The following is a 57,671-nucleotide window of genomic DNA, read 5'->3' as shown; positions in this document are numbered from 1 at the left end:
TTATCAGTAGTTGAACTACCTGAAGTTGATTTATTTGTAGTTGAGTTACCCTTATTAGTACTTTATGTGCTACTTGAATTACTTTGGTTAGAACTACTATTAGAACCATTATTCGTAGTTGAGTTACTACTATTAGAATTAATTTGCTTGGTAGTACTTGAGGTATTGCTTGAAGCATTGTGGTGCGTATGGTTCAAAGAATCTGAACCCGTTGGGCCATTATAAGATAAAAGTACATTGCTTGAGCGTACGAATTGACCATTACCAATTTGAACATACTTTTTGCCATGAATTCGAATTGGATTACCATAACAAGTTACGCTATGGCCCTTGCGTAATTTTGTACCTTTAATACGTTGGCCTTTTGCATTATAAACGTAAGAATTGTGTAAAAGTTGTGTCTCATAGCCATCGCCCAATACATTGCGTGATCTGCGTTTAGCAAAGTTAGAAGCATTAATATAAACATTGCCACTAATAATGTTGTATTTCTTGCCTTTCAATTTAATTGAGCCAATGACTTTAACCTTACTGCCCTTTTTGTAGAGCTTAGCATTGGCACTTTTACCATTATATGTATAAGCGTAAGCATTATGAGTCAATCTTTGATATCCGGTAGCAGCATTAACGAATTGTCCGCCAAAGCCAAATAAACTTGCAGCTAATAATGCAGCTGCAGAACATTTCACTAATTTATTCATTGTTATCCTTCCTTACTAATTCATATCATTCTGTATACGCAAAAAAGGACGATTTCCACTAAGGAATCGCCTTTTTTATTGTAAATATATTTATTTGTAATTCTCTTGAGTTAGATAAAAAATTGACGTCGTGAAGACTTTAAGCCATTGTTTGTTGTATTTACATTTCTCACGAGTTAAATGAAGATTTTAAACAAAACATTTGTTTTCTACTCATAAAATTATATCAAAAGATATCAACTAAGAATAGTAGTTTCAAGTAGAAATTTATCAATCTTATTTTTGATGTTTTTTATTAAAGTCTCTAATAAATTGTTTCAACTCATCATCAGGTTTAAACTCACAACGCTTTATCTCACTACTAAACAAAAATTCATTAAATGGTGGAAGGCCCCAACGTGGATTGCTGTATAAGATTGCTTCAATCTTAGCAACAATGCCTATCGGTATAAATATGGTAACCATATTACTGCTTCTTAGATGTCCTGTTTTATAATCCGTGTCATACCACATTAAAGTTAGGCTGTTTCCTTCTCCAGTATGATAAGGCTCATCTGCAAAGCCTTCGTAGACTTTACCATCATTCGTAGTAATTCTAGCTTTTTGACCTAGAATACTATATTTGTGTTGTGTAATTTCATCTGAATCTATAAATCGAGATTCGACTACTTTGCCACTTAATCTATATCTAGTGAATATCGGCATGGTACTATTCCTGTTTCTATATTTAAATTAATAATTACCATAGCGTTTTGCAGTAGCTCTTGAACGATAGAAATAAATGTATCCTCCGCCTTGTTGGAAATATAGTGCTTTATAATGATGACGACTTACTACACGGAAAGTTGTATCACTACCACCCTTTGCAAAAAGAATGATCATTGACTTTCCTTTATAACGAACAAGATTATGTTTGCTTACTCCTTCAGTGACATCTTTATAGCCACCATGATAAAAATTAGTGTAAGTCTTACCCACTACATTCCCACCTACAGAATTAGCAGTAATCTTCATTTTGTCATGCTTATTGGCATACCATGTTTCTCGAAATCTATTAGGAATATATGTTCTTTTTAGTGAACTAGCTTGTACAGTTTGACTTTCTAGTGAAGTTTTACCGTTAGAAAATGATAATCTAACTGAGAATAATAATAAAAAAATCAAACTGACAAAATACAATTAAATTTATTTTTCTTCATTGTTTACCTCACCAAATACTTGATAAATTTAGTTAACATTGAATCGTACTGCTTTACTTAGATATTTTATTTATCGAAGTCATAAGTTCTTCAATTTTTGTAACAATACGTTTTTGTTCCTCTAATGGTGGTACAGGTAAAAGCATATTCCTTACATGATTTAACTTTAAATTAGACTGACCGGATCCACTACCTTTATGTGAAACCGTATAATGGAACCACGGAGAATTGATAAAATAGAATACTAGCTTAGTCATTGATTGATCTATCAACTTTAATTTCAATACTCGTTGGTTTAGTAAAGCTGGTTCATCTAAATTGTAAATTGCTGTCTTCCCTAATGGTTCAGGATTTTGGGATTGAGAAGAAAGGCACATCAATAAATCACCTTTATTAATTTGACTCCTCAACATCCTATCATTCGGTTGCTCAACATAATCATTATTGTCTTTTATTACCACATTTAGAGTCATAATATTCTGACTTTTAATTACCGGCAGTCCCCTTTTTATTTTGGTTAATTGAGATGATTTATAAGCATAGCCATTTTGATAAATGGTTATATTTCCTAATCTCACCCATTCCCAACTATCAGGAATATCAAATGGCTTTTCATCATCAGTAATTGCAGGTAATTTCTTGCTTTTCTTAATCTTGCCTTCTTTGATTAATTCAGCTTTTTCATTTTCAATCTTCTTGATTAATTCACTAGCTGGTTCATCACTAGGATTTTGTTTAACCAGCTTACCTTCCATGGCATACTGCAAGACAGATTGCTTTAATTTATCTTCAAATTCATTATCGATCTTCTGAAGACGATTATATGATTCAGCATATTCATCCACCAAAGGCATTAATTTTTCAATTTTGGCTACAATACGTTTTTGTTCTTCTAATGGTGGGAGTGGTATTACCATTTTTGCTAAAAAAGTTGTACCTACACGCGGCATTTTCATACCGTACATAGAATCATTAACAAGATCAACGAAATATGGTGAAAGCATAACATATCTTAAATACTGTGGAATCAAAGTATTAATATCAACTACATTAATTGGAAACATTTCAGTAGTTGTAAATCCATCCGCTTTAGCAACTTCAACTTTTCGAAGATAAGGTCGCAATTTTCCATACAAGACTGCATTTTTAGAAAAAGAGTATTTATTGCTTTTATAAATATCAGTAGACTTTTTTCTAACAATTGCTAAAAATCCTCCACCATCTTTACGAACATCCTTCATATCTACAACCCACGAATTATCAGGAATAGATGTCCCTTTTACAGAATCAAAATTTCCAAATGTGGTAATTTGCTTTAGTCTTCCGTACGTCCAATTTTTTGGAATATCAAATGGCTTTTCCTCATCAGTAATTGCAGACAATTTTCTACTTCTCTTAATTTTACCTTCTTCAATTAATTGATCTTTCTCATTTTCGATCTTCTTAAGCAATTCACTGGCAGGTTCATCATTAGGATCTTGCTTAACTAGCTTACCTTCCACTGCATATTGTAGAATTGAGGCTTTTAATTGTTCAGGAGTCATTAGTCATCCTCCTCAAGTAATTGCTTAATAATGGATAATTGTTTATCAATCTTCGCATTTAATTCTTTACGCTCTTTTTGATATTTATCCATCAATTCAAATGGTGGTAGAACTTCTTCAGTTTCTGTTGGAAAGCCACACAAATCAAAGTTGTAATTATTCTTAGCTAATTCTTCAGGAGTATAAGCCTTAGACTTGTAATTACCATCATCATCTTGAATTTCATGACGATCATTCCACCATTCACGTACAGGATCAAAATGTTCCAGTTTCATTGGACGAGTCTTAGAGAAGTGCTTATATCCTTTAGGCATGTCTAATCTATAGAACCAAGTTTCTTTAGTAGGACCTGTCTTATCAAAGAAAAGAATATTAGTTGCAATCGAGGTATATGGACTAAAAATACTACCTGGCAAACGAATAATTGTATGAAGGTTAAAGTCTTTAAGCATACGTTTCTTGATGTTAAGTTTTGCACCGTCGTTACCGAATAAGAAACCATCTGGCAAAATGACACCAACTTTACCATTATCTTTGATACGATACATGATCAATGCTAAAAACAAGTCAGCAGTTTCACTACTTTGCAAATCAGTAGGGAAATTTTGCTTAATAATAGGTAACTCTGATCCACCAAATGGAGGATTCATCATAATCAAGTCAAACTTATCCTTATCGGTGTATTCAGTAACTCGCTTTTCAAGTGAATTTCCATGAACAATATCTGGATTATCAACATCATGAAGAAGCAAGTTAGTTACAGCTAAAATATAAGGTTGGCCTTTTTTTTCAATACCGAAAACTGCCTTATTGTACAGTTCTCTATCTTCAACACTATGAACTTGTTTACTCAAAATATTTAAAGCACTAACAAGAAAGCCACCAGTACCACATGCTAAGTCGGCAATTCTTTGACCCAATTTTGGCTTTAAAGTTTCTGCGATAAAGTCGGTCAATGCACGAGGAGTATAGAATTCACCAGAACTACCAGCACTTTGAAGTTCTTTTAAGATGCTTTCATAGATATCACCAAACAAGTGACGATCTTTAGGATCAGTAAAGTCAACTTCATCAACCACATTAACTACTTGACGCAATAAAACACCATTCTTCATATAGTTGTTAGCATCAATAAAGGCATCTTTAACAATAGCCTTGCTAATAGGCGTTTCATCAGTTACAGTGATATTTTTTAATGCAGGCAATAATTTGTTGTTAACAAAATCTAGTAATTCATCACTAGTTAATGCCTTACCATCTTTATTATCGTGAGCCCATTCACGCCAGTGCATCCCTTCAGGAATAATTGACTCATAATTATCTTGGTCAATATCCCAAACAAGTTCACGGTCATCATAAACTTTCAAAAACAAGATCCAAGATAATTGTTCAATTCTCTGTGCATCACCATTGATACCTGGATCATTACGCATGATATCTCTTATTCTCTTAACAAACTGAGTAGTTGTACCTGCCATCTAATAAAACTCCCTAACTGTAGATTTTTTCTTTTACTTTCTTAATAGTATCTTCGTAGTTCTTTTTGCCGCCAAAGGACAAAATGATCTTAACAGCACCGCCATACTTTTCAAATTCAGGCAAACTTAATACCTTATTACTCTCCAAATCAGCAATTCCATCATCTTTATATTTTTCTAGCAGAGCATCAAGAATGTCTCTAGCAGCACCTTGGTATTTATCTAAAATACCTGATTTCTTAACATTCTTAATTCTTTCTGACTTAGTCAGTGGCTTTTGATTGTATGCGAGATGAATCATAAGGTCAAATGGATCCATATCTTTAATATTCTTTTGTTTGATAATTTCCTTGTACAAAATGCCATGCTTTTCCATCTCATCAAGCAACACTTGCTTCTTATCAGCCTTATTCCAAGCTTGAAGAAAATTATCCAATGTAGCATATTCACCAAGAATATTCTTCTTAGTGTAGTCAACCAGAGAAGTGGTGATTAGGTTACCATGTTCATCTAAGAATTGAGTTTCAGCATTTGAAACCTTTACATTACGACTTACTTCATATTTTTGCTTAGCAGAATCTGATACACCAGAATGATGAGATTTGTGAGAGCTTGTGCCTTTATTACCATCGATTATCTCAATTGGTTCACCATCAAATGCTGGATCAGCAAATAACCTTGATACTCCACGGAAGTCAATGATCGTAAAGTAGCTCTTGCCATGATCAGTATCTAATCGAGTACCACGACCAATAATTTGCTTAAATTCCGTCATGGAATTAATGTTTGAATCTAGCACAATTGTCTTACAAGTCTTTACGTTAACACCCGTAGTTAATAGCTTAGAAGTCGTAACTATTGTAGGAAACTTACTTGTAACATCTTCGAAATTATCCAATTGTGCTTTACCAGTATTATCATCACCGGTAATTCTCATAACATAGCGTGAATCTTGAGCAACTAAATCAGTGTTTTCATTCACGAAAGCCTGACGCATTCTTTCAGCATGCTCAATGTCTTCGCAAAAGACAATGGTCTTATCCCAGCGTCGATCATTTTCTTTCATATATTTACTTACATATTTAGCCACCATTTCGGTACGTTCATCGATGACTAGACTTTTATCAAAGTCACGTGTTGTATATAACTTCTTATCAAACTCGCGACCATGCTTATCTCTCTCACCTTTAAACGGGCGAAATCCGTTAATATCTACATTGAAGTTAACTCTGATAACTTTGTATGGTGCTAAGAAACCATCTTCAATCCCTTGTTTAAGTGAGTATGTATAAACTGGATCGCCAAAGTATTGAATATTCGAAGCTTCTTTATCATTCTTAGGTGTAGCAGTCATACCTAAATGAGTTACATTAGGGCCATCAAAGTAATCCAAGATCTTGCGCCATTGACTATCAGCCTTAGCAGAACCACGGTGAGCTTCGTCGATTACAACTAAATCAAAAAAGTCTGGTTTAAGTTGTCTAAATGGTTCATGACCCATATCTTCATCTCTCCCTGCTAATTGTTGGTAAAGAGCGAATTGAATTGGATATGAACTATCCATATGTCCATCTTGAACTTTAGTTATCTTGTCACTTAAAGGATTAAAGTCACCTATTCTTGCCTGATCAACCAAGATATTACGGTCAGCTAAATAAAGGACTCTATGCTTAATCCCAGCTTTTAACAAACGATAGACAATTTGAAAAGCAGTGTAAGTTTTACCCGTACCAGTAGCCATAACCAATAAGGCGCGACGATCACCATTAGCTATTTTTTCTACTACACGGTTAATAGCATTTTGTTGGTAATAACGTGGTGAATATGTATCTCTGGATGAATAATATGGCTCATTAATTGCTTTTATTTCTTTGTCAGATAGTTTCTTTTCTTTGACATATCTCTTCCAAAGCTCTTCTTTAGTTGGAAATTCATCAAGAGCTAAAGTTCTTTCTTTGCCTGTTAACATGTCATGCTCAACAAATGCATCCCCATTGGAAGAATAAGCAAATGGAACTTGTAAATCTCTGGCATATCCCATACCTTGCTGCAACCCTGCACTTGGTAATGCATGCTTCTTTCTATCCTTGGCTTCAATCACTGCGATTGGATAATTAGGCTTGTATAAGAGTAAGTAGTCTACTTTCTTACCATTTCCACGGTTGGCTACATCATCTACAACATTGATTTGACCATCCGTGTAGTAATATTCCATCAAAGAATCTTTTTTCTTCCAACCTGCTGTTTCAAAAATAGCAGGTGAAATATATCTGTTCTTGATATCCTCCTCCGTTAAATTCATTTTTTCAGGATCCATATCATTCACCTCATTTAGTTAGGATTTGATTCATCAAAAATCACTTTTAGTTCTATTATCGTAGAAAAAGCGCTACAACTCAATATTCCTGCTACTGAAAAAGCCCTTAGTTTTCACAACTAAGAGCTTTTTAATTATCTTCAAAGCCTCCACTTACGTGGAGAACACTAATTACTCGTTCTTCTATTAAAAGTCGCTTCAGGATCACCTCCACTTACGTGGAGAAAATTTTATCATCAATCCTATCAGTGCAACCAAATGTTCGTATTAATTATACCAATTTAAGCCAAACTAAAAAAGCCCCAACTGGGACTTTCTTTAAACATCTAATCTCTCAAAGCACGATTGCCAATATCATGGCGGTAGAAGCAATCTGGCAGATCAAGCTTACTCAAATAAGAATACACATTATCCTGCGCCTGGACTAAATTGTCGGCTTCAGAAATCACCATGAGCAGGCGGCCGCCATCACCTATCAGATTATCCAAATCGCCTTTCACGTTGGCATAATCAATATAAGTATTAGTGCCGTGAGGCAACTTGCCGATCTTCACGTTAGGTGCCGGATGCGTTGGATAGCCTTTGCTGCAGACAACCACGCCTAAGATAGAGCTATCGTTTTCTTCAATTTCAGGCAGCTTTTCATGATTTACCGCTGCGTCGATCACTTGCGCAAAATCATTTTTAACTCGTGGCAAGACCACTTGAATTTCAGGGTCACCCAAGCAAACGTTATATTCAATGACCTTTGGACCATTCTCCGTCATCATTAAACCGATGTACAAAATACCGCAATAATGGTAGTTTCCTTGAACCAATCCATTCATCGTTGGCTTCACGATCTCGTCGATCATTCTTTGACGATCTTCTTTTTTCAGTTGTGGCAAAGGAGAATATGATCCCATACCGCCGGTATTTGGGCCCTTGTCGCCATCGCCAACTCGCTTATGGTCTTGCGCCATTGGCAAAATGGTGAACTGATCTTCAGAAACAACCACGAACATTGAATATTCAGGACCAACTAAGCATTCTTCAAGGACGACAGCAGTTTGGCCACCAGCAAACATTTCTCTGATCGTTTCTTCAGCGACGTCTTGGTTCTGAGCAATGGTTACACCTTTACCACCAGCTAAACCATCTTCTTTGATCACCAATGGATAATCGAAGTTCTTCAAACCTTCAATACAAGTTTCAGCACTGGCATAAGTTTCATGGCGAGCAGTTGGAACATCATATTTGTTCATAAAGCGCAGAGCGTAATCCTTTGAGCCTTCTAGTTGGGCTGCTCTTTGGTTAGGACCAAAAATCTTTTGCCCAGCTTCATTAAACTTGTCAGTAATGCCAACACAAAGGGCATTTTCTGGACCAACAAATGTCCAATCAACCTTTTTATTTTTACCACCATCACGTGCAATAAACTCACGGATCAATTCAGTACTATCACCCGAACCATAGCCACCTTCAGAAAGGAATGGCGCAATCTCCTTGTTAGAAAACTCGCCACCATATTCAAGTAGGAATGCCTTCATTGGCTGACTCAAAGTCATTGCCCGAGTTTGATAGCCTAAGTAAATTGTGTCATATTGACTCAAATCAGGTAACTGCATCTCAAGCTCTGGTGGATCATTCTGAATTCTTTCACGGTTAGTATGACTGAGCGTTTTACGGTAATTTGCTGGATAAGGATTTCTTAAAGTAATTTCTAAAATATCAGCACCGGTTTCACGCGCAATTTTACTTGCGAGCAACTTAGTTGAACCGGAACGTGACCAAAAGATAATAATGCTTTTGGCATCTTTAGTTAATTTTCTAACTGGTTGACCATCACGATTAGTATCTTGACCATCGGATGGAGTGCCATAACCATTCTCCCAATCATAGCCATGTCTTTCTAATTGATTTGCGCGAATATCTTCACCATTAATTTGTCCAACAACTGAACCTAAATCTGAATAAGTACGACCAAACATAATTTTCTTTCCCCTCTTGTTCTCAATTGTTACTACAAGTATAAGGCGAGCAAGAGAGTGTGAAAATTACTTAATGTTGATGCTGGTATACGTTAAAAGTATAAAAAAGCTCAATCCTCATTTGAGAATTGAGCTAATTTTTATTCATCTTTCTTATCGTCGCTTGCATCCCACACCTTTTTCAAAGCGGGAACCTTACCCAAGTCAGTCATTTCATCCTTGCCAACCACGATTAAGTTGTTAGGACCTTGAGCTAATTGGTTAAAGCTGTCTAAACTCTGGTTTCTGAAGTATCCTTCGCCGGCCTTTGACAAAGCTTCTTGCATCTTTTGTACACGATAAGCATCGGCATCAGCCTGCGTCTTAACAGCTTCAGCGTTGGCCTTAGCAGTAGCAACCAAAGCATCGTTCTTAGCCTTAGTGGTCATTTCAATGGTACGAGCTTCACCTTCGGCCTTAGCAATTGCGGCAGTCTTTTCACGGTCGGCAGTAAGTTGTTTGTCCATGGCACGTTGAATTTCAGCACTTGGTAAAAGTTCATCAACGTTGACACGAACGACCTTGATACCGTAGATATCAGTCAAGTCACCAGTTGCAGTGAAAAGTTGATCGTTAATTTCCTTAGTTGAGCCAAGGGCTGCGTTCAAATCCATACGACCAATAATGTCACGCAAGTGACCACGGATTAATTGCACCATTGATTCAACTGAGTCGGTGTTGTTGTAGAAGTAACGGTATGAATCAGTGACCAAGTAGTTCAAAGTTAAACTAGTAGAAATTTCAGCGTTATCTTTGGTAATGATTGAGTACTTAGAAATTTCAAGTGGTTGAAGTGCTAATGGAACTTTGCGAATTCTTTGGAAAAGTGGCCAGACAAAGATAAATCCAGCTTTTACTGTCTTAGAATACTTACCCAAGGTTTCAACCAGACCTTCATTATTTTGTGGAACGATTCTAAAACCACAACAAACATACACAATAACTAAAACAACAATAATGCCAATAATAATTCTTGCTATCATAATTTTTACCTCAAAACTTAGTTATCTTTCTTTTCATTCTTTTCCGCATCAAGCCTCTTGGCGACATCTCCAAGCAAATCTTCCCTTCCGGTCAATGTGTTCAGGCGCTCGTCAAGCAGTTTGGCGTATTCATATTTATTCATTTGATCCAAATTATCCCATGCATTTGGAATCTCTACTCTGAAAGGAATACCATTATGAAGAATAATCTGATCATAGAACATGTTAATTGCCGTAGCTGAATTTAACCCCAGCTTTTTCAGAATAACTTCTGCCTTTTCCTTCTTTTCTGGATTCATTCTGACATAAAGTCCTGTTGTTTTTTCTGCCATAATTTTTACTCCTTTCTGAATTTGATACTATTATATATCGTTCGCATATAAATTGCATATATTTTTGCAAAATATTTCATTTTGAATTAATCGATCTTAATAGCTAAAAATAGGTTTGGTTTTCAGAGTATACTTATATTTGTAGAAAGTGAAAATGAAGGAAACAACAATGAAAACTAACAGAAATTCAAAGATTAAGAAAAATAAGTCTAACTTTTGGGATATTCTTCCTCAAATCAATAACAAAGAAAAAAGACAAGAATTGAAGAGTTAGGTTATAATCCTTCCGAACAACGTGCTGTTGGTAAAGAAAGAATTACTGATTAATATGAATAAAAAGTGCTGATAGTCTTCATAAGCAAAGACACATCAGCACTTTTTTACTTGGTTAAATTTTTATTATTCTACAAATCAGTAATATGGAAAATTTGGTTTTCCAAAGTTCTTAACTTATATTCTCCACCCTTAATGTACTTTTGGTGGTAAGCCACAGTTAAGTAAATATCATTTGCGGCATTAACATGGATACTTTCCATTTCACTGTAACGATCTGGTAAATCAATACCATCAACCATAGCTACTTGCCAGTTATCACTGTTTGTTTCACCCCATGGGAACTTAACAATCTTACGTGACCAAGTAGTTACTTCACCAGTTTCATGGTTAATCTTTGGTGACAATTGGTTAGAAATATAGATATTCTTGTCATCATCAATAGCATAGCCTTGAACTGAATCAATCATTTGTGGCATTTCTTCATCTGGAGCAACACTTGGATTATCGAAGTTGTAGATGTGGAAAGCACTCAAGCAATGTAAATCAGTGATTGGCGTGTTCTTAGTGCCATTTTCATTCAACTTTTGGTTTACTTCATTTAAGTCAAACAAACCAAAGTGACCTGAACCATCATCCCAAATTGAAGCAATCATGAAGTACTTGCCATTTGGTGAAACTGAAGCTTCTACTCTGTGCAAGTGATCATGACCATCATAAGGAACGTCGGTTACGTGATTCAAGTGTGACAAACGTGGAAGTTGTGTATTTGAAGTATATCTTTCTGGTAAAAGTCTTGGGTACTTTACTCGTGCAATTTGAGTAGTCCAGTTGCCTGAATTTGGTTTAGCACCTACGAAATATTCATCCTTATCATTAGCTGGTACCCAGGTTTGCGTGTGGCCAAAGCCCATCATTACTAAGTGTGGATCAGTATAATCGATGTTCTTGGTTAAACCTTCATGTTTTCTATAAACCAACACATCATGTGCACTGTGAAGAAGTTGCAAGGCAAAAACATGATCACCATTTACTACACCAACTTGCGCTACAACATGGTGCATCCCATTCAAGCGATAAACCAAATGAGGTGTAATACTTTTAACCATTCTTATTTATCTTCTTTCTTTATATCTATTCATTTTCACTTATACACAAATTATATCCTACCATCAAAAAATAGATTGACTTTATGCCGATAACTTCCAATAATTAGAGTAAATTTTTCTTGGAGGGAAAATTATGAAAAGAAGAACAACACTTTTATTGTCGAGTGCAGTAACCATTGCGGCATTATTTAGCTTCAACTCAAAAGTTCAAGCTACGGCTGATCCTACGATCAAGGCAACAAATTACAACATGATCGTGAAGTTGGACACTCGCAAGAATCAATTAACAGAAAAAGTTACTATGCACGTTGTTAATAACGGCAATGAACCTGTTAGAAATTTATTGGTTAGAAATATTGCTAGCGGCGTGTTGAAATACGACCACAAGCATTTTGAGGCTACAAGAAATGCGACAACTTCAGTTAAAAGCATTTCATCAGATGGTCAAAAGCTTTCTTACACTACCGGTAAAGACAAGAGCAATTTATTTGTTAACAAAAGTCTAAATATAGGTGAATCTACTGATTTAACTGTCAACGTAGTTACCGGCGTGCCTAAGAGACAAGATCGTTTTGGCTACCAAAATATCAACGGCGGTAAGGTTTATAACCTGTCATTCTGTTTCCCATACTTAAGCGATTATCGCAACGGTAAGTGGAATTATCACCCATACTACGATGCTGGTGAAAACCGCAACAGTGCTGTAAGCAACTTCCACGTTAGTTTTTTTGCACCTAAGAGCTACAAGGTTGCAGCTTCTGGTCAAAATGCCACTAAGAATGGTAAAACCACAATTGTTGCCAACAACATGCGTGAAGTCGCAATCGCAGCTTCCAACAAGTTCAAGGTTGATCACGCTTATGCAAACGACGTAAGAATCAACGACTACTACCTTGTAAGCAAAAACAGCAAGCAATACAACAAGCTAGCTTTAATGACTGCTCAAGACAGTTTCCACATTTTTACCAAAAAGATCGGCAAATATCCTTACAAAGAAATCGATATTACTGAAGGCTTGCTTGGCAAAGATACCGGTGGGATGGAATATCCTGGCTTGATCATGATCGATGCCAGCGGTTTTTTACAAAAGAAGCACCCACTTGATAGATATAATGAATTAACTGAAGATGTTTCTCACGAAGTTGGTCACCAATGGTTCTACGGCACTGTCGGCAGCGACGAATACATGGAACCTTGGCTTGACGAAGGTCTTACCAATCTCCTTGAAAATGGCGTTTACGATTTGAACTACACTAAGAGTAAGTCCTACTGTGCTAAACTGATGCACAGCAAGTTCTACACTCGTAAGAACGTCAAGCGTGCTAACAAGATCTTAAAAGAAAATGCCAACGCATTTATTAACAAAAATCAAAAGGCCAACTACATCAACTACCCTGTTAATAATCCACCAAAGGGCGTTGACACTGAAGACATGGCTTACGAACTTGGGATGGACTTCCCTGCTGTTTTAAAAGTAGCCATGGGTGAAAATAAGTTTTTTGATGCTTTACACGATTACTACCAAACTTACTACTTGAAGCAAGCAACCACGCAAGACTTCTTGAACATTATCCGCAAGTATGATAATTCAAAGAAAGTTAACAACGTGATCAATAAATTTATTGATCCTAAGTACTTAAGTGAATAAAATCAAATAACCCCGAAAACGTTTGAGTTTCGAGGTTATTTTTATAGTCTCATAAGTGCTAAAATCAACTTAATGGATTATTACAAAGGAGCTGATCAACTGTTAACAAAAATATGGAAATATGTAGAATATTATAGAAATATTTGCCATAATATTCATTAGAAAGTTAAACATGGAAGTGAATATTATGACAATTTTAAAACCTAAAGATGTCGCTGATCGTTTAGGAATAACCACTAGAACCCTCCAAACATGGGATCGAAAGGGTATTTTTAAAGCTAAGCGCTCTCCTACTAATCGCAGATTCTATACAGAAGATCAAATAAATCAATATTTGAGCAAAAATAGTCTAAGCTCAAATAAAAAACAAGTTGCTTATGCCAGAGTATCAACTTCTGGTCAAAAAGATGACTTAAAAGATCAATTAAGCTATATTCGACAATACGCTAACGCACAAGGTATCGTATTAGACGAAGAAATAAGCGATATTGGCAGCGGCTTAAACTATAAACGGCAAAAATGGAATAATCTTCTAGACGAAGTAATGAACAACAAAATAGATAAAATTTATATTACTTATAAAGATAGATTTATCCGTTTTGGCTATGATTGGTTTGAAAACCTATGTAAAAAGCATGGGACTGAAATAATTGTTTTGAATAATATTGACACTAGTCCTGATAAAGAACTGGTTGATGATCTGATAAGTATAATTCATGTGTTTTCATGCAGACTATATGGCTTAAGAAAGTACAAGAAAAAGATTAGAGGCGAATACTTAAATGACGATCAAGACACAAGTAGTTAAGCTAAAAGTTAATAAGACCATGCAAAAGCATCTTGATGCTCTATGCAACTATCGTCGATACTGCTGGAATAAAGGCTTAGAAACTTGGCAATTAATGTATGAAGCTCATACATTAAACAAAAAAGATAATCCCAGTCCTAACGAACGCAGAGTCCGTGATGAACTAGTCGCAAATAAAGCCGACTGGCAATATGATTTGTCTGCCAGATGTTTACAATTAGCGATTAAAGACTTAGCTAATGCTTGGAAGAACTTCTTTGATAAGTCACAACCTGATTGGGGAATACCTAGTTTTAAATCTAAGAAAGCTCCCAGACAAGGCTTTAAAACTGATAGAGCTAAGATCGTTAATGGCAGGCTTCGCCTTGATCGCCCAAGAAGCATTTCAAAAGAGTCTTGGTTTGATTTAAAAAGCTATGAAGCTCTAAAGATGGATGAAGTCAAAGTAGTAAGTGTCTTCAAAGAAAAAGATAATTATTATGCGGCTCTTCCTTATGAAGAAGAAATTAAACTAAAAGCTAAAACCCAGCAAAAGACAGCAGTTGATGTCAATGTTGGCCACTTTAACTATACCGAGGGGCAAATCAATATTCTGCCTGCTAAATTGCAAAAGCTCTATAAGCGTATTAAGCATTATCAAAGAATGCTGGCACGTAAAAGAGAAGTTAACGGTAAGTTAGCTACAAAATCAAATAATTACTTTGCAGTGAGAACCAAACTGCAAAGAGATTATCGCAAAGCAGCTAATATTCAAAACGATCTATTACAAAAATTTACTACTAAGCTTGTTAATAATTACGATCAAATTGTAATTGAAGATTTGGCAGTCAAAGAAATGATGATGACGCATGTAGCTTCAAAAGGAATGCAGAGATCACTTTTTAGCAAGTTTAGACGAATACTAACTTATAAGTGTGATTGGTATGGCAAAGAATTAATCTTGGCTGATAAAACATACCCATCAACTCAAAGATGTGCTGCGTGCGGTTATGTCAAAAAAGGCGAGGAAAAGATCACTTTGCAGGGCAATAAAAAGCATGGTACCAAACATAATGAGTATGTCTGTTATGAGTGTGGCTACAAGAATGATCGAGATGAAAATGCAGTTTTAAATCTTTTAGCTTTGGCAAAATAAAGAAAATAAACAGGGCTGGCTAGGTCCTTAAGCTGTAAGAGCTAGTCAATGTGATTACTCCTATTTGGAATATCAGAATACTAGTGAAGACGACAGTAAATGAAACAAAGAAAGGAAAAATATATCTTTCTGATATGTAGGAAATTCGTATTCTTCTACATATTTCCATGTTTTATATAGCAGACAAAATATGACTACTAAAAAATTAGCAACTATCGCAGCAGCTTTATTAATCAGTGTTACACCAGCAGCTGCTATTATCAATCAACCTGTTCACACAGTTCAAGCAGCTACGCAATCACAAAAAGGTAAAGTTACTCTCAAGAAATCCTTTAACGGCACAGTTCAAGTCTTCAACAGCAAAGGCAATGCCACTACCACTACCCAAAAAGTCAATGGCAAGAAGATGACTGTTGCTTCAACGGTTAAATCAGGCTCAAGTTTTAAATATTATGGCAAGCCTATCCTGATCCAAGGTAAAAAAGTAGATGCAAAAACTTCTAAGAACTACCACTACACTACCGCTTCTTACGTTAACATCGGTAAAAAACGCTACATCAAATCTTTGAATGTTAGCTCAATGGATGGACAAAATGTTTTAATCTTGAGTTCCAACTCTCGCATTTATGATAAAAACGGTCACCGCACTACTTTCAATGGTTTGTCACTCATCCCTAAATATATGTTAGTTAAAACACCAGCTAAAACCCACGCCACAACTAAGAATGACGTATTTTACTACTTCTCAAATCTTAGCGGATCTAAAAAGAGAAGTTTGAACACAACCACTATCAAGGGCAAGCCTTTTTATGCTTTAGGCAACGGTGCTTATATTTATGCTTCAAATGCTGGTTTTGTTAACGGCAACACTCTTTACCAAGCTTCTGGCACCACTACAGCCACTATTTTAAACAAGATCCACGTTTTAAATAATAAGCTCAAGTCAACTAGCAAGTTGCTCAAGATTGGTCAAAAAGTTAAGGTAGATGCCACCAAGACCACTGGTAAAGGCGACAGCGCTGCACTTTACTTCAGAATTGCTGGCACCAAAGGTAAAAACGCACAATACATTTACTGGGGCGACGACGCTGAATATGGTATGGATCAAGAAAGCACCACAGATGAATTCCAAGGCAACTTCAATTTAGATAATCACCTTGCTAATTAAGATAATATGCTAAAATTAAATTAACGATAATATATGGCGACCTAGAATCGTGAGGTTTTCCTCAAAGTATCTTTCTAGGTCGCTTTTTTCAATGTAGGAGAAAATTTATGGATGAATTATTTGCTAAAGCCCCGATCAAAAAGGTCTACTTTAAGCTAGCATTGCCAGTTGTTCTAGGGATGATCACTACCATGATCTACAACCTGGCAGACACAATGTTTGTTGCCAAAACTGGTGATACAAACTTGGTAGCAGGAATCACGATCGGTGCCCCGCTCTTTACCTTTTTAATTGCCGTTTCCGACATTTTTGGTCTCGGTGGTTCTTCATTGATTTCGCGTTTATTCGGCGAAAATAATTATGCCTTGAGTAAACGCGTAAGTAGTTTTTGTATGATTGGTGGAATTGTCACCGGTTTAATCTTAACAGCTATTTTATTAATCTTTGAAACCTCTATTCTTCATCTTCTTGGTGCTAAAGCTGCCACTTATCAGGATGCTGCCGATTTTTATCGTGTAATATCAATTGGTGCTGCTCCAATTATCTTTTCAATTATTCCGCAAAATCTAATCAGAACAGAAGGCCTAGCTACTCAAGCAATGGTTGCCACAATGACGGGCACAATTTTGGCAATTATTCTTGATCCGATTTTCCTATTTGGTTTAAAAATGGGCGCAATTGGTGTTGGGATTGCCAACGTTACAGGTTATCTAGTCACTGATGCTATTCTCATTTACTACGTTTTATACAAAACTGACTACATCAAATTAAAGCTAAAATATAGCAAAATTAGCGGCAAAACAATCAAAGATATCGTAGCAATCGGCATCCCCGGTTCAATCACCAACTTCGCTCAAAGCTTTGGCATGGCACTTCTTAACTCATCTTTAGCTCTATACGGCGCAAACAAAATCGCCGCAATGGGGATTACCCAAAAAATTTATAGTATCGTTATCTTGGTAATCGTTGGTTTTGCCTTTGGTTCACAACCTTTAATTGGTTACAACTATGGTGCTAAAAACTGGAAACGATTAAAGAAAATTCTAAACTTTGATATTCTTGTGCAAGTTGTCTACGCTGTAGTTTCAGGTGGACTGTTGTTCCTCCTTGCTCGTCCAGTTACTGCTTTATTTATGAATCAACCGGACATCGTTAATGCCGGCAGTTACATGTTAATTGCGACCATCATTACTACACCAATCGTTGGTATCATTTTAGTTTACACTACCGTCTTCCAATCAGTAGGTAATGCTTGGGCTGCCTTTATCATGGCAATTACTCGTCAAGGCGTTGTCTACTTTATCGCATTAGAAATTCTAAAAGTCACATTTGGCTACCACGGTATCGTTTGGGCTCAAGCAGCCAGTGATATCATCACCTGCATCATCGGTTACTTTATTTATGAAAAGAGCCTGGATCTCAAGGATAAAATCAAAGATTAGCCAAAATAAAAACTGCTCTCTTATTGAGAACAGTTTTTTTCATGCTTATCTTTCAATTAAAGCAATTTTTCAAAAGCATCTTCATACTTAGGAATATCGCCGGCACCCATAAATACGATGACAGAATTCTTATTCTTAGTTAAATCAGCAATGTTATCTAAGTCAATAACTTCTGAACCTGGGATATTCTTAACCAAGTCTTCACTTGAAATATCACCATTAGCTTCACGAGCTGAAGCATAAATTGGAGTTACATAAGCCTTGTCTACGCCACGTAAAATTTCTTCGAAGTCTTTTTGATACTTCTTAGTTCTTGAGAAAGTGTGTGGTTGGAAGACGACAACCAACTTCTTGTCTGGGAACTTTTGACGGGCAGCTTGGATAGTTGCACGCATTTCAGTTGGGTGGTGAGCATAGTCATCAATAACTGCAATGTCGCCAAAGTCTTTTTCACTAAATCTACGCTTAGCACCCTTAAAGGTAAGAAGACCATCACGAATGTCATCCATTGGTACCTTTTCAGTGTAGGCAACCGCAATAACAGCAGTTGAGTTCAAAATGCTGTGGTCACCAAACAAGTGAATTTCAAATTCGCCAAGATCCTTGCCATGTGCTAAAACATGGAACTTAGAACCAGTAGTTGACTTCTTAATGTCAGTAGCTTGGAAGTCATCAGTGTCGTTAAAGCCGTAAGTGTATTTAGGAATATCAGTCTTAAGGTTTGGAAGACGCTTGTCATCGCCCCATACAAACAATGCCTTCTTAGTTTGATCAGCTGCTGATTGGAATGCGCTGGTGTAATCGTCTTGATCCTTGAAGTAGTCTGGGTGGTCAAAGTCGATGTTAGTCATAATTTGGTAATCTGGGTGATATGCCAAGAAGTGACGACGGTATTCATCAGCTTCGTAAACGAAGAAGCGTGAGTCTGGAACACCCTTACCACGACCGTCACCAATTAAGTAAGTAGTTGGTGCAACTTCACCCAAAACGTGTGACAAAAGACTAGTGGTTGAAGTCTTGCCGTGAGTACCTGAAATACCGATTGAAGTATGCATTTGAACGATTTCTTCAACAGTATCTGGATAAGATTGCCACTTAACGCCCTTATCAAGACATGCCTTAACTTCTGGGTTATCTTCCTTGAAGGCGTTACCCTTAACGATTACTTGTTCATCGTTACTCTTGATGTTGCTTGGATCAAAGTTCTTAACATCAATTCCTACTTTTTCAAGTGGCACTTGAGTGAAAGTATATTTTTCGATATCACTACCTGCTACGTTGTAGCCTAAGTCATGTAAAAGCAAGGCAAGGGATGCCATACCTGTACCCTTAATACCAATGAACCAAATTTGCTTATTCTTGTCTAACATTTATTTACCCTCGAATTTTTAACGTTTTTATTCGTTAACTATTTTACCATTTTTGTATGATATAATTTTGAAAAATTACAGAAAGGTACCCAATATGAAATTTGATAAATTTTCTCCCGTAACTGGCAATGACTTAACAATCGTCCAAGGTCAATCACGCTACGGCGTTGACTGCCAAGATAGCACAATCGATATTTATGATTTAACTACTGACAAATACTGGCAAGATAATCCTTTTCCAGGTAATCAATTGGTCTTCTTCAATTTTCAAACTGGACAAAAATTTGAACCGATGTCACGTAAAGAAAACCAATTCTTCTTTAGCGTTATCTACCAAAATGGTTATTTCTATTTTTTACATGCCCAACTTGATCAAGATCAACTAACCTTATTCAAATATCTTCCTAGTCAAAAACCTGAAATTATTCATCAAATGCCACTTACTGGTTTACATACTCTTAATTTATCGCTAGTTAATGATCGAGCACATGTCTGGATTGCTTCTTTTAATGATGCCATTGACTTCTACTATCCGCAAAAATTTTCCGTAGTTAATGAACCCGATCAAAGCCTGCTTTTCATCGATGATAACAAGCTTTACTTTGAACAAAATAGTGACTTTTATTCAGATAACGAATACGAACACATTCCTGATCGGATAATCATCAAAGATTTTAATGATCATGTTCTCAACAACATGCAAGGAAATATCATCTTGCTATCTAATGGTCTATGGCAAAAAGTTAATGATAGTTTCATCTTGCCTTATTGGGGAGAACAGCACCCGTTAAATGGTCAAGATCGGTATTGGGTAACAATTTCTGATTATACTAATTTTGAAGATCTACGTAAGAGTTATTGGAAAAATAGAATCTATCCTGGTAATCGTCTGATCTTTTTTGATCAAAAGACTGGCAAAACTTTTTCACCATTTTCAGCTAAGCCTAATATTTGTTACGGTGAAGCAATTTTCAATGATGGATTTTTCTATTTTACTCAAGTAAACATTGAGGCAAACGAATTACATATTTTTAAATACTATCCTGAACAAGAAGCAGAAATTATTTTTACCTGCTCATTAAATGCAGTAAATTTAAATGATCTATATCTAATACGTTCTGATAATCAAGTACAATTAATCAGCAATACTGATCAGAACTCAGAAACAGAAAATTCCGTAGTCAAAGGTGTTTTCCCTGAAAAATTCACCCTAACTTGTACTGAAAGTCAACTGCCTCTATTTATGAAGAATCATCAAATGTATTTCAGTGATTATGAAGAACAGTACAATGACAATGGTGATTTTGTTAAATACGTTTACTACACCTGTAGCAAAAATTTAAACAATAAATTGATTTCAAAAGAACTTGGCTTGTACACTCTAGCTCCAGACGGCAAATGGTGGTTAAGCTAACAAAAAAGTTGATAAATTAGTTTCAAAACTAGTTTATCAACTTTTTACTTTATATTTTTATTAATTATCATGTGCTATTATTTTTCTTGACCAATTAGGTAGTTCAGAAGTCATAAAATGCTTATTATCAATCCGCTGATAAATTCTAATTAATGAGTCACCTGAATTGTCATAGATACTTACAGAATCAAACTTTCTTATCAATTCGTATAATGTATTTAAGGATCTATCATATCTTTTCTTTATCATTTCTTTTCTAACACCGTGACCACCGTTTGCTACTCAAATTTTAACACGCTCAATTGCCAGTTCAGCTGATGATAAACCTACATAAAGTAAACATATATCTTGCCAATCCCAACCATTTCGACGACTTATTTCATCTGCATTTATTTCATATGGTATGACTTTATTAAACTGACTTTGAGTTAATGTGGATTTCCCCGCTCCATTCACACCAGCAAAAATATACAAAATAGGCATTAATACGGTCCACCTTGACTAATAAGTTTTTGCTGTTTTTGTGCCAGAATATAATTATAAATACTATTCCATAATGTCCATTCATTTTGATCTTTTGCATCATTACAATGTTGCTCAACATCAATTAGACTAACGGCATTAATTGAGCGAATAATTTGCTCAGTATCTGACATAAAATCACATCCTTTGAGTATATATTATACAAAATTAAATCAAAAAAAGATTGCAAAACCATTCAGGTGTTGCAATCTTTTTTATATACTAAATTCAAATTATAAAGTAATTTCACCACTAGCGATCAATTCGTCGCACTTAGTTGGTTCAAATTCTGCACCAACTTCAAAGTTGTCAGGAACAACCATAATACCACGCTTTTGTGGTGCGTGTGGAAGTCCTAATTCACGAGCTGAACAAATCATACCGTATGAATCAACACCGCGAAGAGCGCCTGGCCAAATTTGTTCACCATTTGGCATTAAAGTACCTGGAAGAGCAACAACAACCTTTTGGCCTTGTGCAATGTTAGGAGCACCACAAACGATTTGGTGTTCTTCACCGTCACCTACTTCAACAGTAGTTACGTGAAGGTGATCTGAATCTGGGTGCTTTTCACAGGTCTTAACGTAGCCGTAAACAAGAGTTGGCTTGCCATAAGCTAACTTATCATCAAAACCAACTTCAGCAAGCTTCTTATTTAATGCTGCAAGTTCATCATCTGAAAGCTTAACTGGACCATTTGGCAACTTGTCAAAGTCGATTAACTTATCAACATTGAAAAAGTTAAAACCAATAGTCTTGCCTTCATCGTTAGTTACGCGAGTAACATCTTCTTTTTCTTCAAATGAACTACGGCCTTCATCATGACCCATAATCACGATCAAAGTATTAGGATAAGCTTCTTTATTAGTACTAGTAATCATGCTTCTCTATTTTCTCCTTTTAATCAAGTGATCGTAAAAAGTTTTCTACTTCATCTTTAGTTTTACGGTCCTTATTTACTAGTCTACCAATTTCTTTGCCATCTTGGTAGACAACAAATGAAGGAATTCCCATAATCATTAATTTTTTTGCAACATCCATTGAGCCATCACGGTCAATTTGGTAAAACTTAGCATCTGAGAAATCTTTTTCAATTTCTGGCAAGAATGGATCTAAGAAACGGCAATCAGGGCACCAGTTTGCAGAAAATTCCAATACAACGCGGCCTGACTTCGTGATTTCTGTTAATTGATCTTCTGTTAATTCTTTAATCTTTTCCATAATTTTATCCCTCATTATCAGCTTACTATTTATAAGTATTTTAATGATTAAAAATTCATTTTACAAGTGCTATGCTTCAAAACTTGCATGCAATGCATAAATTGGATTGCCTTTAGCAGCAAATTTATGCTCGTATTCAGTTTCAATATTCTTCTCCACGATTTCAGGCTTTTCGTGATGTAAGTCTACTGAAACGAAATCAAAGTGCATCCCAAAATTATTCATACTTTGCACAGAATAAGCAAACAAACCAGAATTATCTGTCTTAAATTCGATATGACCGTCATTAGTTAAGACTTGTTGATATTTAGCTAAAAAGCTCTTATAAGTCAATCTACGCTTCTCGTGGCGGGTCTTTGGCCATGGATCACTAAAGTTTAAGTAAATGACATTTGTGCTGTTTTCAGGGAAGAAACAGTTAATATCAGCCGCATCCCCACGCAAAATTTGTAAGTTATCTAGACCCTTTTCAAGCTTAGTTCTCAAAATAATCCCAGCTGCAGTAGTTTGAAGTTCAAGTGCTACATAATTTTTATCGGGATTATTTTCAGCTAATGTAGTAATAAAATGTCCTTTACCAGAACCTACTTCAATTTCAATCGGATTGTCATTACCAAAACGTGCTGCCCAATCAATCTTCTTGTCAGGGTCAGGATTTTGCAAAACACTTTCAGGATGTTCATTAACGAGCTTTACAGCCCAAGGTTTATTTCTTAATCTCATTCTTTCAATTCCTATCTCTTTATTTTTTGTTGTTTAACTCTAACTGGCAAATAACCATAATTGATAATCATCGTGAAGACAAACAATACCACAATACTAATCCAAAGATGAGAATCAATTGGCAATAATATCAACCAGAATACGCTGACTAATAACCATTGAATCAAAAGTCCTAAGTTTAAGACTTTGACTAAGTCTTTCCCGCGATTATCACGCACAATGGGATAAACACGATACATGATGTTTGAATCAAATTCGGTTGCCATTGGCAATAATTGGTAAACGGTCAAGAAAATAACTAAGCAGGACAAACCAAGTGCCCAGCGCCAATCTTGTACTAGCCAGGAAATCAAAATGGCAAAAACTGTCATTCTAACTAATAAATTCAAGTATTCTGGATTTCTAAGCAGTGATCTCCGGTACAAGAATAAGTTAGGATTTTCTTTAGCAATTGCCTTAGGTAAAAGAAAATCAAGATATTTTCTACGTTTAATCGTCACTTGTTTTTCTTCAACATCGGTGAACATGCTGAAGATGCTGTAGACACGGTCTTTTCTTGCCTTTTCACTTTCAACAGCATAACGCCAGTTAAAAACTCCCTTATCTTTTTTTGTACCTAAGTGACCCATCATCATTAAAACAATGACTTCAATCGGATATACATAAGAACCAAGGCTACCAATTAATAAAACCACCAAGGTAATTAATAAGCTAACCCAATTAGGAAAATTGTAGTAAAAATACAAATTCTCTTTTTCAATTAATATCATGACTGCCTTTAAGAGAATCGTCCCAATTAAAATTAAAGCATATGACCAGACTGGAATTCCTGCCTTAATCGTAGCAAATGGAAATAAAATTCCCCCTAAGAGTACAATCAAGATTGTTGGCAAAACCAAGCTATACTTGATCATTGGTTTGAGATATTCATCCATCTGCTCATCTTGAGTGAACAAAAACTGCATATCAGCATCTTTTAACAAAGTAACCAAATGCCCCGTTAATAGCGGTAGCCACAATAAAAAGCCCACTAATGGCTTGTAAAACCATAAGTTATTGGGGATCACTTTCATGGCTTGTGCATACCAGAACATCAAAGCCCCGAATAAAAAGATCAAAGCCAAAATAAAGAAGTCATTGAAAACCAGTGTTAAATACTTAACTGATTGCTTAAGGTTTTCGTTTAACCTTTTTTTCGCTAAATCACGCATTGCCATTATCCTCTCTATTCAAAGCTAAATAGAGTTTATCAAATGGATCATCAGGCCTTAAACCATAGTGCTGACGAATTTCTTGCAAATTGCCAATCACTTCAATTGTTCCGCGATTTAAAACAGCATAATTAGAAATTGCTTGTTGCGCATCAGCTAATACGTGAGTAGTCATCAGCACCATCTTGCCGTTAGCAATTGACTGCTTAATTAAATCTATCAAATTGGCTACCGCAAGTGGATCAAGCCCAGTAAATGGTTCATCAATAACGAGCAAGCTTGTATCTGCTAAAAAGGCTGACACGATCATTACCTTTTGTCGCATCCCTTTAGAGAAGTGAATTGGTAACCAATCAAGCTTATCATCTAATCTAAACATTTTAAGCAATTCATGTGCTCGATCCCATGACTTACTTGCATCAAGGCCATAACTAAGCATGGTTAATTCCAAATGTTCCTTTAACGTTAATTCTGGATACAAAACCGGTGTTTCAGGAATATAAGCAACTTGCCGCTTAAATTTGGTTGGCTGCATCGTCAAATTCACGTCATTGAGTAAAATCTTACCCTTCTGTGGTCTAAGCAAACCTAAAATGTGCTTAATCGTAGTCGACTTACCCGCACCGTTTAAACCAATTAAGCCCAGTGCTTCTCCTGGCTTAATCTCCAAATTAATATCTTTAATAACTGGGACACCAGTATAGCCCCCAGTTAAGTGTTCAATTTTTAATGTCATTTTTTCGTTTCTTTCCTTAGTAAACTATCATGTTTTATAATATCATGGATATTAGTAGAAACTAAAGTCTAACAAATAAGAGGTAATTATATGGAAAATAAAAATTTAGTTGACGATTGTTTATTCTGCAAAATTATCCGCGGTGAAGTTCCAAGTTACACTGTCTTTGAAAACGACGACGTTAAAGCTTTCTTAGACATTTCTCAAGTTAACCCAGGCCACACTTTGATGATCCCTAAGAAGCACATCACTAACTTATTTGACTACACTAAGGAAGATGCCCAAAGATATTTGCAATACATTCCTGAAATTGCTAATGCAATCAAAAAGGCATTTCCTAACGTTACTGGTATGAACATTACCACTAACAACGGTAAGTCAGCTAACCAAGTAGTAATGCACTCACATATTCACTTCATTCCTCGTTTTGAAGGCGATGGCTTGAAGCTCATGACTCGTAACAACGCCGATCAATACGATGAAGCAAAATACAATGAAGTAGCTGATAAGATTAAAGCTCAATTTTAAGGAGAAATAATGAAACATTTTCTTTTAGGTACTATTTTTGGTGCAGCAGCTGGAACCGTTTTTTCTTGCATGAAAGATAGCGAAGGCAATCGTCCCGGCAAACCACTCAAAGATGAATTTGATGCATTTAAGCATGAAACTAGCCGCTTTAATCAAGCTTTACAAAAAGCCAAAAAAGCTAGTCAAGATTTAAATGATCAAATGCCTCAAGCTGAACGAACTATTAGTGATATCAGTGATAATATTGAAAAATATTCAAGACATATTGAACCAACTGTTGATAAAATCAAACAAAAAAGTGATCAATTAAATCAAGATTTTGGTGAAAATAATATCGTTAAATAAGAAATATTAAAGAAAATTTGATTTTTTTATGAATATTGCTTATTTGAAAACGAAACAACTAATTTTATGGTATATTAGTTGACAGTTACTTAATTAAGGATGTGGAGATTTATTTATATGAAGAGTTATATGAAAAAAGTTGCTGCAGTTGTTGCTGTAGCTGGTGTTGCTTTATCTACTGCTGCCTGCTCAAATAGCGGCAACAATGCTACTGTTGCTTCATACAAGGGTGGTAAGATCACTCAACAACAATACTACGATGAAATGAAGAAGTCTCAAGCTGGTAAGTCAGCTTTGGCTAACATGATTATTAACCGTGCTTTGGAACAACAATACGGCAAATACGTTTCATCAAAGAAAGTTGACAAGCAATACAACAACTACAAGAAGCAATACGGTTCACAATTTAGTGCTGTTTTACAACAAAATGGTATGACCGCTTCAACATTTAAGCAAAACTTGAAGACTAACTTGCTTTCTGAAGCAGCTTTGAAGCACATTAAGAAGATTTCTAAAAAGCAAGAACAAGAAGCTTGGAAGAATTACCAACCTAAGGTAACTGTTCAACACATTTTAGTTGCTAAGAAGTCAACTGCTGAAGACATTATCAAGCAATTGAAGGATGGTAAGAGCTTCAAGAGTTTAGCTAAGAAGTACTCACTTGATACTGCTACTAAGAATAAAGCCGGTAAGCTTCCTGCATTTGATTCAACTGATAACACTTTAGACAGTGCATTCAAGACTGCCGCATTCAAGCTTAAGACTGGTGAAGTTACTGAAAGTCCAGTTAAGTCACAATCTGGTTACCACGTAATCAAGATGATTAGTCACCCAGCTAAGGGTAAGTTTGCTGATCACAAGAAGGCTATCGATGATGAAATTTACGCATCAATGGCTCAAGATCAAGCTGTTATGAAGGACGTTATTGCTACTGTATTGAAGAAGGCAGACGTTTCTATCAAGGATAACGACTTAAAAGATGTATTATCAGCTTACGTTTCAACTGGTGCTACTAAGTAATAAATTTTACTAAATTAAAAAATCCAATTCTCGCTTGAGAGTTGGATTTTTTCTTTACTCTTAATTATCTATCCTTTTAATAACAGCGTAAGTAACCGCTTTAATGCTACAATTAAAGTATAGAAAGAAGCTTTAATCATGAATGAAATCAAGTTAAAAGGTGGTCACTTATCACTTCCCGAATTAAACGCAATTTTTACTACCATTCCACAAGAATTTGATGTTCTTGATGAAAATGATATCGTCGTATGGTCATCAATGAATGAGCATCGCATCTTCCCTAGAACCGAGAAAGATATTGGTAAAACTGTCTTCGAAGTGCATCCCGGTCACTCACAAGGACGAGTTAAAGCAGTTTTAAAACAAATGCACGAAGGTGAGCGTAATTCAATTTCAATCAATATTCACAAAAACGGACAGCCATTAAATATTTCTTTTTATAGCCTTCACGATGATAATGGTAAATATTTAGGCTGCGTAGAAGTTACTCAACCCGTCCAAAGTTATCAGGTTAAAGGTAGTAAATGGCGTAATTTTATAAATATAATTCACAAAAAATAATTACTAAAAAAGCAGTACAAACGATAATTTGTACTGCTTTTCTCTATTCTAAATGTCGTGCCTTTTCCAGTGCTGGATCATGCTTAGGGTGATAATACCTCTTACCATCTTGGCTAAGCAATGGTTCTGTAAACTGCCCCTTAGGCGTATGCTGCAAAGCATTCGTTACAGCATACACAGTCGCATCTAAATCATCAATGCGGTGAAGCAATTCAGCTTCAAGCAAGGCTGGCAACTTAGGTGAACCATATTCAAATTTACCATGATGCGATAAGACCATATGTCTAAGCAAAAGCAAATCTTCTGATTCAAGATCAAAGTTTAATTCATTAGCTGCAAGCATAATTTGTTCATCTATTAATACTAAATGACCAACTAGATTTCCTTCAGCCGTGTACTGTGTTGCAGCAGGTCCTGTAAGCTCTAAAACTTTGCCCATATCATGTAAAATACATCCTGCGTAAAGCAAAGACCGATTAACTTGCTCATAATTATCAGACAAACCTTTAGCATCCTTTAACATCGATAATGTGTGAAATGCTAATCCGCCTCGAACCGCATGGTGATTACTTTTGCCCGCTGGATAATCATAGAATCTTTTACCCCATTTTTTAAGCAAATATTCTACGATTGTCTTCCAAGTCTTATTTTGAATCTGAGCCACAAAATTGTTAATCTCCTGCTCCATTTCATTAATTGGTTCAGGAGCAGATTTAATAAACTGATCAAGCTCATATCCTTCTTGTGGACCTACAACACGCAAACTATAAATTCGAATCTGTGGTCGCCCTTGATACTCTTCTCTTTTACCATTTAACTCAACGATCGTACCAGTACTAAAGGTCGCTGCATCCTGATTATTAGCATCCCAATAATTGCCACGGATTTCACCTGAGCCATCGCCAAATTGCATAGCTAAATAAAGATTATTTTTCTTATTATGACGCAATTGTGAATTCTTAATTAAGACCACAATATCCATTTCTTCACCATCGTTATAATCTAACAATCGTTTAAGCATCTTGAGTTCCTTTCGTAAAAGTTAAAGGCGTAATTTCTAATTGATCAACCAATTTTTCTTGAGCAGTAAAAATCAATACTTGATTATTTTCACTAATCTTTTCAAGTAATTTCTTAATATAGCTGATTCGACGATCATCAAAATTAACAAATGAATCATCAATTAAAATTGGTAAATTAATCTTATCTTTGATTTGTTCAATAAATGCTAATTTCAATGCAAAGTAAAGCTGTTCGGCTGTCCCACGAGACAAGTATTTCACTTCACGCTTCTTACCATCTTTACGCATAACCGTTAGCTTTTTATCTAAAACGATATTTACGTAGCGACCACCAGTAAGCAAAGCAAAATATTCCTTAGCGGCATTCAGCATCTTAGGGAAACGCTCATTGGAAGCTAAATCGAGTGAACGGCTAATCCACTTAGAAGCTAGCAAATTAGCCAGATACTCTTGACTGCTGTTAACGAAATTAGTTTCGGTATTGGCTAGCTCCTGCTTTGCCTCAAAAACTGCAGTAGAATCAGCCAAATTGTCCAATTGAACCTGCAATTTAGCCACCTGCTGCTGTAATTCATCAATTTCTTCAGTTACATCAGAAGATTGGGCAGCCAGACTTTGAAGTTGTGCTAAAACCTTGCCTGGTTCTTTGGCTTCTTGTTTTAATTCATCTAAATCATCATGCAAACTTTTTTCAAGAGCATCATATTGAGCTTTAATTTTAGCTTGATCTAAAGACTCTTGATAAGCTGCATCATAATCCGCCATATTTTCTACATTAGCTTGCGCAAACACAGCCTTTAATTTTAAACCAAGCTCTTTTAACTCTTGCTTATCCTGATTCAGTGAACTAGTTAAATTAGACTTCTTCTGCGTTAATTCTTGTTGTTTATTAATTTGTTCTTCGATCTCATCTAATCCATTCAAAACCTGATCAAAATCATCGTCGATCGGCTCTCTTAAGACATTCTGGACATTGGCAGCTAATTGAGCAACTTGCCGATTAATTTTATTTAATTCTTCCGCATTAGTCTTTTCGGCACTCTCTTTAAGCTTGTATTGATTTAAATTAGTCAACACACTATTCAGATCCAACATATCAGGATCCAAATTATATTTTGAATAAAAAGCTTGCCTTTGATTTTTAACTGCCTTTTGTTTTGCTAAAATATCTGCTGCTTGTTTACTTGCCTGTGTATTTTTGACATAGCCAAAGCCTGCAAGTCCAATACCAGCTATTAATACAATAATCCCTACCACTCCAGCAGTTCCTAATAAAATTAAACCTAGAACTACTAGTACAGCACCAACAATATACCAAAGTTTATCACTAGAGCTAATTTCATTAACTTCTTCATTTTGTTTTGCTGGCAACGCTAAGAAATCTTCTTTTAGCTGCTTAATATCTTCTGTATTTAAATCGCGTAGCTCATTAATTTCAGGTGATAAAGCAAGTAGTTGCTGCTCTTCTTGCTTCAACTGATCAGCTTTTTGTAAACAATTACGATATTCAACCTGCCATTGCAATAACTGCGGCTTTTGTTGAACAACTTTCTTAGATTCGTTTAGATCAATTAAGTCTTCTTCTGTTAACTCAGATAATTGCTTTTGTAAAGATTGCATCATCTTTTGTAAATTTCGCCCTTGAGCCATTAAATCTTGAGCTTTTTGGTAGTTTTCACTATCAAATTTGATATCTTTTATCTGCTTTTGTAAATCTAATAAAGTTGTATAGTTGCTTAATTCTTTTTGTAAATCACGCAAACTTGCCTGTTTAGTTTGAATATTTGCTAAAGCCTGCTGTGCCTTTTTCAACCGATCTTGATGATCTTTCAGATCCTGAGCAAGCTCTTCATAATCACTAAATTCCGCTTTAGTTTGAACTAACTTGTCACGATCCGTTTCTATTTGCTTTAATAGGCGGTTAACTTCTGGCTTTTTCCCAGTCTTTTTAAATAGTTTGCCAGCTTCCTTGGCAAAATCATCACGTAATTTCAGTAATTGACCACTATTAGCCGCACCTAAATAATAAATACGCTCCAGCAAATCTTCCTGACTCAGACTAGTAACTTGGCCCAACATTTCCTGATTAAAAATAAAGCTATCAGCATAAAAAGAGCCATCAATATTTTGAATCTGGTCAAAAAACAAGCTTTCAGGGACAACTTGACCGTCTTTTTTAACGGTTAAAATTCCTTTTTTAGTTTTATCACCCTTGGCATAAAGACGTTCCAGCTCATATTCTGAATCACCGTTTTCAAAAATCAAGCTACCGCCCATTGGACTAACATGTGCTAGCGGCGTATAGTCTTCAAAAAATGGCGAAGCATTGCTACGCAAATGAAAACCAAACATTATTTGCTTAATAAAAGCTACAGTTGTACTCTTGCCGGCTTCGTTAGCACCAAAAAAGACATTAATTTGGTCACCAGGTAAATCAAATTTTTTATTAGAGAATTGGCCAAAGTTGACTATCTTAATTTGTTTCAGTCTCATCAGTAATTCCTTTCAATTTACCCATTAACTTAACCTCAGTTAGTTGCTTCACAGCCTTAATAAAAGCGGGATCTTCCGTTAATTGAGCTGCTATAGGATCCTTTTTCTTCCAATCGCTAACAATCTTATCAAACTCATCATTTTCAAATATTTCTGCCTTAGCTTGCTCAAAGGCTTGCTGATCATTTTCATTAAGTTCCAAATTAGAACTTATTTTCAACCGTACATCTACTAATTGCGAATCAAACGGCAAATTCTGTGAAATGTTTTGCCAAAAATCCGTGTCTTGCACTAGCTCTTGTTCTTCATCAGTCATAAATTGGGCGCCAGCAGTAGTTAAACTGAAATAAGTTTTTTGTTTTGCATTATTTAGACTTGCAATAATTTCATTTTGTAAATCAGCTTTACTAATTTGAGTATCTAATTCAACTTGTACTCCTTGCCATAAAATTGGGCCTGTCGTCTTAAATTCAATACTTGTTTTTTTAGTATTCTCATCAATCACGCCAAGGTAGCATCCCTTAGCACCCATTTCATTGATGTGACGTCCTTGAATATTGCCTGAATAAACAATCCATGGCTTTTCACTCAAATTACGCCGAGCATGAATATGTCCTAAAGCAAAATAATCATAATTCAATGCTTGAACCTCAGATACCGTAAACGGTGCATAAACATTTTTACGGCTATCAGCTTCTTTTTCTTGGGCGTGCATTAAACCAAAAGTATAATTATGTTCCTTTCCAGGAAAATCTGGAATTTTATCTTCTGTAATATGATTATTTAAATATGAAAAGCCCACAACATCGTAGTTAAAATTATCTTTAGTCTTAAATGTTGCTTTTTCTACTGCTTCATTTGCACCAATCAATTTAAAATATGGGCTCTGATTAACCAATAAATCTTCACGTCGCATATGATCATGATTACCAAAAATCATTACTACTTGGATCTGCGCATCTGTTAAACGTTTAATCTGCTGTGCAAAAAACAACTGCGAACGTGGAGATGGCTTAGCACTATCAAAGGTATCACCTGCAATTAAAACCAGGTCGACCTTTTCAGCCAACGCCAAATCTACAATCCGTGTTAATGATTGGTCTGCTGCTTGATATATCTGATTAAATTCCTTAGATGGCAAAAAAGATAGCCCGCGAAATGGACTATCTAAATGCGCATCTGCAAAATGAATGAATTTCATCGCAAATTCTAGTTTCTAAGACCTTCATAAAGATCATTAATTGGCTTAGTGTAAGCCTTTTGGATTTCACCTAACAAATCATACAAACCTTGTTCACTCTTAAGAAGAGCAACGATCTTATCGTTCTTTTGAACTTGAGCATTCAATTCTTGGTAAGCCTTTTGATCTTCATCAGATAAAGGTTGACCACTTTGTTGAGCTTGCATGATCTTAGCTTGAAGTTCATCCATCTTCTTAAACATTGCTGCACTTTCACTGTCTGCTTGAACAGCCTTAACAGCGTCACCTACAGCCTTGTATTGGTCAGTCTTGGTTAAATCTTGTGCTAATTGATTAGCTGAATCATAAATATTAATCATATGGGTCCTCCTAAATTTTATCGGCCAAATAAACCTTTGACATCATTATACCATTCATTAATTTTCTGTCCTGCAGATCCGATACCATCTTGAATTTTTTGTCCCCAACCGTTGGTCCAATCAAAATTGGATCCATTGTTTTTGACAAGCTGACCTGGTGATTTTTCGGTAAATTGCGTTTGAGCAGTATATGGTAGGATCCCTTCCATTTCTGCTTTGTACAATCGTGTAATTCCTGTTTCAGATACTCCTTGCATATAACGCTGCTTACTTGTTTGATCAAAACCAACCCAAGTAGCTAACACGATATCAGGAGTATAACCGACGATCCATTGATCCTTTGTTCCAAAACCATATGAGTTAGGAACTTCAGTTGAACCAGTCTTACCAGCAACACGGAATCCATTAGGTTGAGCAGTCTGAGCAGTACCATTAGTGAAAACGCCAAGCATCATCGTCGTCATTTCTTTAGCAGTATTCTCAGAAATAATTCTATGATTACCTGGATTATTATTTTCGACTAACACATTGCCACTTGCATCAGTAATTTTAGTAATAAAGTAAGAATTATTAGGTAAATTACCTTTATTAGCAAAAGCAGAATATGCACGAGCCATCTGTAAAGGCGAAACCCCTGTAGAAAGTCCACCTAATGCCAAAGCTAGGTTGCGATCTGACTTAGGTACCTTTATACCAAAATTCTGAACAGATTGTACACCCTTATTTACACCAATTTTATCAAGCAGCCATACTGCAGGAACGTTTTTACTTTCCGCTAAAGCTTGGTACATCGGAATCTTATCAGAATAGCCATTATCAACATTATGCGGCTCATAACCATTTTTACCAAACTTTTGCAACTTGTTAGAAAGCTCAGAATCATAATGATAACCATCTTGAAGAGCCGGTGCATAAACAGCGATTGGTTTAATTGATGAACCAGGCTGACGCTTCATTTGAATTGCACGGTTATAACCACGGAAAACGTGTTTACCGCGACCACCGATTACAGCTCGTACAGCACCTGTTTCTGGATCCATTGCCACACTTGCACCCTGACATTCTGTGCCATCAGTACCATTTTGTGGGAAAAGCCAGCTTTCATTAAAGGTATCTTGCAATCTTCCCTGATAATTTTGATTAAGAGTAGTGTAAATCTTAAGTCCCTTATTCATTACTTGCTCTTCAGTCAAGCCGTATTTGCTAATAGCTTCATCTACTACAGCATCAAAGAAATATGGATAACGATAGCCATCTTTATTTCTAAAGGTATTCCGCAAAGTTAACCCTTGCTTAGAGTAAGCTTTAGCTTGAGCAGCAGTTAACTTACCATTATCAGCCATTAATCCTAAAATCAAATTACGCCGCGCCAAAGCATTGGCCATATGATCAACAGGATTATAAAAACTTGGATTACGTAAAATTCCTGCTAATGTAGCAGCTTCTCCTACTGTCACATCACTGGCATTTTTACCAAAATACCTGCGACTGGCATCCTGCACGCCCCAGACACCATTGCCAAAATATGCATTATTCAAATACATCGTTAGAATATCTTTTTTGGAATAAACATGGTTAATTTCAATCGCAAAGAATAATTCTTCTAATTTTCGTGAAAAAGTCTGCTGCTGGGTCAAAAGCGAGTTTTTAGCCAGTTGCTGGGTTAGAGTCGAACCACCACCAGTTACTTGTCCGTGGTTAATAACCAAACTTACTGCTGCACGCGCCATTCCCTTAATACTAAAACCAGGATTTTTCCAGAAAGTACGATCTTCTGTCGAAATTACTGCATTTTGAATATTGGGAGAAATTTTATCATATTCAACGAATGTACCTTTTTGTGAATATAAAGAACCAGCTTTTTTGCCTTTATAATCATAAATAGTTGTCGTTGTTGAAAGTGAAGCCTTCAAATTTGAGATATTCGAAGTCTTAACTTTAATTGTATAATATGTACAAGTTATCAATATAAGAGTGAGCAGGATTAAAATAATCCAGCGTCCGATAAAGAAGCGGCGATCAATTCGATGCCAAACATCTTTAAAACCACTTCTTTTTGGTTGGTCGTTATTCATTAATACAATGCTCCTTTTTAGAAACAAGAAAATTGTATCACATTGCTAGTACACTTGTTTAGACTTGCAACAGTCTTAGGAAATATTTATGGTTTATCATTTTACACTTTTTTATCCTAAAAATCTCGAACCCTTACCCGTCAATGACGTATTGCGTAAATTGCTTATTCCGAGAAAATGGCGTCACTACTTGCGCATTGAACAAAACATTACAATTAACGGCAAATACCGCTATTTTAATCAGGAAATTTCGCCAGGCGATAAAATTGACATCACATTAGATCAAGTTGAATCTACCCAGCAAAAATATCCAGCTAGTGGAAAGTTACCTGATATCATTTACGAAGACGATAATTTATTGATTATTAATAAAAAGAAGGGGCAAAAAACTCACCCCAACTTAAATGAAACTGACACAGCTTTAAATGATTGCGCCACTTATTTAGGACAAAATCCCTACATTGTTCATCGATTAGATATGCTTACAGGCGGCTTACTGCTTGTTGCAAAAAATCCTGCAGTAGTGCCGATTTTAAATCGTGAATTAACCACCAAAACTTTTCATCGTGATTATTTAGCTAAAGTTGATCATGCAGAAAAATTAAACGATCAAGGTACAATTAATCAGCCAATTGATCATGATCCTGATGATCAGCGAAAAAGAATGATCTCACCTGCTGGACTTCATGCCGTAACACATTATCAAGTGTTAAAAAGAAATGATGATAATACAGCGGTAGTCAAACTAACTTTGGAAACTGGTCGTACTCATCAAATCCGTGTGCATTTAGCATCCCTTGGTACACCAATCGTTGGCGACCCGCTATATAACCCCAGCTTTGCTGGAGAAGATTTAGCGCTTGACGCTTATGAAATTTCGTTGATTAAACCTTTTTCTTTTGAGAAATTAACAATTAAATTACCAAAAGAAAAAATCAAATTGTAAACAAAAACCGTAGCCTTATCAAAGACTACGTTTTTTAGTTATAAACTATTTATTCTTCACTCATAACAACATTATTTTTAATGCTCACTTGCACCAGTAGATGCATCTGCATGATCTGCTTCTTCACTAGCACCGCTAACAACATCAGCCTTCTTCACATCGCATCCTTCGGTATCCATGCCTGGCATCCAAACATCTTCTAGCTTCACTCCTCTTTCTTCGGCAAAGGCCTTAGTCAAAGTCTTCATATCCATTAACTTATAATTCTTAGGATGATCTGGATCAAAGATTTCGATTTGTGCCATCATACCGGCATCTTCATGTTCAATGATATGGCAGTGATACATAAAGACTCCCTCAAGTGGGAATTTAACCAATAAGCGCACAGTTTCTCCTGGTGCAACAGGAACTGTATCTTTGTAAACACCAACTTCATTTGGATATGGCTTTTTTCCATTACGAGATACTACTAAAAAGTGCGTGCCGTGAATATGGAATGGATGAATCATACCTTCTTTTTTTGAATTAGTATTAGTAACGTCCCAATATTCAGCTTGACCGACTTTTTGTTCCATATCGATTCTTTGCATAGCAAAACGTTTACCATTCATCTTATCACAGCCATCCATGGTGACCTTACGAACGGGTAAACTTGGGTCAACTTCTGGAATTTCTGGTGTAAACAAAGTGGCAGGAATTTCTGAATTATCATCCTCAAATTTATGAATCCGGAATTCGATCAATTTGAAGTCATCAGTGTAAAGACTTACTACGTCGCCCTCATGGTATTGACCAAAATCGACTACAACTTGTAATCTCTCACCTGGTGTTACTAACAACTGCGTCATCTTAATTGGATGTGGTAAGAAAGAATCATCTCCTGCAATTTGAGTCATAACTAAATCGTCATCAAAGTGTAAACGCCATTCACGTCGGTTAGAGCCACCTAAGAAAAGCAATCTGACCTTTTGCGTAGTAACATCAACGTAAGGACGAACGACTCCATTAATCATCGGAGTATCGCCAAAAATCCCCATTTGATTGTAATCAGCCCGATAATCCAATTGGTTATGTTCATGGAAAGTACGATCTTGTAAAATAACCGGAAATTCATCAATACCATACTTTTTTGGAATTGGCAGCTTAGCTTCGTTTTCATCAGTTACTACTACACCCATCGCAAGACCCATCCAAACTTGGGCAGCCGTTGATGGACATGGATGAGCATGCAGCCAAGTTAAAGCAGCTGGTTGATTAACTGTAAATTCGATCTGCTTTTCTTCACCGGGATAAACTGGGGCATGACAACCACCATCCGTAATAGGCCCTGGAACTTCTATACCATGCCAATGATAAGTAGTTAATTCTGGCAAACTATTTTTTAAAGTTACATGAACACGTTTGCCTTTCTCAACTACCATCGTCTTTCCTAATAAAGGTGCATTATAGCCCCAAGTCTTAGTCTTCTCACCAGGTAAAATTTGACTTTCACCTACAATTGATTCTAGTGTGAACCAAACATCAGTAGCAGTTTCCTTATCAGACTTTAATACTGGTGGAACAGTTAACGGCTGAGCTTCTACTCCTTCAGGAATTTTCAAATTCTTATAGTCAAAGTGATTTTTGTCAAAGTCTTCCTTATCTTCAAAATAATCTCTATAAATTTTTTCAGACATTTCTTTCACTCTTTATGTTTTTACTCACTTTTGTCTTAGCACCCTCTTTCTAAGCAAGCAAAGCATTTGAATTCTGTTATTTTTTAATTCAACTACTTCTTAGCTATATTAATTTTTATCACCTAAATTTATTACAAATACTTAATAATTCTTAAAATAGTTATTTAATCGTTAAAACAGCTTTATTAATTTATGAAAAATAAAAAGATTGATTATTCGCATCACATAATGTGATTTATAATAATCAATCTTTTCATCTACCTGCTATTATTCATAATGCAACACACTAGCATCAAATGAATTTGTATCCTTCACTCCTGTATACATCATCATTTCAGCCAATTCTTCATTCATCTTTTTCAGCTTATCTTCTGTCGCCCTAGTACCACTCTTCAATAATTCTGATAAAATTCCGCGACCAATCAAAACTGCATCTGCACCCAAAGCTAAAGCCTTATATGCATCATATCCACTCATTAAAGACCCATCAGCATAAATCTCCATACCGCTACCAGCTAAAGCTTTCTTAATTTCGGGCAAGATTGATAAAGGCGGAATACCAAATGGTACGCGTCCATGGTGATGAGATACTACAATCGCCTTGCAGCCAGCTTGACGCGCCTTAAGTGCATCCGAAACTGACAGCCCTCCTTTAGCAATAAATGGTAAATTGGTACTTTCAGCATAATGCTTTAAATCTTCCATCGTAATTGGACCTAATGGAATACCATCAACTACATCATATTTACCATTCTTACCTGCAATATGGTCTATGTCGATCCCAACAGCAACGGCACCTTTTTCTTCGGCGAATTTAATTTCATCTAAGATCTTATTGTGATCCGCAAATGGCTTAATGATTCGAATAGTATCGCCGCCTTGAGCAACAATCTCACCATATTCTTCATTTGTTTCCATACCGATCCAATTCAGTAAATCCATGTTGCGTGCAGCTATTGCCTTTTCCTGCATTGGTTTTCTAGTTTTATCACTTAATACTTTGTTCAAGTGAGATACAGCGGCTGGCATTAATGGGGATGAATATTTTCTACCTAAGATTGTAGTAGTTAAATCTGGTTCTACCGCATCAATCACACGCATCTCCACTAAAATGTTATCTAAGAAGACACGATTATGAACATTGGCATCATCAGCCTTGCCACTAGTTACTGGAATCATCCCTTTAGGACCAGGCCATTCGCTTTTGACTTGCACTGTCTCTTTACTCTTATTTTTATCAGGCTCCATCAAAGATGAACCAGAATTAACATCAATAGTTTGGGATGCGCCCGTCACTACATCATTTTGATTGTCTTTATTCATAAAAATCCCCTTTCAAATCACAACGTAACAAGACTGATTTCAAAAATATTATTATTCATCGCCAGATCCTGCGCCATCTTAAAATAAGTCATATTTTTAGGAAACTTAAGGTTGCAAACGCAGATATACACATTTTGCGCATCAATTTGCTTATTAGCATCAACTTTAAAATTAAAATGTTTTACCTGTATTTTATTCTACTTAAAGTACGGCTGTAAAACTTGATCAAGTGTATGACGATCAGTATATTTTAATTCAACCTGCTTATATGTATTTACTTTAACAATTTTACGTAAAATGACTACCACCAGCAAAACAAACGCTCCACCGACAATTGCAATGCAGTAATATCCCATGCCAATTGCTAAACCGATACTTGCAGTAGCCCACAAAGATGTCGCTGTAGTAAGTCCCATTACAAAATGGTGAGTAATAACGATGGTGCCTGCGCCGATAAAGCCAATGCCGCCAATCACTTGAACGATTAGACGGGCTGGATCGACTCCGAGAACGGTTGACAACTCGTGGTAATTTTTAGCGTAATACAGAACCTGATTACAAATTGCTTCTTGTATCAATGCTAAGATACACGCTCCTAGACAAACCAAGATATGCGTTCTAAGGCCAGCTGGATGATTATGCTCTTCTCTATCCAAGCCAACAATTGCCGCAAAAATTGTAGCCATTGATAAACGTAAAATTATTTCTAAAAAATTAAGTTTGAAACTCATCATAATCTGGGGAACTTGGTTCCATACCCAATGGGCAAAAATTATTCTTTCTTACACCTTTATTCAAAAAAATAATTAAGAATAGTCAACGAAAGCTATTTTCGAGCAAAATTCTTGCATTTTTTCAAAATAACTATATCTATTTTCTCAGTTAAGAGTATAATCTTTGGTTGTACTATTTTTCACATATTTTTTCTACTGGAGGAGTAAAAAGTATCTACTATGGAACATACTTGGTTAATGAAATATTTCGCTGAATTTTTCGGTACGATTATTTTGGTAGTTTTAGGCAACGGTTCAGTTGCCAATTCAGTATTGCGTGACACTGGAGGTAACAGTCGCGATGGACAAGCCAATGGTGGGTGGCTGCTTATCGCATTTGGCTTCGGTTTTGGTGTCATGCTTCCTGCAATGTTGTTCGGTTCAATTTCAGGTAACCACTTGAATCCGGCCGTAACTCTTGCACAAGCATGTGCAGGTGCATTTCCTTGGGATCAAGTTCTGCCATATATCTTGGTGCAAATGCTTGGTGCAATCGTAGGTCAGCTTTTGTTAGTCGCTGTCTACTGGCCATACATTAAGAGAACTGCCAGCGATGACGCTGTTTTTGCCAGCTTTGCGACTGGTGACTCTGCCAACAGTAAGCTGAACGGTTTTATCACTGAATTTGTTGGTACAGCTATTCTTTTATTCGTAGCTGTTGGTTTATACCGTGGCATGTTCTTCAAGCAATCAGAAGATATTGCCAACATCGGTGTTGGTTTCTTAATCACCGCATTGGTTATGGCTGTTGGTGGTCCTACAGGTCCTGCATTAAACCCTGCAAGAGACTTAGGTCCACGTATCGTTTATGCACTTTGCCCATTACCACATAAGGGTTCCGCTCACTGGGATTACGGTTGGGTGCCAGTTGTTGCCCCAATCGCAGGTGGTATCTGCGGTGCATTGTTATACAAAATTGCATTTGGATTATAAAAAAGATCGATAATCTTCGTCAAAAACGTTGATCATCGATCTTTTTAATTATCTACAAATTTTAATTAATCTTTTTCTTCAGTTACTTTAGCTTGTTCCTTTTCATACAACATCTTATCGTAACTACGTACGAATGGAAGATATACAAAGAAAGAAACTACCAAGATTATAGCTTGCCAAATAGCAACTTTCCAGCCACCAATTAAAAATCCAGAAACTACTGGTGGTGTAGTCCATGGTACTTGTACACCATTCAAGTAAGGCAAGATACCTGTTTTAATTAATAAATAAGTTGAACCTGCTGAAAGTGATGGCATGATGAAGAACGGAATAGCTAACATTGGGTTCATTACGATTGGCAAACCAAACAAAACTGGTTCATTAATATTAAAGATTCCTGGAACCAATGCTAATTTACCGATACTCTTTAATTGTGTTGACTTAGCCATAAAGGTCATAAAGACTACCAAACCAATAGTCATACCAGCACCGGTAACAGTTGAGAATTGATCAAATAAACCTTGAACAACAATGTGGCCACCGTGAGCAGCATCAACATAACCTAATTTTTTAAAGATTGCAGCATTTTCAAGAGCATTTGCACCCAAAATTGGTCCTGCAATACCACCAACTAAGGTAGATCCATGCACACCAAAGAACCAGAAGAATGGTACTAATAATGTTAATAGCAAAATACCACCAAATGAATCAGTTACACCTTGCAATGGAGTTTGAATAGTAGTGTAAATCCATTGAGTTAAAGTGGTGTGTGCTACTTTGTCAAAGAAAATGTAAACTAACAACCACCAAACAGTTAAAACAGCTGATGGAATCAAAGCAACAAATGAGTTAGCAACTGCTGGTGGAACTTGATCTGGCAATTTAATTGTAATCTTCTTTTTAACAAACCAAGTATAAATCCAACCAGTGATTAAACCTACAATGATAGCGGCAATCATTCCTTGACCGCCAAGCCAAGTACGATCGATGAATCCGATCAATAAGTTTGGAGCTTTAGCAGCAGAAATAATCGTCTTAGCGCCATCCTTAACTGGAGTAGTTGAATTCATAATAATCAAGAATCCGACAAAAGCGGTCATCCCTGCTGGTAATCCTTCAACATGCTCATTTTTAGCCCATGTATAAGCGATACCAACAACTGCAAAAACAGCTACAATACCAAATGAAGCGTTATATGCTTGATTCCAATATGGAGTTAAGCCCATTTGATTCATCCAATTAGCTACTGCTGGAATTGGAAATGAAGCTAAAAGCAAAAATACTGAACCTACCATGATGAATGGTAAGGAAAGGACCATCCCATCCTTAAGGGCTTTAATCGCTCTAGTGTTAACGAATTTCATGATAGGAGGTAGAATTTTTTGATTAATAAAGTTCTGCATAAAAGTACTCTCCTCAATACTCTTAATATTTCACATGACACTTACATTTTATGAAAGCGATTTTATATAAGCAATATATTTTAAGCACTTAGGCATCAACAACTAATTAAGTTTTATATTCCATCTATGGAACGTCTCGTTTCATAAATGAAAATTCTATGTTATCCTTTAATCAATAGTTAGTTATGGGGAGATGTATTATGGCTTTTTTCGGATTTAAAGATTTATCATCATTGTCAAACATCGATATGACTATTTATCGCTATGTTACCCAAAATTCTGATAAAGTCGTTTATATGCGTGTCCGAGATATTGCACAAAATGCACATGTTTCAAGCTCGTCAGTCATGCGCTTTATTCATAAAATTGGCTTCAATAGTTTCCCGGAATTTAAAGCTTATCTTAAAAACGATGCTTTACAACATAAGCCTCAAAACACTAAATTTACTTATATTAATGAGAATAATTTTCCTAAAGATATTGAAACTCGTTTAATGATAGTAGCTAATGCCGTTTTTCAAAGCGATAATATTACCACTGTCGGTATGGGCGACTCTGCATTCCTAGCAGAATATGCAGCTAGAAGAATTGCATCCCTAGGCTTTAATACAACTGCTGTAACAGACCCTTTCTATCCTCTACATGCCAAGCTAGAAAATACTACCAATAATATTATCTTTTGTTTTTCTGTTTCTGGAGAAACGACTGAACTAATTGAATTGATTAATGAATTTGTTAACGATGAAGATGTAAAAATTGTCTGCATCACTAGCAATGAAGATAGCAGTATTGCAAAAATGAGTCGCTATGTTCTTAACTATTATGAAAAAACGCGACGCCTTAGTAATTATTATGATATGTCTTCTCAGGTACCCGTAATGTATATCATCGAAGGGCTTGATCGGATATTAGAAAATATGATCAATGAATAGTACACCCTGTGCCATTCTTGAAACATAAAACTAATTTTATATTCTATTTCAAAACTTCTTTATTCTCTTACTTGATCGCAAGCGATTTCATATAATACAAGTAAGCAATAAATCAAAGGAGTTTTTTTATGACTAGAACTTTAGATAAGAATTTTTTATGGGGTGGCGCCGTTGCTGCCCACCAACTTGAAGGCGCATATCAAGAAGGCGGAAAAGGAATCTCCATCTCTGACATTATGACTCTTGGCGATCGTGATCATCCTCGTGAAATCACTAAGACTATCGAAAAGGACAAATATTATCCCAACCATGTAGGAATCGATTTTTACCATCATTATAAAGAAGACATTAAGATGATGGCAAAGATGGGTTTTAAAGCATTTAGAACTTCAATTGCGTGGACACGCATCTTCCCTAATGGCGATGAAGATGCGCCTAATGAAGCAGGACTTAAATTCTATGATGATTTATTTGATGAATTGTTAAAATATGGTATCCAACCCGTTGTCACCCTTTCCCACTTCGAGATGCCTTATCATTTAGTAACTGAATATGGTGGCTGGTCCAACCGCAAATTAATTGATTTCTTTGCTCGCTTTGCTCATGTATGTTTTGAAAGATATCACAACAAAGTTAAGTATTGGATGACCTTTAATGAAATTAACAATCAAGCCAATTATGAAGATATTGGCAATGTGTTAAAAAATTCTGGTCTACTTTTCAAAAAAGGTGACGATAAAGAAAAAATGATGTATCAAGCAGCACACTATGAATTAGTAGCTAGTGCTGAAGCTGTTCAAATTGGACACGCTATTGATCCATCATTACAAATTGGCTGTATGTTGGCCTTTTGCCCTATTTACCCTGCTTCATCTAAACCCGAAGATATTCTTTTTTCCCAGCGTGCAATGGATTCACGTCTTTACTTTGGCGATGTGCATGTTAACGGTGAATATCCAAATTGGTTAAAAGCCTACTTCGATCGTAAGAATTATCACTTAGATATTACTAAAAAAGATTTGCAGATATTGAAAAATGGTACAGTAGATTATATTGCATTCTCCTACTACATGTCCTTCACTGCCAAATACACTGATCATATGGACTATCGTGAATACCAGGATTTAGTTTCTAATCCATATATCAAGACCAACGATTGGGGTTGGGCAATTGATCCAGTTGGTTTGCGCTATGCAATGAACTGGATGACTACCCGCTGGCATAAACCATTGTTTATCGTAGAAAACGGACTTGGTGCTTACGATAAAATGACCGCTGATCATCAAATTCACGATGATTACCGTGTTCAGTACTTCCGTGACCATATCAAGCAGATGGAAAAAGCAGTAATTGATGACGGGGTTGATTTAATTGGTTATTTACCTTGGGGATGCATCGATTTAGTTAGTGCAAGTACTGGAGAAATGAAGAAGCGCTATGGCTTTATTTATGTTGACGAAGATGACCATGGAAAAGGCAGCTTCAAGCGCTACCCTAAGGATTCTTTTTACTGGTATAAAAAAGTAATTGCCTCAAATGGTGCGGATTTAGATTAATGAAAAATAAAAGATCGATGATCTTCGTTAAAAAAACGTTGATCATCGATCTTTTTTGATATTATTTTAAAATTCAAACAAGCGGTGGTTAATGATAATTCTAAATTCACGATCTTCTTCATCGCTAAACAACTAGCGACTAATGGTTCATAGCCTCTCTTTTCCTCATCAAACTGATTTCTTTCGGCATCTAGATCTTTAAAGACTTCATCGGGTAACTTATCAACTGGAATTTTGGCTGCTTTTGCTAATTCATCAAAGCTAACTACAACTCCATCTTGTAAAACATCATCATCTTTGCTTTCATTGTATTTCTTTACCAAGAGCTTCATGATGGCCAAAGTTTCTGGTCTTAAGTAATTCAAGGAATCAAAATCAATTACATAATCATCCATTGTTTTTCCATCCTTTCGTGAAAAAACAATTTTTCCCTTTTAGTAGGGTGCCTTTTTCGAAAATAACCAAGCAAATATGACTTGTCATTATAATATTCCACGTTGTAATGCCATAAAAATGGTAATAATTAACAAATCAGCACTACCACCCAGACTATAATTTTTCTCTTTAAAAATTGAGTTAAGCTCTAACATAAAATGTTTTCCAGCTTGAGTACCATAGCCACCTAATGCCAAATATTTTTTTGCTTGATTATGTGCCCAAGAAATGACTTCAATATTGCCCGCTCTTTTAATTAAATTTGAGTCCTCAATTTCACTAACTATTTTCATCAACGTATCGAGTAAACGGGCATTCAACTCACCTTTGGTTTGAGCTAAAAATGGCAGTGCAACATCCCTTACCAAAGGATAACCAGCTTCTGCTTCTGCTCTAACGCCACCTTTGCCATATTGCAAAAATTGTTTTTCCCCAGCAGTGTCTTTCTTCTTGCCCAAATCACGCTCAACTAAGCCCTTAGTCATCTGCTGGATCACTTCAAATTCATCTTGATGGCTATTTTGACAATAGCTACTAGCACAGACAAACAAGCCTAACGAAAAAATCGCGCCTTTATGAGTATTTACACTATTTGTAGCAGTAAACATTGCTTCTTCTGCCTTAATGCCAGCTTGACGCAATTGTTCAAACATTTGCCGCAAATCCTGTCCACTAAAATCTGCGCCAATCTTAGCTGCTTGCCGAAAATAAGATTTCAAGCTCAAACTGCTATCAATAAACAGATACACGTTCATATCAGGATGAGATCCCACGTCAACTGGATCTACTAAGCCCGGCTTAGGATTGGTAACAACTTCATAAAGCAATGCTTTTATTGCATTTCGCGTGATTTCTTCTACTGCCATTTTTATCCCACTTCCAAAATAGCTAAACTAATTTTAACATGATTATCCTTTCACCTAATTTAAAAAAATGACACAATAATATTAGGAGAAGAGAAAAAGATTTATGAAATCAGATCAATTTAAAAGTTATCAAATAGCCGACATTGGCGATTATCTAAAAGTATTTGCCTGTACAGCTGTAATGTCACAGCCAATCATATCGATGATCATGGGACCGAAACAGCCGACGAAGGTGCAAGACATTTTTGGTGTTTTCTATAATTTAGTTAAATACACTGCTCCTGCCTTCATCTTTGGGATACTATATACCACTATTAGAGCTAATGATGAACAAGGCAGTTTTTCTTATCAAAAGCATATGCGAAGTAATTGGTCTAACTTGTTTGTTCCGACTATTTGGTGGACCTTAATTTATCTGTTGGGGATGCCATGGCTGCAACAAGTTAACCATTTTAACAATCTTGGTTCATTCTGCTGGCAATTCATTAATGGGAACGCCGCCCCGCACTTGTGGTATAACACGATGATGTTGCAATTCATCATTTTAATGCCGCTTTTCTGGGGATTAAGTCGTCATGTAGGACACAATTTAACTCGGGGCCTTTGGGCTGCAGTAATCACTTTTGTGCTCTATTTTGCTTGGCTTTGGTTCTATGATTACAATGTCTTCCACGGCATGCATGAACATGACTGGTATTTACTCGACCGGATTTTTATTTCATTCTTCATCTACGGTGTGTACGGAATGTTAGCTTGGCAATTGCGAGGACAGTATAATCAATTGGTCACAAAGTTTTGGTGGTTAATTACTATCGCATTTATTGCTTGTTTCATCTGGACAAACATTGAATTACAAAAGTTTGGTCATCCGATTAACTTTAATAATGCACCATATTACAAGCCATCAATGACTCTTTACTGTCTAGCAGTAATTGCGTTGATTTCCGCTTTTTGCCTGCACCAAGTGAGAAAGAATTCCCAAACTAGTTTAAAAGTATTCCACTTCTTGGCTACTTATGCTTATCGGGCATACTTATCCAACGTTTTCTGGAATCAATTAGTTTGGCGCGGTCTTAACATGCAATATCACGCAATCTATCATCCAGTCTTGACTTTGTTTGGCACATGGATTTTAACGTGGATCTTATCTTTTACTTCCGCATATTGCTTGCATGTTTGGTGGATGAAAGCTAAAAGTTTAATTTTAAGATAAAAAAGAAGTTACTCACACCGAGTAACTTTCTTTATTTAAATCTTGGATTTTGTATGATTTTATTTGAAGTTTACGATAATTAAGCTTTTTTAGCACTCTTTTGCTCTTCAGCAACAGCCTTATTATCAGCAATTTTGAAGAATGGGAACCAAATCAAAGTACTTAAGACTACTACAACCATAGCGATGATAAAGAATGGAATACCACCTGAGAAGAATGCTTGAACAACACCAGGCATAGTCCATGGTAATTGAATAAATGGGTTAACAGTAGCATGGAACAAATCAATCAATCCCCAACTTACCAAACCATTAATGATAGGTTCAAACAGCATTGGTAAGAAGAAAACAGGGTTTAACATAATTGGCATCCCGAATACCAATGGTTCATTAATATTGAACAATGCTGGTACTCCGGCCAATTTTAACATTTGTTTGTAGCGATCAGATTTTGCTCTAAACATAGAAATAATTAAACCGATTGTAGCACCCTGACCACCAAAAGCACTGTTTAAAATGACAGAAAGCATTGCCATGGTGACGTATGGCATTGGTTGACCTGCCTTAAATGCATTCTGGTTAACAATACCGTTAGCAATGATAATTGGCATTACAATACCATAAACCATGTTAGGGTGAATACCAAAGAACCATAAAACATTAGCCAAGGTGTAAATAGCAATAATACTAATTGGAGAAGCAGTAAATGTCTGAAGTGGTGTTTGAACCAATTTAGTAACACAATCAAAGATGTTACCAAATGCAGTATAACTAAATGCTCCTCTAATTAAAGTCATTAATACCAAAATAATTCCGGCAATTAATGATGGCTGAAGTGAAGCTGCAACATTAGGTGGAACACTGTCAGGTAATTTAATTACAATATTCTTTTTGTTAAGGAATACGTAAAGCATCCCAACAACCCAGCCAACAAGGATAGCAACAACCATACCAGATGAACCAAGGTAATTGGTACCAAATGCTGTCACTTGAGTCAACTTAGCGTGCGTCCCAAATGCTCTAGCCATATAATCTTGTGGAGCTAAAATCATAAAACTTGATGCGGCAAGCAATCCTGCTGGCAATGGATTATATTTACATTTTTCTGCGTAAACATAAGCAAAGTTAAATACAACAAAGAGTGACAATACATTCATAGTTGCATTTTGTGCAGCGTTAAATTGTGTTGCCCAACCTATTTTTTGTAAAAAGTTAGTCCAAGCTGGAATTGGGAAATTACCAATTAACAGAACGAAGGCACCACCCAAAGTAATTGGAGTTACTTTCATGAAAGCATCTGCTAAAGATGAGAAGAACAAATTGTTTCCCATCCATTTAGCTATTGGTGCTAAAAACTTATCTAGAAATTTTTGTAGATTATTCACAATCTTTCCTCCTTTTTCATCTCGCTTTCTATTCTATGTAAGCGCTTATAATAGTACAATAGTTTTAGCCTTATCTGGTAAAAATCTATACTTTTAGGTTTCTGTTCTTTTATTCGAACACTGTGTTCTTTATAATTGAATTATAAATTTATTCGTTGGGAGGAAAAAATGGCTATTTTTGATTTTAATAATCTTTCATCCTTATCAGATGTAGAACTCTCCGTTTACCGTTTTGTTGTTAATAATCCCGAAAAAGTAGCGTATATGCGTGTACGTGATATTGCCAAAAAGACGCATGTGGCTAATTCCTCAGTAATGCGTTTTGTTCATAAAATAGGCTTTGCAAGCTTTCCTGAATTCAAAGCCTATTTAAAAAATATCAATCAAACCGTTGCACCTCAAAAAGCATTAACATTTATTGATCAACAAAATTTTCCTAATGATATTGAAAACAAATTGCGAGTCGTTGCTGATCAACTTTATCAATCTGATAATATTCCTATCATGGGAACTGGCAATTCTGCCTCCACCGCCGTCTATGCTGCAAGAATGCTAGCATTATTAGGATTCAACGCATTTCCTATTACCGATCCTTTTTATCCATTAAATAGACAACTAGAAAATACCAGTAACAATACCATTATTTGCTTTTCGGTCTCAGGTGAAACTACCGAATTAATCGAACAACTTAATTACTGTACTAAACGTTCTGATAATCAAGTAGTAGCTATCACCAGTAATCCAACTAGTACTATTGCAAACATCAGTAAATATGTGCTTAATTATCAAGAACATAAGCAACGATTATTTAAATATTGTGATCTTTCTTCACAAATTCCGGCAATGTATATAGTTGAAGGACTAGTTGAAATATTAATTGGAAAGAATCGAGATCTAATTAAGCAAAAACAAGATCAGGAAAAAGAACGTGAATAAAAGGCCCAGCTTTTGCTGAGCCTTTTACTTTATGCTTTCTATATTAATCAAAATTACCATGATTTAGCTTAATGTATTGATCAATTTTTCGAAGATTTTAATTATTAAACAAAGCAAAATAAAAAAGTTCAGCTTTCACTGAACTTACAAATCATAAACTATCCATCCATTGATCTAAATCTTTTAAACTACCAATTTTAGCAATGGTATGATTTTCTACCTCTTTTTTGCCTTGCAATGCTTCCACAGTATCTAAAAATTTTAAACTTTTATCATTTTTTAAAAGTCATAATTTTAACCTTTTACTATTTACTTTTCTTCTTCGGCACAAATACTAGTGCAAGGACTAAATTAACAATTATCAGCACAAGCAGCACCATAAACGTCCACTTAGAACCTATTGCCGTGCCATTACCTACATGATTATTTTGTGCAATCGCAATCAAAGTCCCAGCTAATGCAGTTCCGAGTGCTCCAGAAAATTGCTACAAAGTATTGAAGATCGCATTACCTTGGGCATGGTTGGCTTTGCTCAAAGTAATCAATCCACTGGTCATCAGACTGCCAAAACACATCCCATAACCGCCATAATAAAGAACATACAATAATACAATGGCAATACTGCTGAGTGGTGCTAATATATTCATCAAAATCAAACTAGTTAGACTGGCAATTACGCCAATAATGATCGGCAAACGCGCACCTTTTTTATCGAGCAGCTTTCCTGCTAAGGCTGCCATCAAGGCATTTATCACCGCACCTGGAAATGTAATCCAACCAGCCAGAGAAACGGATCCATGATTAACGGCTTGCACATAGATTGGAAAGATGAAGCCTAAGGCCAAAGTCGCAATTTTGGCAAAACAATAGGCAATTAGCTGCATGCTGAAGTGCACATTTTTAAATAATTGCGGACTAATCAAGGCTTCCTTATCGGACCAAGATATTTTTAGCCAAATTAATAAGCTGATGATTCCTAAAACTAAAAAGCCTAAAACTGGAACTGACAGGAACGAATACTTAGCAATTCGGGTAAAACCGAGCATCAAGCAAACCAAAGCGACGGCAAGAGATAACCACTGACCATACTTGATCTTCACTTTTTGCAAAGGATTGATTTGCCCGATTGAATACATCCCTGTTAGCAGGCTAATAATAATCAGAAAAAGTGAAATGATGAAAATCCAACGCCAATTAAGTGCATCAGTTACGATACCACCGAACACCGGCCCAAAGGCCACGGCACAAGCGGTAATCATCGTCCCGATCCCCATCATGAAGCCGAGTTTTTCTTTAGGTACTTCAGCTAAGATAATGTTGTACATCAGCGGCAAGCCTATACCGGTACCGATTCCTTGCAAGGCTCGACCCACTACCAAAAGATCAAACCATGGAGTAACGATATCAATCAGCAAACCCACTATAAATAACGAAACTCCTAGAATAAAAATACTTTTAGTAGGAATTCGCAATCTAATCTGAGAACTAATCGGTACAATCGTCGCAATCACTAGCAACACCAAGGTGTTAACCCATTGAACTTGATCGGTAGTAATCGCAAAATCTCTGGTCAAGATTGGAAAAGTAACTGTCGTTGCCGTTTCGTCAAGGATTCCCAAAAACGAGAGCATCCCTGCGGATAAAATCGCCATCACCAAACGTGGCGTAACTTTTTTAGTCATTGTTCATCTTCTTTTCTTTAACAGGCAAGCGAATAATCGTTTTTAAATTTTCCACCTTCGTGCGCTGAGGATTTGATAAGTAAATTTCATGACGACGCCGCTTATCCGAAAAATCTAATTTCAAATTATTTTCAGTAATAAATTGATGCATCTTGTCGATTGTAGCTGGCTCATCATCATAACTGCCATGATGCATGATTTGCACGCATTTTCCTTCAGTCAAAGTAAGTAATTTAACTGGTAAAAAATCCAACCCCTTCTTAACTGCAGCTTCTTTTTTAGTCCAAGTCAAAACATCATCTGTCACAAAATCAGGCATCCGAATGCAGGAAATAAAATTGAATCTTTCTTTATGAGCATAATCAATGCCTTTAACGCCATCTTGCCACCAAAATCCTTCAAGCGGTGGAACCACGAAGTCGAAATAATCTTTAATCTGATGTGAGCCTTTTTTACTCATTTTAATTGTATAGGCTAGACTATACAACAATTGTAGATCCTGCTTGTATTCTCCGCCCTCTTGATTGGGATCACCTTGACCTTGAACAGCTAGATATTGCATCTGCGGAACATCAACCAATTCAGGCTTCTTGCCCGAACGATAGAATTTTTTTCTTCTTTTTTAAAATCGTAAGCCATATTCTGCCTCTATAGTTGATGAAATTTAACTGTCTTATTCTTAAGTGAAATTTTCTTCACTTCAAAGCCATAATCAGGCAGTTCTTTCTTATAACGTAAAAATGAATGGTCGATTGGTAGACCTGCTGCTTTTTCAACCTCATCAAATGAGAGCTAAAAGTCGCCAGTTTTGTTGTTTTTAATGTATTGCCATAATTGATCGTATTTACTCATATCTATATCTTCACTTTCTTTAAGCTAAATGTTCTAAATTAGATTTTTCCACAAACTCTGCAAAAAATGGCAGTGCCAGTTGAACTACTCCTCTTTCAGGTGAAGTAATCAACTGATCATCTAGCAAGCGTGCGCGATATACTGAAATATAGTTAATCGGTTTATGCAAAATATCTTGCAATTGCTTTGTTGTCACCCGATTGGTTCCAGCTTTAATCATCGCATTAATAAAGTCACGATCGGTTTTAGAAATGTCCATATACATTCTTTCATAAGCATTTCTGAATAAATCTTTTTTAGTGGCCTCTATTGTCTGCTTTAAAACCTCCTCATCTAGCTGCAAAGACTCTTGACTAAAACGCCAGGCATAGTAACCAATAGTTTGAAAAGCATAAGCGTAGCCTTTTACCGCACGACTCATTTCATCTAATACCATGAAGTCAATTTCACGTTTACCTTTAGTAAATGCCTTCTCATAGCTAGCGGTTATTGTTTCCTCATCTAACGGAGATAAGTAAATCCGATTGCTACGCAATAAAAAAGTAAGAGTATTATCATTCTGTACTTCAGAAATTCTGCTTGGTAATCCTGTCATTAATAATGAAATATCATATTCATCACCAATTAAAGTTTGATATTCTGATCCAAAGGCTCGCACATCATCACTAATTTCAATTTCATCAATGCCAATCAAAATAGATTTGCCTTGCTTTTTTAAGCGACTCAATAAAATAGAAATATATTCATCATAATCAATTTGCTGAGATTCTTGTAATGCTTGCCAGGTAATACCATTGCCCATAATATTTAAGCTTTTAACATTCTTTAATAAATCAACTAATGAAATCCCTGCTGCTCGTTGAAGACCATGCATTAATTGGAATAATAGATTACCTTGCCCATTGTTTAAACGAATGAATATCCAATTGTCTAATTTCTCTAAAGACCTTTGAACATTTAAAAGAAAAACAGTTTTTCCCGATCCTCTCGTTCCATACACCAAAGACGTTTGATATTTAGCATCATGTGTTTGCAGTCCTGTCAAATAATCGGTTAATGCTTCTTGTTGATCAATGATAATTTTAGGAAAACGTCCAAAACTAGGCATAAACGGATTTAACATTTTTTCTTCCATAAGATTCCTTTTTATAGATTTTTTATAATCAAAATTTACGTTTTATAGAGTTTTTATAATTATTATCTTTTATTTTATACTTCTTTTATAATTAACTCAATTTCTCACTCTGGCCAAAACAGATCATCTAAAGTCTTATCTAGTGCCTGACAAATTTCAATACACAAATTAACCGATGGATTGTAATTACCTTTTTCAATCGCCGAGATTGTCTGTCTTGAAACATCAACTTTCTTAGCTAATTGTTCCTGTGACCCATCCTTATCAGCTACCAATCAAAAAAGCCCGAAATTGTACCGCACTACAAATTTCGGGCTTTTTTTATTAAGCTTTTTTCTTATTAATCAAACAATAAACGAAAGAAACAATCGCTTCAGCTAGCATTGTTCCTGCCATCCAGTCCATTGCCGGCATCATTTTTCCGCTAAAGGTAAAATACGCGGTAATTAAGTAACAAATTAACCACAAAATCTTCAAAAAAATACTTTGCATTAAATTCACCTTAAGCTTTTTCAATCTTACCTGCAGCAATTGGCAAAGTTGTATGCGCATCATAGCTCATTACGCAACCACCAACGGTGTCAGGCAATTCAAGATCCTTTGGTACACCATGTACATAAACTACACGTTTATCTAATTGAAGATCTTCAGTGCCAAAGGCATCCTTGAACTTAGCTTGTAATTTTTCCAATGGAATATCAATTTCGTATTCGTAATGACCGTTTTCGTCTGCAACAGGATAACCATCGTGAGGGATGTTCATGTCTTGTGGCGCATCATCTAATGGCACCATGGTTGTACCTGATACTTCTTCAGTTTCTGGTAAATCAATGAAACCATCATGATTTTTATCCTGAGCCATAGTTGGAACATGAGCTTCCTTACCATCAGGAAAGCCGTGGAAGTGTTCCCAGTGTTCAATATTCTTAGGAGTATCGAACATTTCTACTTTGACATGAAGCTTGTCGCCATCTTCAGTAAATTCAGCGGTGCCATGAGCTTCGCAACCGATCTTATCTGCATTTAATGGGGTAATGTGTGCAATATATTTTTTCATCTTAATAATTCCTCTCTATACTATGATGTTTTCAAATTCATCATACAATCTTTGAGTAATAATTTGTTGTCTCAACACTTATCGTAATTAATTATAATTAAGAAGCTATTATGATAAAATTGATTTAAATCAAGAATTTTAGAAAAGATGATTTTTATGACAAAATATTCACCAATTGCTTGCTTAAGCAAAGCAGCCCTTTTTACTGATTTACCAATTGAATTAAAAGAAAAACTAGTAACCGTCTCCGAACACCAACAAAAATTTCCTAAAGGAAGTATCATTAGGCAACCTGACGACGGCAAAGATGGCATGATTGTCATCGATCAGGGAAAAGCAAAAGTCTACAATCTATCAAAAGATGGTAAAGAAGTTGTGCTAGGTATACTCCAAAAAGGTGATATCGAAGGCCAGCAACATTTATTCAAACAAAGCGAAAGTGAAAATTTTGTTGAAGCTGTGGAGGACACCTGGGTATGCTCAATTAATCGTGCTGATTTTCAAAACCTTTTGCAAAAAACACCGGATTTATCATTGAAGCTTTTAAATAATTTTGGTGAAAAATTAGTGGCAATTGAACACAATTCAGTGCTTAGAAATACTTTAGATGCCAAAGAACGGATATTGGCTTACCTAAATGACTTGGCCAATGAACAAGGTAAAAATGAAGTCAAATTAGAACTGAAGAAAAAGGACTTAGCCAGCTATTTGGGAATTACGCCGGAGACATTTAGCCGTAAGTTAAAAGAACTAGAAAAAGATGGCAAAATTGAAGTACATGGACGCTGGATTAAGATGGAAAGATGAATTATGTAAAAAATAAAGCCCAGCAGATGCTGAGCTTATTTATTTTATTGCAAACCAAAAATTAATAGGTTAGTTCCACCCACGTTCATTGAACCATCTTTTTTAATTGTTTCAATGAACGTAAAACAAACTTTCTTTGATTACCATGCAACTTCTTAGCAGCCTTCATAGCAGCATTAAAGTCACGCTTGTTGCTTGCTTTCTTAAGACTAGTATTCAATCTATTAGCAATTCTCATAAGTGGCTTTTTCACATTCTTCATTGCTTTACTATTTAAGTAATAGTATTGCAAACCAGATTGAGTAGTCCAACTAGAATATTTCTTATCCTTAGAAGCAACCAAATATACTGGTGCACCAGCACCGCGGCCCTTAACGTTAAGAACTTTTTCTATTCTAAACTTAACTTTTTGAACCTTTTTAGGGCTAATGGTTTTTGCTTTCTTCGAAGGCGTGATATTTTTAACTAATTTCTTATAGTTGGACTTACCAACATAAATCTTTGACGCATCTTTATCATTAAGAATGCGCATGATATAGCCTTCCTTAGTAAAGCTAGCCTTGTTTTTGACAGCTGCAACAGGAGCGGAACTAGTAGATGCGGCATTTACTAACTTAGGGAAACTGTCAAATTTTTTGTGTAAATAGATTTTTCTCATAGATCGATTTTTTAATCTTTTATTTAATCAAAGTAGGATTCTAAGGTATCCTGAACCTGACCAAAGCCTTTGTGGATTCGATTGAAATAGCGTTCGTTGTAGCTCATTGCCTGAATGCCAATAAAAGTATTAAGCGACTGTTCAGTTGGAAACTCTGCTTTAGGCTTAGCTTTACGCTTGATAACGTTGTTAAAGGATTCGATCATATTGGTGGAGTAAATTGAAGCCCTGATCTGCTTAGGATAGCTGTAAAAGACCAGCAGATCAGGTTCAATCTCTTTGAGATTTCTGATGACATGGTTGTACGCTCTGTTCCATTGTCATAGAAGGCGTGCAAGACTTTGATCGCAGCTTCTTTATTTGGCTGTTGATTGAATTTGCTTGAATTCATTCATGATCGTTTCGCGATCATCTACGCGTACTTTAGCGCAGATATTGCGCATGACATGAACTAGACAGCGTTGAAAATGAGCTTTCGGATAAATCTGCTCCAGCACTGTCTTCATGCCCACAACGCCATCTGAAAGAAAAAGCTCCACTTGCTCTAAGCCGCGAGACTTCATGCTTTGGAGCGGCTCCGTCCAGACTTCAATGTTTTCATTGGGCGCAATGCAGTAGTCGATAACTTCCTTGTGGCCATTAGGTTTGATACCAATGGCAATATAGACAGCTTCACGTTCAAAAGTTTCTCGGCGCAGAGGAACGTAGGTAGCGTCTAGATAAACGCAGAAGAACTTGTCACTGAGTTTGCGCTGATGATAGGCCTCGACTTTTGGAATCATCTGCTTGGAGATGTTAGATACCTGAGATGGGCTGTAATGGCTGCCATACATCTTTTCAATCAAGTCGGCTATTTCTCTGGTGGTTACGCCTTTGGAATATAGCTTGATAATCATACTTTTCAAGACATTGGAGTGCTGCTTGTAGTCAGGGAGCGTGTGCTGATGAAACATGCCGTTGCAATCCCTAGGCACCTGAATTTCAATCTCGCTAAATTGCGTATCAACCTTGCGAAAGTAAACACCATTGCGTGAATTGCCTGTATTCCAGCCAGCTCTGGCATAAGGATCATAGCCTAAAAACGCAGTCAGTTCAGCTTTCAATAGGTCATTAACTGCTTGCTGGAGTTCTTCTTTCTGTATGTGTTTTTTGTTCAAACCAATCATACGAGAAAGGAACTCCTTTTTCTAATGTTTTAAGAAATTAATTTGAGGAAATATTCATCCTTACACAAACTATTTTACGGTCTCTGTTTTCCCTCCCAGTTTTTAATAAATTAATATAGACATCGATGAAAGTGAACTATAATTATATCAACGAGGTATTAACACATGAAAAAGAATAGAACAATATTTACCATTCTCATTACCGTCTTTTTGGGCATCGTTTCACTAAGCATGAATTCCCGCCCAGTTAAGGCAGCCAATAATGTGAAGCTGTATTTAAACAGTAACTCCTATGTATACAACAACAAAGGCCAACGTTTACGTGGTAAAAACAATTACATCAAGAAGAATAAGGCTGTTACTGCTCCAGGAAAATTGCTAAAAACAAATTCTGTGAAGAGATATTACGTGCAAGTACGACAAGATTTACAATCAAGTCCTGATTTTAAAGTTGATTTATATTATCTTCCATATAAAGTTATTAAATCTCAACCATACTACAAGTTGAACAATAATAAATATATCAAATGTTGTAATATCAAAAGAATAAACCAAAAAACTGTTTTTACTAATCAAGCAACTGTAATAGTTGGAAAGCCATTACCACCAGATAAAAATGTATATGCTATGAACCCATCTGGTAAATTTACCAAGAAGATCTTAAAAAGAGGACAAAAATTAGTAGTCGATGAAGCCAATATTTTAAATGGCTCACTTTATTCTTCTTATCATATTAAAAACATGCAATACTGGATTTACTCTGGAAATGTAGTTAAAAAGCCAAAAATGCCATTTTCAGCTCATCCAACAAAATCATTTATCAACATGCAAAGAACGCAATATTAAAAAAAGACCAATATGTTTAAGCATTGTGAAGTGAGACCTAAAAGTGAGACACTTTTAGGTCTTTACTATGTCTAAATTTAATAAAGAACAGAAAATAGAAATTTATCGTAAATGGAAAGATGAAAAGATTTCAATAAGTCAGTTG

The 57,671-nt window shown here is 36.0% G+C and carries 53 protein-coding genes and 4 pseudogenes; 18 read left to right on the top strand and 39 right to left on the bottom strand.

From position 1 onward, the window contains the following. Positions 1–62: 62 nt before the first annotated feature. The 10 genes from B5E95_RS04345 to B5E95_RS04300 form a co-directional block, all read right to left on the bottom strand. Complete coding sequence (locus B5E95_RS04345) at positions 63–701, bottom strand: SLAP domain-containing protein (RefSeq protein WP_087235657.1); 639 nt, start codon at positions 699–701, stop codon at positions 63–65. Positions 702–977: 276 nt separating this feature from the next. Further along, entirely contained in the window at positions 978–1,406 is a 429-nt protein-coding gene (locus B5E95_RS10885; RefSeq protein ID WP_229265619.1) for a hypothetical protein, read from the bottom strand. Positions 1,407–1,433: 27 nt separating this feature from the next. After that, complete coding sequence (locus tag B5E95_RS04335; protein WP_046434068.1) at positions 1,434–1,880, bottom strand: hypothetical protein; 447 nt, start codon at positions 1,878–1,880, stop codon at positions 1,434–1,436. 73 nt (positions 1,881–1,953) lie between these two features. Further along, positions 1,954–3,444, bottom strand: coding sequence for a restriction endonuclease subunit S (locus B5E95_RS10625; protein ID WP_087301072.1), 1,491 nt, complete (start codon positions 3,442–3,444; stop codon positions 1,954–1,956). Continuing rightward, complete coding sequence (locus tag B5E95_RS04325; RefSeq protein ID WP_087235656.1) at positions 3,444–4,922, bottom strand: class I SAM-dependent DNA methyltransferase; 1,479 nt, start codon at positions 4,920–4,922, stop codon at positions 3,444–3,446. The genes B5E95_RS10625 and B5E95_RS04325 overlap by 1 nt, the downstream gene beginning before the upstream one ends. Before the next feature lie 13 nt (positions 4,923–4,935). Continuing rightward, on the bottom strand, positions 4,936–7,239 hold the full coding sequence (hsdR, locus tag B5E95_RS04320; protein WP_087235655.1) for an EcoAI/FtnUII family type I restriction enzme subunit R: 2,304 nt from the start codon (positions 7,237–7,239) through the stop codon (positions 4,936–4,938). Positions 7,240–7,565: 326 nt separating this feature from the next. Further along, positions 7,566–9,209 carry a phosphoribosylamine--glycine ligase gene (gene purD, locus B5E95_RS04315; protein ID WP_087235654.1) on the bottom strand — a complete coding sequence of 548 codons (1,644 nt, stop codon included), beginning with the start codon at positions 9,207–9,209 and terminating at the stop codon, positions 7,566–7,568. Between the two features lie 140 nt (positions 9,210–9,349). Next, entirely contained in the window at positions 9,350–10,231 is an 882-nt protein-coding gene (locus B5E95_RS04310; protein ID WP_013438451.1) for an SPFH domain-containing protein, read from the bottom strand. A 17-nt stretch (positions 10,232–10,248) separates the two neighbouring features. Next, positions 10,249–10,563, bottom strand: a complete 315-nt coding sequence (locus B5E95_RS04305) for a type II toxin-antitoxin system RelB/DinJ family antitoxin (RefSeq protein WP_087235653.1) — start codon at positions 10,561–10,563, stop codon at positions 10,249–10,251. Positions 10,564–10,967: 404 nt separating this feature from the next. Continuing rightward, a complete protein-coding gene (locus B5E95_RS04300) occupies positions 10,968–11,945 on the bottom strand; it encodes a class III bacteriocin (RefSeq protein WP_025005297.1) in 978 nt (325 codons plus the stop codon). Positions 11,946–12,078: 133 nt separating this feature from the next. On the opposite strand from B5E95_RS04300, the gene B5E95_RS04295 reads away from it, so the two are divergent. The 5 genes from B5E95_RS04295 (at position 12,079) to B5E95_RS04275 (ending at position 18,146) form a co-directional block, all read left to right on the top strand. Then, a complete protein-coding gene (locus B5E95_RS04295) occupies positions 12,079–13,593 on the top strand; it encodes a M1 family metallopeptidase (protein WP_087235652.1) in 1,515 nt (504 codons plus the stop codon). A 187-nt stretch (positions 13,594–13,780) separates the two neighbouring features. Next, the gene (locus tag B5E95_RS04290) at positions 13,781–14,401 is read left to right on the top strand and encodes an IS607 family transposase (RefSeq protein WP_056940766.1); all 621 of its coding nucleotides are present in this window, start codon (positions 13,781–13,783) and stop codon (positions 14,399–14,401) included. After that, a complete protein-coding gene (locus B5E95_RS04285; RefSeq protein ID WP_087235651.1) occupies positions 14,376–15,536 on the top strand; it encodes an RNA-guided endonuclease InsQ/TnpB family protein in 1,161 nt (386 codons plus the stop codon). The genes B5E95_RS04290 and B5E95_RS04285 overlap by 26 nt, the downstream gene beginning before the upstream one ends. Positions 15,537–15,726: 190 nt before the next feature. Next, positions 15,727–16,704 (top strand): SLAP domain-containing protein, encoded by a 978-nt coding sequence (locus tag B5E95_RS04280; protein WP_087235650.1) that lies wholly within the window; start codon positions 15,727–15,729, stop codon positions 16,702–16,704. A gap of 107 nt (positions 16,705–16,811) precedes the next feature. After that, positions 16,812–18,146, top strand: a complete 1,335-nt coding sequence (locus B5E95_RS04275) for an MATE family efflux transporter (protein WP_087176139.1) — start codon at positions 16,812–16,814, stop codon at positions 18,144–18,146. 56 nt (positions 18,147–18,202) lie between these two features. Here the strand turns inward: B5E95_RS04275 and murC are convergent, their stop codons facing one another. Then, positions 18,203–19,516, bottom strand: coding sequence for a UDP-N-acetylmuramate--L-alanine ligase (gene murC / locus B5E95_RS04270; RefSeq protein ID WP_087176138.1), 1,314 nt, complete (start codon positions 19,514–19,516; stop codon positions 18,203–18,205). Positions 19,517–19,610: 94 nt separating this feature from the next. On the opposite strand from murC, the gene B5E95_RS04265 reads away from it, so the two are divergent. After that, positions 19,611–20,930, top strand: a complete 1,320-nt coding sequence (locus tag B5E95_RS04265) for a hypothetical protein (protein WP_087235649.1) — start codon at positions 19,611–19,613, stop codon at positions 20,928–20,930. Between the two features lie 282 nt (positions 20,931–21,212). Here the strand turns inward: B5E95_RS04265 and B5E95_RS10880 are convergent, their stop codons facing one another. From B5E95_RS10880 to B5E95_RS04235, 7 genes are all read right to left on the bottom strand, one after another. Next, positions 21,213–21,413 (bottom strand): hypothetical protein, encoded by a 201-nt coding sequence (locus B5E95_RS10880; RefSeq protein WP_241146315.1) that lies wholly within the window; start codon positions 21,411–21,413, stop codon positions 21,213–21,215. Further along, positions 21,413–21,586 (bottom strand): hypothetical protein, encoded by a 174-nt coding sequence (locus tag B5E95_RS10620; RefSeq protein ID WP_158227253.1) that lies wholly within the window; start codon positions 21,584–21,586, stop codon positions 21,413–21,415. The genes B5E95_RS10880 and B5E95_RS10620 overlap by 1 nt, the downstream gene beginning before the upstream one ends. Before the next feature lie 99 nt (positions 21,587–21,685). Further along, on the bottom strand, positions 21,686–22,333 hold the full coding sequence (ytpR, locus tag B5E95_RS04255) for a YtpR family tRNA-binding protein (protein WP_012212147.1): 648 nt from the start codon (positions 22,331–22,333) through the stop codon (positions 21,686–21,688). A gap of 19 nt (positions 22,334–22,352) precedes the next feature. Further along, positions 22,353–22,673, bottom strand: a complete 321-nt coding sequence (locus tag B5E95_RS04250; RefSeq protein WP_025005554.1) for a thioredoxin family protein — start codon at positions 22,671–22,673, stop codon at positions 22,353–22,355. A gap of 69 nt (positions 22,674–22,742) precedes the next feature. Next, a complete protein-coding gene (gene trmB, locus B5E95_RS04245; protein ID WP_087176134.1) occupies positions 22,743–23,396 on the bottom strand; it encodes a tRNA (guanosine(46)-N7)-methyltransferase TrmB in 654 nt (217 codons plus the stop codon). A gap of 11 nt (positions 23,397–23,407) precedes the next feature. Then, positions 23,408–24,607 (bottom strand): ABC transporter permease, encoded by a 1,200-nt coding sequence (locus B5E95_RS04240; RefSeq protein ID WP_162606873.1) that lies wholly within the window; start codon positions 24,605–24,607, stop codon positions 23,408–23,410. Next, positions 24,600–25,343 (bottom strand): ABC transporter ATP-binding protein, encoded by a 744-nt coding sequence (locus B5E95_RS04235; protein ID WP_025005551.1) that lies wholly within the window; start codon positions 25,341–25,343, stop codon positions 24,600–24,602. The genes B5E95_RS04240 and B5E95_RS04235 overlap by 8 nt, the downstream gene beginning before the upstream one ends. 90 nt (positions 25,344–25,433) lie before the next feature. Between B5E95_RS04235 and B5E95_RS04230 the strand changes: the two genes are divergently transcribed. The 4 genes from B5E95_RS04230 to B5E95_RS04215 all read left to right on the top strand — a co-directional run bounded on the left by B5E95_RS04230 (position 25,434) and on the right by B5E95_RS04215 (position 27,797). Next, a complete protein-coding gene (locus tag B5E95_RS04230) occupies positions 25,434–25,871 on the top strand; it encodes an HIT family protein (RefSeq protein ID WP_003627196.1) in 438 nt (145 codons plus the stop codon). A 9-nt stretch (positions 25,872–25,880) separates the two neighbouring features. Next, positions 25,881–26,216, top strand: coding sequence for a hypothetical protein (locus tag B5E95_RS04225; protein WP_087235647.1), 336 nt, complete (start codon positions 25,881–25,883; stop codon positions 26,214–26,216). Between the two features lie 117 nt (positions 26,217–26,333). Beyond that, positions 26,334–27,236: a peptidylprolyl isomerase PrsA gene (locus B5E95_RS04220; RefSeq protein ID WP_025005549.1), complete on the top strand. Its 903-nt coding sequence runs from the start codon at positions 26,334–26,336 to the stop codon at positions 27,234–27,236. Positions 27,237–27,374: 138 nt separating this feature from the next. After that, complete coding sequence (locus B5E95_RS04215) at positions 27,375–27,797, top strand: PAS domain-containing protein (protein WP_056945503.1); 423 nt, start codon at positions 27,375–27,377, stop codon at positions 27,795–27,797. Between the two features lie 43 nt (positions 27,798–27,840). On the opposite strand, the gene B5E95_RS04210 is transcribed toward B5E95_RS04215, so the two are convergent. The 5 genes from B5E95_RS04210 to B5E95_RS04190 are packed head-to-tail and all read right to left on the bottom strand — an operon-like array spanning position 27,841 to position 34,947. After that, positions 27,841–28,818 (bottom strand): 3'-5' exoribonuclease YhaM family protein, encoded by a 978-nt coding sequence (locus B5E95_RS04210; RefSeq protein ID WP_087235646.1) that lies wholly within the window; start codon positions 28,816–28,818, stop codon positions 27,841–27,843. Then, positions 28,811–31,312: an ATP-binding protein gene (locus B5E95_RS04205; RefSeq protein ID WP_087235645.1), complete on the bottom strand. Its 2,502-nt coding sequence runs from the start codon at positions 31,310–31,312 to the stop codon at positions 28,811–28,813. Before B5E95_RS04205 ends, B5E95_RS04210 begins: the two co-directional genes overlap by 8 nt. Continuing rightward, positions 31,293–32,513: a metallophosphoesterase family protein gene (locus B5E95_RS04200; RefSeq protein ID WP_087235644.1), complete on the bottom strand. Its 1,221-nt coding sequence runs from the start codon at positions 32,511–32,513 to the stop codon at positions 31,293–31,295. Before B5E95_RS04200 ends, B5E95_RS04205 begins: the two co-directional genes overlap by 20 nt. An 8-nt stretch (positions 32,514–32,521) precedes the next feature. Then, positions 32,522–32,872, bottom strand: a complete 351-nt coding sequence (locus B5E95_RS04195) for a YlbF/YmcA family competence regulator (protein ID WP_025005546.1) — start codon at positions 32,870–32,872, stop codon at positions 32,522–32,524. Between the two features lie 17 nt (positions 32,873–32,889). Next, entirely contained in the window at positions 32,890–34,947 is a 2,058-nt protein-coding gene (locus B5E95_RS04190; RefSeq protein ID WP_087235643.1) for a PBP1A family penicillin-binding protein, read from the bottom strand. Positions 34,948–35,035: 88 nt separating this feature from the next. On the opposite strand from B5E95_RS04190, the gene B5E95_RS04185 reads away from it, so the two are divergent. After that, complete coding sequence (locus tag B5E95_RS04185; RefSeq protein ID WP_087235642.1) at positions 35,036–35,893, top strand: RluA family pseudouridine synthase; 858 nt, start codon at positions 35,036–35,038, stop codon at positions 35,891–35,893. Positions 35,894–35,970: 77 nt separating this feature from the next. Here B5E95_RS04185 and B5E95_RS04180 read toward each other — a convergent pair whose 3' ends face one another. The 3 genes from B5E95_RS04180 to B5E95_RS10875 form a co-directional block, all read right to left on the bottom strand. Then, complete coding sequence (locus tag B5E95_RS04180; protein WP_087235667.1) at positions 35,971–37,569, bottom strand: multicopper oxidase family protein; 1,599 nt, start codon at positions 37,567–37,569, stop codon at positions 35,971–35,973. 267 nt (positions 37,570–37,836) lie between these two features. Beyond that, positions 37,837–38,892: an alpha-hydroxy-acid oxidizing protein gene (locus tag B5E95_RS04175; protein ID WP_087235641.1), complete on the bottom strand. Its 1,056-nt coding sequence runs from the start codon at positions 38,890–38,892 to the stop codon at positions 37,837–37,839. A gap of 197 nt (positions 38,893–39,089) precedes the next feature. After that, positions 39,090–39,578, bottom strand: coding sequence for an MgtC/SapB family protein (locus B5E95_RS10875; RefSeq protein WP_241146314.1), 489 nt, complete (start codon positions 39,576–39,578; stop codon positions 39,090–39,092). 267 nt (positions 39,579–39,845) lie between these two features. Between B5E95_RS10875 and B5E95_RS04165 the strand changes: the two genes are divergently transcribed. Then, the gene (locus tag B5E95_RS04165) at positions 39,846–40,598 is read left to right on the top strand and encodes an MIP/aquaporin family protein (RefSeq protein ID WP_025005542.1); all 753 of its coding nucleotides are present in this window, start codon (positions 39,846–39,848) and stop codon (positions 40,596–40,598) included. A gap of 65 nt (positions 40,599–40,663) precedes the next feature. Here B5E95_RS04165 and B5E95_RS04160 read toward each other — a convergent pair whose 3' ends face one another. Next, a complete protein-coding gene (locus B5E95_RS04160) occupies positions 40,664–42,001 on the bottom strand; it encodes a PTS sugar transporter subunit IIC (protein WP_087235640.1) in 1,338 nt (445 codons plus the stop codon). Between the two features lie 200 nt (positions 42,002–42,201). Between B5E95_RS04160 and B5E95_RS04155 the strand changes: the two genes are divergently transcribed. Both B5E95_RS04155 and B5E95_RS04150 read left to right on the top strand, forming a co-directional pair. After that, positions 42,202–42,933 carry a MurR/RpiR family transcriptional regulator gene (locus B5E95_RS04155; RefSeq protein ID WP_087235639.1) on the top strand — a complete coding sequence of 244 codons (732 nt, stop codon included), beginning with the start codon at positions 42,202–42,204 and terminating at the stop codon, positions 42,931–42,933. 128 nt (positions 42,934–43,061) lie between these two features. Next, positions 43,062–44,489, top strand: coding sequence for a 6-phospho-beta-glucosidase (locus tag B5E95_RS04150; RefSeq protein WP_087235638.1), 1,428 nt, complete (start codon positions 43,062–43,064; stop codon positions 44,487–44,489). Here the strand turns inward: B5E95_RS04150 and B5E95_RS04145 are convergent. Next, positions 44,486–44,884, bottom strand: coding sequence for a hypothetical protein (locus B5E95_RS04145; protein WP_232785566.1), 399 nt, complete (start codon positions 44,882–44,884; stop codon positions 44,486–44,488). The two genes, B5E95_RS04150 and B5E95_RS04145, sit on opposite strands and share 4 nt — an antisense overlap. A gap of 87 nt (positions 44,885–44,971) precedes the next feature. Next, entirely contained in the window at positions 44,972–45,790 is an 819-nt protein-coding gene (locus B5E95_RS04140) for a triphosphoribosyl-dephospho-CoA synthase (protein ID WP_087176106.1), read from the bottom strand. A 103-nt stretch (positions 45,791–45,893) separates the two neighbouring features. Here B5E95_RS04140 and B5E95_RS04135 point away from each other — a divergent pair, with 103 nt between their 5' ends. Next, the gene (locus B5E95_RS04135; RefSeq protein ID WP_087176105.1) at positions 45,894–47,003 is read left to right on the top strand and encodes an acyltransferase family protein; all 1,110 of its coding nucleotides are present in this window, start codon (positions 45,894–45,896) and stop codon (positions 47,001–47,003) included. A 79-nt stretch (positions 47,004–47,082) separates the two neighbouring features. Here B5E95_RS04135 and B5E95_RS04130 read toward each other — a convergent pair whose 3' ends face one another. Next, the gene (locus B5E95_RS04130; RefSeq protein ID WP_087176104.1) at positions 47,083–48,387 is read right to left on the bottom strand and encodes a PTS sugar transporter subunit IIC; all 1,305 of its coding nucleotides are present in this window, start codon (positions 48,385–48,387) and stop codon (positions 47,083–47,085) included. Between the two features lie 168 nt (positions 48,388–48,555). Here B5E95_RS04130 and B5E95_RS04125 point away from each other — a divergent pair, with 168 nt between their 5' ends. Further along, entirely contained in the window at positions 48,556–49,323 is a 768-nt protein-coding gene (locus B5E95_RS04125; RefSeq protein ID WP_025005529.1) for a MurR/RpiR family transcriptional regulator, read from the top strand. Between the two features lie 485 nt (positions 49,324–49,808). Here the strand turns inward: B5E95_RS04125 and B5E95_RS04120 are convergent, their stop codons facing one another. From B5E95_RS04120 to B5E95_RS04090, 7 genes and pseudogenes are all read right to left on the bottom strand, one after another. After that, entirely contained in the window at positions 49,809–51,005 is a 1,197-nt protein-coding gene (locus B5E95_RS04120; protein ID WP_241146313.1) for an MFS transporter, read from the bottom strand. Then, a pseudogene (locus tag B5E95_RS04115) lies at positions 50,998–51,644 on the bottom strand (GyrI-like domain-containing protein). The gene B5E95_RS04120 and the pseudogene B5E95_RS04115 overlap by 8 nt, the downstream one beginning before the upstream one ends. Before the next feature lie 9 nt (positions 51,645–51,653). Next, positions 51,654–51,857: pseudogene (locus tag B5E95_RS10870) on the bottom strand (hypothetical protein). A 19-nt stretch (positions 51,858–51,876) separates the two neighbouring features. After that, a complete protein-coding gene (locus B5E95_RS04105; RefSeq protein ID WP_087235637.1) occupies positions 51,877–52,992 on the bottom strand; it encodes an ATP-binding protein in 1,116 nt (371 codons plus the stop codon). A gap of 104 nt (positions 52,993–53,096) precedes the next feature. Then, the gene (locus B5E95_RS04100) at positions 53,097–53,267 is read right to left on the bottom strand and encodes a helix-turn-helix transcriptional regulator (RefSeq protein WP_087235636.1); all 171 of its coding nucleotides are present in this window, start codon (positions 53,265–53,267) and stop codon (positions 53,097–53,099) included. Positions 53,268–53,316: 49 nt separating this feature from the next. Beyond that, on the bottom strand, positions 53,317–53,484 hold the full coding sequence (locus B5E95_RS10705) for a hypothetical protein (protein ID WP_164480599.1): 168 nt from the start codon (positions 53,482–53,484) through the stop codon (positions 53,317–53,319). Positions 53,485–53,494: 10 nt separating this feature from the next. Further along, positions 53,495–54,049: a hypothetical protein gene (locus tag B5E95_RS04090; RefSeq protein WP_087235635.1), complete on the bottom strand. Its 555-nt coding sequence runs from the start codon at positions 54,047–54,049 to the stop codon at positions 53,495–53,497. 156 nt (positions 54,050–54,205) lie between these two features. Here B5E95_RS04090 and B5E95_RS04085 point away from each other — a divergent pair, with 156 nt between their 5' ends. Further along, on the top strand, positions 54,206–54,856 hold the full coding sequence (locus tag B5E95_RS04085) for a Crp/Fnr family transcriptional regulator (protein ID WP_087176097.1): 651 nt from the start codon (positions 54,206–54,208) through the stop codon (positions 54,854–54,856). A 44-nt stretch (positions 54,857–54,900) separates the two neighbouring features. Here the strand turns inward: B5E95_RS04085 and B5E95_RS10865 are convergent. Both B5E95_RS10865 and B5E95_RS04075 read right to left on the bottom strand, forming a co-directional pair. Next, positions 54,901–55,514: pseudogene (locus tag B5E95_RS10865) on the bottom strand (hypothetical protein). Between the two features lie 23 nt (positions 55,515–55,537). Next, positions 55,538–56,680: pseudogene (locus B5E95_RS04075) on the bottom strand (IS256 family transposase). A gap of 165 nt (positions 56,681–56,845) precedes the next feature. Between B5E95_RS04075 and B5E95_RS04070 the strand changes: the two are divergent. Beyond that, a complete protein-coding gene (locus B5E95_RS04070; RefSeq protein ID WP_087235634.1) occupies positions 56,846–57,526 on the top strand; it encodes an SLAP domain-containing protein in 681 nt (226 codons plus the stop codon). The last annotated feature ends 145 nt before the right edge of the window (positions 57,527–57,671 follow it).

The organism is Lactobacillus gallinarum, assembly GCF_002160635.1.
Taxonomy (GTDB): Bacteria; Bacillota; Bacilli; order Lactobacillales; family Lactobacillaceae; genus Lactobacillus; species Lactobacillus gallinarum.
This window is presented reverse-complemented; position numbering and strand designations above follow the sequence as displayed.

Coding starts and splice junctions, on each gene's coding strand:
- B5E95_RS04125 (WP_025005529.1), top strand. CDS start 48,556: ATGGCTATTTTTGATTTTAATAATCTTTCATCCTTATCAGATGTAGAA.
- B5E95_RS04180 (WP_087235667.1), bottom strand. CDS start 37,569: ATGTCTGAAAAAATTTATAGAGATTATTTTGAAGATAAGGAAGACTTT.
- purD (WP_087235654.1), bottom strand. CDS start 9,209: ATGTTTGGTCGTACTTATTCAGATTTAGGTTCAGTTGTTGGACAAATT.
- B5E95_RS04295 (WP_087235652.1), top strand. CDS start 12,079: ATGAAAAGAAGAACAACACTTTTATTGTCGAGTGCAGTAACCATTGCG.
- murC (WP_087176138.1), bottom strand. CDS start 19,516: ATGTTAGACAAGAATAAGCAAATTTGGTTCATTGGTATTAAGGGTACA.
- B5E95_RS04120 (WP_241146313.1), bottom strand. CDS start 51,005: ATGACTAAAAAAGTTACGCCACGTTTGGTGATGGCGATTTTATCCGCA.
- B5E95_RS10885 (WP_229265619.1), bottom strand. CDS start 1,406: ATGCCGATATTCACTAGATATAGATTAAGTGGCAAAGTAGTCGAATCT.
- B5E95_RS04310 (WP_013438451.1), bottom strand. CDS start 10,231: ATGATAGCAAGAATTATTATTGGCATTATTGTTGTTTTAGTTATTGTG.
- hsdR (WP_087235655.1), bottom strand. CDS start 7,239: ATGGATCCTGAAAAAATGAATTTAACGGAGGAGGATATCAAGAACAGA.
- B5E95_RS04140 (WP_087176106.1), bottom strand. CDS start 45,790: ATGGCAGTAGAAGAAATCACGCGAAATGCAATAAAAGCATTGCTTTAT.
- B5E95_RS10880 (WP_241146315.1), bottom strand. CDS start 21,413: ATGCCTATTTTGTATATTTTTGCTGGTGTGAATGGAGCGGGGAAATCC.
- B5E95_RS04205 (WP_087235645.1), bottom strand. CDS start 31,312: ATGAGACTGAAACAAATTAAGATAGTCAACTTTGGCCAATTCTCTAAT.
- trmB (WP_087176134.1), bottom strand. CDS start 23,396: ATGAGATTAAGAAATAAACCTTGGGCTGTAAAGCTCGTTAATGAACAT.
- B5E95_RS04185 (WP_087235642.1), top strand. CDS start 35,036: ATGGTTTATCATTTTACACTTTTTTATCCTAAAAATCTCGAACCCTTA.
- B5E95_RS04105 (WP_087235637.1), bottom strand. CDS start 52,992: ATGGAAGAAAAAATGTTAAATCCGTTTATGCCTAGTTTTGGACGTTTT.
- B5E95_RS10705 (WP_164480599.1), bottom strand. CDS start 53,484: ATGCAAAGTATTTTTTTGAAGATTTTGTGGTTAATTTGTTACTTAATT.
- B5E95_RS04155 (WP_087235639.1), top strand. CDS start 42,202: ATGGCTTTTTTCGGATTTAAAGATTTATCATCATTGTCAAACATCGAT.
- B5E95_RS04250 (WP_025005554.1), bottom strand. CDS start 22,673: ATGGAAAAGATTAAAGAATTAACAGAAGATCAATTAACAGAAATCACG.
- B5E95_RS04235 (WP_025005551.1), bottom strand. CDS start 25,343: ATGACATTAAAAATTGAACACTTAACTGGGGGCTATACTGGTGTCCCA.
- B5E95_RS04215 (WP_056945503.1), top strand. CDS start 27,375: ATGAATGAAATCAAGTTAAAAGGTGGTCACTTATCACTTCCCGAATTA.
- B5E95_RS04305 (WP_087235653.1), bottom strand. CDS start 10,563: ATGGCAGAAAAAACAACAGGACTTTATGTCAGAATGAATCCAGAAAAG.
- B5E95_RS04285 (WP_087235651.1), top strand. CDS start 14,376: ATGACGATCAAGACACAAGTAGTTAAGCTAAAAGTTAATAAGACCATG.
- B5E95_RS04190 (WP_087235643.1), bottom strand. CDS start 34,947: ATGAATAACGACCAACCAAAAAGAAGTGGTTTTAAAGATGTTTGGCAT.
- B5E95_RS04220 (WP_025005549.1), top strand. CDS start 26,334: ATGAAGAGTTATATGAAAAAAGTTGCTGCAGTTGTTGCTGTAGCTGGT.
- B5E95_RS04210 (WP_087235646.1), bottom strand. CDS start 28,818: ATGCTTAAACGATTGTTAGATTATAACGATGGTGAAGAAATGGATATT.
- B5E95_RS04345 (WP_087235657.1), bottom strand. CDS start 701: ATGAATAAATTAGTGAAATGTTCTGCAGCTGCATTATTAGCTGCAAGT.
- B5E95_RS04290 (WP_056940766.1), top strand. CDS start 13,781: ATGACAATTTTAAAACCTAAAGATGTCGCTGATCGTTTAGGAATAACC.
- B5E95_RS04230 (WP_003627196.1), top strand. CDS start 25,434: ATGGAAAATAAAAATTTAGTTGACGATTGTTTATTCTGCAAAATTATC.
- B5E95_RS04280 (WP_087235650.1), top strand. CDS start 15,727: ATGACTACTAAAAAATTAGCAACTATCGCAGCAGCTTTATTAATCAGT.
- B5E95_RS04275 (WP_087176139.1), top strand. CDS start 16,812: ATGGATGAATTATTTGCTAAAGCCCCGATCAAAAAGGTCTACTTTAAG.
- B5E95_RS04090 (WP_087235635.1), bottom strand. CDS start 54,049: ATGAAAAAATATATTGCACACATTACCCCATTAAATGCAGATAAGATC.
- B5E95_RS04165 (WP_025005542.1), top strand. CDS start 39,846: ATGGAACATACTTGGTTAATGAAATATTTCGCTGAATTTTTCGGTACG.
- B5E95_RS04265 (WP_087235649.1), top strand. CDS start 19,611: ATGAAATTTGATAAATTTTCTCCCGTAACTGGCAATGACTTAACAATC.
- B5E95_RS10875 (WP_241146314.1), bottom strand. CDS start 39,578: ATGGCTACAATTTTTGCGGCAATTGTTGGCTTGGATAGAGAAGAGCAT.
- B5E95_RS04175 (WP_087235641.1), bottom strand. CDS start 38,892: ATGAATAAAGACAATCAAAATGATGTAGTGACGGGCGCATCCCAAACT.
- B5E95_RS04200 (WP_087235644.1), bottom strand. CDS start 32,513: ATGAAATTCATTCATTTTGCAGATGCGCATTTAGATAGTCCATTTCGC.
- B5E95_RS10625 (WP_087301072.1), bottom strand. CDS start 3,444: ATGACTCCTGAACAATTAAAAGCCTCAATTCTACAATATGCAGTGGAA.
- B5E95_RS04145 (WP_232785566.1), bottom strand. CDS start 44,884: ATGGATGATTATGTAATTGATTTTGATTCCTTGAATTACTTAAGACCA.
- B5E95_RS04160 (WP_087235640.1), bottom strand. CDS start 42,001: ATGCAGAACTTTATTAATCAAAAAATTCTACCTCCTATCATGAAATTC.
- B5E95_RS04240 (WP_162606873.1), bottom strand. CDS start 24,607: ATGCGTGATTTAGCGAAAAAAAGGTTAAACGAAAACCTTAAGCAATCA.
- B5E95_RS04070 (WP_087235634.1), top strand. CDS start 56,846: ATGAAAAAGAATAGAACAATATTTACCATTCTCATTACCGTCTTTTTG.
- B5E95_RS04225 (WP_087235647.1), top strand. CDS start 25,881: ATGAAACATTTTCTTTTAGGTACTATTTTTGGTGCAGCAGCTGGAACC.
- B5E95_RS04195 (WP_025005546.1), bottom strand. CDS start 32,872: ATGATTAATATTTATGATTCAGCTAATCAATTAGCACAAGATTTAACC.
- B5E95_RS04085 (WP_087176097.1), top strand. CDS start 54,206: ATGACAAAATATTCACCAATTGCTTGCTTAAGCAAAGCAGCCCTTTTT.
- B5E95_RS10620 (WP_158227253.1), bottom strand. CDS start 21,586: ATGTCAGATACTGAGCAAATTATTCGCTCAATTAATGCCGTTAGTCTA.
- B5E95_RS04135 (WP_087176105.1), top strand. CDS start 45,894: ATGAAATCAGATCAATTTAAAAGTTATCAAATAGCCGACATTGGCGAT.
- B5E95_RS04325 (WP_087235656.1), bottom strand. CDS start 4,922: ATGGCAGGTACAACTACTCAGTTTGTTAAGAGAATAAGAGATATCATG.
- B5E95_RS04150 (WP_087235638.1), top strand. CDS start 43,062: ATGACTAGAACTTTAGATAAGAATTTTTTATGGGGTGGCGCCGTTGCT.
- ytpR (WP_012212147.1), bottom strand. CDS start 22,333: ATGATTACTAGTACTAATAAAGAAGCTTATCCTAATACTTTGATCGTG.
- B5E95_RS04300 (WP_025005297.1), bottom strand. CDS start 11,945: ATGGTTAAAAGTATTACACCTCATTTGGTTTATCGCTTGAATGGGATG.